Here is a 57,671-nt window from a genome sequence, read left to right on the forward strand (position 1 = left end):
GTTTTTATCAGAAAATCGCAATAAACGTTGTGCTTCTAAATTGATTCGTTCACTAATTACTTTCAGAGGTGTTTTATAATTGTATTTTGAAAAGATGTTTGAAATTGATTTTGGCGCAATGTTTAGCATTTCTGCATAGTCCGATACTTTATGATGTACTCTAAAGTGTTCTTCCACCAATAAATTGAATTGTCGTATGATATCTAATTTCGCATCATAAAAACCATTATTAGGCATTCCTTTTCGAACCAATCGCACCGATTTTATAAGGAGTCTTTTTAGTAATACTCGCAACATTTCTCCTTGAATATGATCATTATTCATAAATTCTTCTTCAAATATCATCAGTAGAATATCATAGCTTCTTTGCTCTTCAGCATCAAGTATAATTAATGGAGGAACAGATGAACCCAAAAATAAAAGTCCATTACACGCTACTTCATTATCATGATCTCTGATACAATAAAATTCTCTATTAAAAACGTACGCAATCAAACCACTAAAAGGAGTTTCTATTTTTATCGTATTTAATGGTGTACAGAATAATAGTTGATTTTTTTCAAGACTTATATGGTATCCATCAACTGTAAGCATTACTTCAGCTTCTTTTGCCCATATAATTTTATAATTGTCTTTGTTTAAAGATGCTGTGAAGTTTCCTTCGCTAAAATCAGTTAGTATAAAAACACTTTGTTCTGTAAATCCTTGAAATTTAAAATTCATCCTTTAGAATTATATTGTTACGCTTCTACTTTTTATTAATATTAGGCTACCATATTGAGTAAAGGTATTTAGTATTTGATTAAAATGATAATGCAGCTAAATATTCTTATTGCACATTTTTCTTGTAATCATCCAATAATAGCTTGAATAATTTATGTAATATTAGCATTCAAATATATTATTTTTTAAAAATATTTATGAAAACTTACAAGTATATGTTTAACAAAACCTTATGAAAGGTTCTGTAAAATATATGACTAATTCTTACGTTTTAATCATCTTTATTAAACATTAATTAAAGTTTAGTATTTTTACTCAAATTAAAGAAATCTTTATGGACACTCTTATTGTTGAAGCTGAAAAATTTGTTATTGATTTTTTAAATAAGAATTTAGACAGCAAGTTTGTTTATCATAATTTATCACATACAAAACGTGTTGTTGAAAAAACTCAAGAAATCATTGAGGGTTTAGCACTTTCTGAAACAGAGGCACAACAATTACTACTTGCCGCTTGGTTTCATGATACTGGTTATACTAAATGTATGGACGATCATGAAGATGATGGAGTTACCATTGCTACTGGTTTTTTGAAACAACAAAATGTTTCTGAAGAAACTATTAATGTTGTCAATCAATTGATTATGTCAACTAAAATGGGGCATTCGCCAACTACACTTCTTGAAAAAGTTATTTGTGATGCAGACTGTTCACATATAGGAAGTAAAAATTTTAGTGATTTAACAGAGTTGCTTCGTAAAGAATGGGAACTTACGAAAGATAGAGTTTTAACGGAAAGTGAATGGCTTGAGGAGAATATTAATTTTCTAACAAGTTCGCACAAGTTTTATACTTCTTTCGCAACAGCAAAATGGGAAAAACAGAAAGGGAAAAATCTAGCAAAGCTTTTAAAAGAGAAGAAGAAGATAGAGTTAGAAAGTTCAAAACTACAACAGAAAAAAGCCGAATTAAAGTTTAAGAAGAATAAAGTTGAGTTACCCGAACGTGGAATTGAAACTATGTTTCGTGTCGCGTTACGAAATCACATCACGCTAAGTGATATTGCTGACACTAAAGCAAACATACTTTTATCGGTAAATGCCATTATTATTTCTATGGTGCTTTCTAATTTGGTTTCTAAGTTAGACAATCCTTCTAATAATTATTTAATTTATCCAACAATCATTTTTGCCGCTTTTACAGTAGCTTCTATGGTGCTTTCTATTTTGGCAACACGTCCAAATGTAACACAAGGAAAATTTAGCAAAGAAGATGTTGCAAATAAGAAAGTAAATTTATTATTCTTTGGGAATTTCCATAAAATGAAGCTTGGCGAATTTGAATGGGCAATGGGCGAAATGATGAAAGATCGCGATTATTTATACGGTTCACTCACAAAGGATTTATACTTTTTAGGACTCGTTTTAAATAGAAAATACGGCTTATTACGAACTACGTATACCGTTTTTATGATTGGTATTGTAGTGAGTGTATTATCTTTTGTAGTTGCTTTTTACTTAAGAGATCCTGAAGCTGGAAGAAAAGTACATGATACAGCAATGGCGGTTTTAGCTTAATATTTCAAAGCACTACATTTCTGTTTTTTACTTTCGTTTTCTTTACACTACAGAAAAGAAGAATTCTATTTGAATTCTTCCATTAATTGATCTATAGTTAACGATGATTTTTCACAAAAATCTTCTTGATATATTACTTCTACACGCAACGCTCGTAAACCAGAAACACCTTGTAAGTCTTCAAGTTCTAGCTTTTCAAGTTTTCCAAAGTAGTTTTTAGATTGCATGTATTTGATATACTTTATGTATTCACGTGCATCTTTGTCTTGCGAATATACAATGGCAATTTTCCCAGGAACCGTTAAACGTTCTGTCGTGTCTTTTATATTGGCTTTGTCAATACGTTTTTTAATAATTTCATATCGAATATTATACGCGCCATCAACATCAAATTGCTTTTCGTCCATGCGGAATTTAATTGCCAACGGATTGCTATGCACTAAGATTAAAGAAGCCACTTGCAAATCATGATCCATCTCTTTTCTAGTATGATGCGCTACTTGCTCCATCTCGTAGGTATTTTGCAATTGCCATAAACGCAAGTTGTATAAATACAGTGAATGGAACGATTTATCTCTTACTAACGATTGTCCTATATACATGTTATACTCAACACCATCCGTTTTGTATCGTTCAAAATAGTGTGGAAACATTTCTTGCGCTTCTTCTTGCTTTTTGTCTATATAATTAGCCAACTTGTTGTTCAAAATCGTAACACTATGCTCGTATGCTTTACGTTTTTCATATACAACTTTTAGTTCATCATCCAAACGATTCATGTACGTATCTACATGTATTGCAACTTCAGCGTCTGACTCTTTTAAATGTCTAAATACTGGATAAATATCTTTCTTTAAAAATTCTAAAATCCCTAGTTCATCACCAGCATTTAAACCATCTTTTGTGTGATCTAAATATTCTGTAATTCTAAATGCAAGTTCTTCATAAATTGGCAAGTTTGCCTTTTGAAGCGCGGCTTTTAATACATCAACTGCCAATTCTAATTGAATCGTTAAATCTTCTCTAATTGCTATATTTCTTGCAATAGATGAACCTTTTATATCACTTTGTCCAAATAATGGGTGAACACCTTCAAAAACGATATCATCTACGATAGGGTTTTCTGCATTTTCTGCTAGTGCAGATTGGTACTTCTCTGCAGCTTCATAAAAACGCCATTTTACAGACGAATGAATAGATGTGTAGTGTTCTTGAATTGTTGCCTCAAGTATGTTTTGATAATCTTCTGCCGAACGTGTTACTGCCGATTCAAATACAGGAATGATATCTCTTAATTTTTGCTGATTTACCGAATTGAGCTCATATGCTCTTGGTGAAGCAATTTCTAAAATTGCTAAATCATTACTTTTCTTTGCTTTGATAGGAATTAAAATAATACTTTGTATTCCTTGATCTTTTAAGCGTTTAAAGAAGTTATTTCCTTCCGTATTTTCCCCATATGCTTCTACATCAGATATTGCAATTGCTTCTTGTTTGTAAAACACTTTTTCAACAATACTATCACAGAAAAATTTTGCGCAAGTAATTTCTTTTTCTTGCTTAAATACTAAACTATCTGCTTGTTTTATGCGTGTTACATGTCCTTCCTCATTTCCTGTAGCATTTACAAATACCGAATACCCAAGTTTCAAGTCTTTTATATTGAAAAATTCTCGTAGATTTTGACGAACATCTGTAATTAAATTATCATCGCTACGCAATAGATTTGTTCGGATTGAAGATAAGGTTTCATCAAACGTAACATCAAAAAGATTCATGATTCCGAATCCTTTAAAAATGTAACTATCTTTTGGAAATTTCTCTTTCCAAACGTCTATATTATCAAAATTATCCAACAACATTCGAACATCTTCATCTGTGATTTTAGGCGCATTTTCTGTTGGAATTACTTTGCAAAAATCACCATTAAAGGCAACTCTATAATGTTTTGTAACACCTAATTTTTTATCTGGAATATCAAAATAAAAAGGACGCTTTAAGTCAATATTATATCCATAACATACTGCCAATATCATAACGCATGCATGTAGATACATTTCTTTCTCGTCTAAATTCCTTGCGGTAAAGTCGTATGAATCGTCTGCTTCTTTAAGTATTTCTTTAAGTCTATTTGAATATTTGAATGATTGAAAAGAAAATGGAACTGTAGCTACTTTGATTTCGTTGTTTGTCAGTATTTCTGGAAACAAACCTTCTAAAACCAAATCAATTTGTTCTTGATATTCTTCCAGTTTTGAAAAATCAGTAAATCCTTCTCTAAGTTCTGGATAATTATCTAAGTATTTAATAACTTCAACGGCCGATTTATGATATGGATGGTTTTCATCTGCTGCATATTTATCATAAAAAGCCATTACTTGGTCAAAGCCAATGACAAGCTGTAAAGGTAAATTTAAATCGTGGTTTTCATTTTTTTGATCCATAGTCAAAATCATTTAGTATACAAAGATACGAAATCCTCAGTTTTAAAGGTATTAAAAGAGAATACGCAACTTTAAAGTATTCGTTTATTTATTAATTGCACTATATATAGTAAGACGTTATAGTCTGCTTTGTATTGCAATATTTAGTAAGTTTATTTATGCGACATATTTTATTGCCGCAAATAAAAGAAGCTTGTTTCTAATTTCGCTGCTTTTTCCTAATCTGTACTGTAGTTGCAGTAGTTGTTTTTTTTACGGATATTTAGCTCTATAAAATTATCTTATGTCTTCACAAACTCGTTTGACACGAGCGTATCAACAGGCGCTTCAAATTCCGTTTGATCACAATTCTAAAATTGTGCTTTTTAGCGATTGCCATCGTGGAGATAATAGTTTTGCGGATGATTTTGCCAATAATAGAAATATTTATTTTCATGCATTAAAACAATACTACAAACAAGGTTTTACATATTGCGAGCTTGGTGATGGTGATGAACTTTGGGAAAATTCAAGTTTTGATTCCATTTTTAAAGCACATAAAAATGTATACATGATTATGAAAGCTTTTCATGAAGCCAACCGATTGCATTTAATTTGGGGAAATCATGATATGGTGTATCGTAAGGAAAAATATGTACGGAAGCATTTATCAACGTATTTTGATCCAAAAACAGGAACCGATCAGCCATTGTTTACCAATTTGAAATACCATGAAGGTATTGTGTTAAAACATACAGAAACACAGCAAGAAATATTCTTAACACATGGACATCAAGCTGATTGGTGGAATTATATTTTTTGGAAATGGAGTCGTTTTATGGTGCGTGTTTTGTGGAAACCTATGCAAGTCTTAGGAATTGCCGATCCAACAAGTCCTGCAAAGAATTATAAGAGTTTGATTAAAGTAGAACGCAAAATTAAAAAGTGGATTATCGATAATAATAATTTAATGACAATTGTTGGACATACACATCGCCCACGATTTCCCGATCCTCATGAGATTTCTTTTTTTAATGATGGAAGTTGTGTGCATCCACGAAGTATTACAGGAATTGAAATTGAAAATAACGCCATTTCGTTGATTAAATGGTATACTTCTACAACTGATGATGGTATTTTAAAGATAAAACGTGAAGTACTGGAAGGTCCAAGAACATTGACTGAATATCAGCCTAGATAATCTGTTTTCTAAAAATTGTTATTTAATTATAAATCAACACTAATCTTTAACATTTTCAAACGCAACTTTTCTTAATAATTGCATCTTACAAATAAGAAAAAATAATATCATGAAAAAATATCTCTTCTTATTTTTAGCAAGTATCACTTTTATAAGCTGTTCAAATGATGATGATGTTACCAATATTTCAACAAGTGAAAGAATTATTGGAGTTTGGAATTGGGATCAATCTACAGGTGGAATTAATGGCGCAACACACACGCCTGAATCTACAGAAAGCATACAAAGATTAGAATTTACTGCAAGTGTGATGAAAAGATACTATAACGATGTACAATTATCTGACAATAGTTACACAGTTGAAACTAGCACGTCTTATCTTTTTGATGAAGAGTTAGAAATGATTATTGAAGAAAATAATCGTAGTTTTATTATTCGATTCGAAAACAATAAAATGATTCTAATAGGTGATTGCAACGATTGTTATACTTCAGAGTATTCTAAGTTGTAGGTTTAAAAGAAATACTTTGATATTTAAAATTTAGCGTTTTACATTTTAATTTCGGATTCCGAAGTACTTCTCGATTGATCCTGAATCAAGTTCTGGACACTCGAAGAGACGTTTTGAGAATCGTAAAATGAATTTGAAATCACAAGCGTCATTTCGAGTGATTTTTGAAGCAAAGCGGAAAAAATTGTATCGAGAAATACTTTTATCTTTTTTGTAACGATCATTTTTTCTTGATAAAAAACGAACCAAAAAATCAAGACTGTGTATAGGAAATTGCTGCGCACCATTCATGTTTGAAGCTACATGCTTAAAGCTACGCTTTGCAATTCCGGTTCACATTCATTATTTCTGAACACAGACAAAAACAAGTTTCAAACTACCCGTTTTTTGTCAATTGTAATGATTAGTTTATTTTGTTGCTTGATAGCAAATCATGTTTTATATATTAAAAACTGTAATCAATACTTCATTTTTCATGAAAATCCAAAACTAATCCAAATCATTTTACACACTGACTATCAATGTGTTCGCTATCCCGAACACCTGTAAAAATTAGAATCTCGATATTTATATATCGAAAAATAGATACTTATTTACAGTTTACTGAAACATGCTAGCAAACGAAAAATTCACACTTACGGAAGCACAAAAAGAACTATTAACATTACTAGATTCACATGAAATTCATGATTATTTTGATGCTTTAAAAAAAGTACATTATTTAGGAACGTATTGCGTACAAAAAGATATGGTAGAGTTGGAAGCTTCTGCGTATGTTCATAATTTGTTGGATGTTGTTCAGAAATTGACGTTGGAGAAGTGATTTAAATTATAAGTTTTTTCTTTCTTTTATTGTTGGTTTTGAATAAAAATCTAACTTTGAAGATAAAAGAATTTATAATGATCTATTATTCACCTCAATCTTTATCAAATCAACTAGATTGGCATATAAAAAGAGAACCAGTATTCAGAATATTTGATGATATTAGATGGATGGAGAACTTCTTTAAAAATGGAGAAATTATGCTAAGTTGTTTTAACAACTTTAGAAATTATGAAGATGAGATGCAAGGCGATAAAAATGAAGGAAATGCGACTGTCGGTGGGACTGATGAAAAAGGGAATGTAAAAGCTGTAGTATATGAATCAGGCTTAAACGCTTATATTATGTCAACAACAACAGAGTTAACAGAAAAAGTTAAATCTGATTTCAAAGGTAAGTGTGCAATTAGAATTAATAATCCTACACTTTTTGGATTAGAGTTATCAAAAAAATTACCCTTTGTTAATAATGGTCTCGAAGGGCATTGTAATTATGTGAAATCAAGAGTTCACTTTATGGACAACGAAATCAAGGCAAATAAAATGTTTCAAAACTTAGATTTTCATAATGATCCTAATTCAAAAAAAATATTTATGAATATTACTGGTGGAATGGAACTTTTTTTAAAACTTAATAAGTATAAACATCAAAAAGAATATCGACTGGTTTGGTTTTCAAAATCAAATATAAATGAATCAATTGTCGTAAAATGTCCAGAGGTGATTGAATTATGTGAAAAAGTATATTTCTAAAGTTAAAACAAATCTAACTCTCCGGCGCTAACTCCACTTCCAAACCGTCCATTTCTGGTGTCATTTGAATTTGGCAACCTAAACGGCTATTATCTTCTACGTGAAACGCTTCTGCAAGCATCATGTCTTCATCAACGCTCATTTCTGGTAATTCATGCTCAGATTTCACATAACATTGACAAGAAGCACACATGGCCATTCCGCCACAAATACCAATAGTTCCTTCAGGCGCTAATTCGTACGAACGTACAATTTCCATAAGGTTCATTGCCATGTCTGTTGGCGCTTGTACTTCGTGTACAACGCCTTCTCTGTCTGTTATTTTTATGTTGATGTCTACTTGTGACATGATATTTTATTTTACTTTAATGTAAATGTATAACTATTAATTTTCATTTTCTTTGTTTGCCCAAAGAAAACGAAACAAAAGAAAAGGCATTTTTCTGGCAGGTATTTTTAGTTTTCTCGCTGGAAAACTAAAACCGAAAATGTTTTGCTAAATTTTTTCCAAGGCTTCAAAAATTCTTAACGCAAAACCTTTTCTACACTTCAGAAAAAGGATAAGCTATCGAGAAACTATTTTCTTTGATTGAAAATTTAACTCTAGTTGATTGCTTTCACTACTGCTTTTGGTGCTTCTTTTCGTGTTCCGTCAAAACCATCAACTCCACTAACTGTTGTGTATTTCATAACATATTTTTTGTCTGGAAATATACGTTGATATGCACTTTGACACATTAATGTAGCTTCGTGAAATCCGCAAAGAATCAATTTTAACTTTCCTGGGTATGTATTTACATCTCCAATTGCATAGATACCAGGAATGTTGGTTTGATAGTCTAATGTATTATCAACCTTGATTGCGTTTTTCTCTATTTCTAATCCCCAATCTCCAATTGGACCAAGTTTTGGCGCCAATCCGAATAGTGGAATAAAATGATCTGTTTCTAAGGTAAATGACTCTTCACCTTTTTTAGCAACCTCAACTCCTGTTACATGTTCTTCTCCATAAATTCCTTTTATTTCTGCAGGTGTAATTAGGTTGATTTTTCCAATATTCTTCAATTCTTGTACTTTTTCAACAGAATCTAACGCACCACGAAATTCATTTCTTCTGTGAACCAACGTTACTTCCGAAGCAACATCTGCTAAAAAGATACTCCAATCTAAGGCAGAATCTCCGCCACCAGCAATGACAACTTTTTTGTCTCTATAGATTTCTGGATCGCGAATAATATATTCTACACCTTTGTCTTCGTAGTTTGCTAAATCTTGAATAGGTGGTTTTCGTGGTTCAAAACTCCCCAATCCGCCAGCAATGGCAACAATTGGTGCATGATGTTTTGTCCCTTTATTTGTAGTAACGATGAAAGTTCCATCGTCTAATTTTTCAATGGTTTGTGCACGTTCACCTAATGTAAAAGAAGGTTCAAACGGCTCAATTTGCTTCATTAAATTGTCTACCAAATCACCTGCTAATACTTCAGGATATCCTGGAATATCGTAGATAGGTTTTTTTGGATATATTTCAGAGCATTGTCCACCTGGTTGTGGCAATGCGTCTATTAAGTGACATTTTAATTTTAATAATCCTGCTTCAAAAACTGTAAATAGTCCAGTAGGACCAGCTCCAATAATGAGTATATCGGTTTTAATCATTTTTCTTTAATATAATCTGATATAAAAATAATGTGCACGTATGTGTCTTTTTATGACATTTGTCAGTTACTCAACATTGATTACTTTTTCAATTTGAGGCACATGTTTTTTGATGGTCATTTCAACACCTGACTTTAGTGTCATTTGATTCACACTACATCCGACGCAAGCTCCTTCTAACTGAACTTTCACCAACGTATTATCATTTTCAATGCCAACAAGTTTTATATCGCCGCCATCACTTTGAAGAAAAGGACGAATTTCATCCAATGCTTTCTGTACGTTATTTTTTATTTCTTCGCTTGTCATCTGCGTGTTTTTTATGTATTATTTTTTTACTGCTGAACATCCAGCCATTGTTGTTATCTTGATAACTTCCGTTGCTGGTAAACTTTCATTTCTATTTACAACTTCTTGTACAACATTTCGTGTCAACTCTTCAAAAGCAGCTTCTATTAATGTTGCTGTTTGCATTGCTGCAGGTCTTCCGACATCACCAGCTTCACGAATACTTTGTATTAATGGAATTTCTCCTAAAAATGGTACATCAATATCTTTTGCTAAGTTCTTAGCACCTTCTTTTCCAAAGATGTAATATTTGTTATCTGGCAACTCTTCAGGAGTAAAATACGCCATATTTTCTATAATTCCCAATACAGGAACGTTTATACTTTCTTGTTGGAACATTGCAACTCCTTTTTTAGCATCAGCTAAGGCAACATTTTGTGGTGTGCTTACCACAACAGCTCCTGTTAATGGTAACGATTGCATAATGCTTAAGTGAATGTCTCCTGTTCCAGGAGGAAGATCTAGTAATAAGAAATCTAATTCGCCCCAAGCGGCATCAAAAATCATTTGATTTAATGCTTTGCTCGCCATTGGTCCACGCCAAACAACTGCTTGATTTGGTTTTGTAAAGAATCCAATAGAGAGAATTTTTACGCCATAGCTTTCTACAGGTTTCATTTTAGAAACATTGTCAACTTTTACAGCTAATGGTTTTTCTCCTTCTACATCAAACATTATTGGCATTGAAGGTCCATAAATATCAGCATCTAATACACCTACATTGAAGCCCATTTTTGCTAAGGTAACTGCAATATTTGCCGTTACTGTAGATTTCCCTACACCACCTTTTCCAGAAGCTACTGCAACAATATTTTTAATATTTGGCAATTGCTTTCCTTTTATTTGTGGCTTTTCAGGCGCTTCTACTTTGATATTTACTTTTACTTTCGCATCAGCATATACTTTTTCGCGCAGTACAGAAGTGATATCCGATTCTACTTTTTTTCGAGCTTGCATAGCTGGATTTGTAATGACAATATCTACTACAATTTCATCTGCAAATGTCATGATGTTTCTAACTGCTCCACTAGCAATCATATTTGCACCTTCACCAGGAACGGTAATAGTACTCAAAGCTGCTTGTATATCTTTCTTTTCTATTTTCACGTAGTTTTATTTTTATCAATAATATAAATTGATTCTAAATTGCAAATATACTGCGAAATGTTAAGAATTAGAAGCTGTTGTATTGAAATGATTGATGGTGCAATACAATCTTACTATGATTGATTTTCACAACAGCTATGTCTTAAATTTCCTTGTGTTTTGTCGAAAATTAAATAAATTCTTTTCATTTCTTTTTTTAATTACTTTACTTCGTGTTTTCCCCCAGTAATTTAATCTCGACCTACAAATGAAGAACTTTTACCTACTTTGTACATTTTTGTTATGTGCATACATTTCGCATTCACAAATTGCAAATATTGGAGATTCAAGACTTAAAGCTGCTATTTTAAACACTGGTATTGATGTTAACAATGATGGTGAAATTCAACTTTCCGAAGCAAGTACGCTTACAAGCTTAAACGCAAATTTTATCTCTGCCAGAACTTTTCAAGGTATTGAACATTTTATAAACCTAACAAATTTAAATATTGGTTCTTCAACACATGGAACTGATGCTGAAAATATAGATTTGAGAACACTAACAAATTTACAAGACCTTTCCTTGTCAAATTTTTCTGGAGAAATAAACCTTTCTGGCTTAGCAAATTTAAAAACTATAGAAGCAAGTCTTCAAAATCCTAATAAATTTGATATAACTGGACTCCTTAGTTTGGAAAAGTTTAGTCATTGGTCTGGTGCTTCAAATAGCCCTAACTATTATGTAAACCATTTAGTTAATTTAAAAGAACTAGACTTAGATGGACGAAGTTTAACATGGCTAGATGTAGGAAATTTGACCCAACTGGAAGATTTACTTTGCTATGAAAATCAGCTTACAGAGTTAGACCTTTCAAATTTAACAAACCTAACAAGACTTTCCTGCGGTCAAAACCAACTTACCTCTTTGGATATTAGCCATAATAACATTTCTTCGCATATAGGTTATAGTGGCAATCCTCTTACTTCCATAAACATAAAAGATGGAAATACAAATAATTTTACGCTTGTAAGCACGATTGAATCTATTTGTTGTGATGCTAATGAACTAGAAAATCTTCAAAATTTAGCTTCTAATGCAGGATATACTGGAATAACCTTTGATACAGATTGCCCACCAACACCAGTAACTATCTACTATACAATTCAAGGAAAAAATACATTAGATACAAATCTTGATGGTTGCGATGCTGGCGATGGTTTTTTACCTGAAGTTGAATATACCGTTTCAAACGGTAGCGATGAAGTGAAAATTTACACAGATAAATTCGGAAATTATGAATTTATCGGAAAAGCAGGCACGTATACGATTACACCAACCATTCCAAATACAAATTATTATTCAATTTCTACAGCAAGTGTTACGGTAAACCTTCCAGCAGATGGAACTACAGTTGTGCATGATTTTTGTATAACGCCAAATGGTGCACCAATAGTAACAAGCCTTTCTCCAGAATTAAGAAATGATATTATTGCACGAAATAATATCGACACCAATAACGATGGTGAAATACAAATTACTGAAGCTGAAAGCGTGACGAGTTTGACTATAAAAAGCCCAATTATTAAAGGGTTGGATAATTTTATAAACTTGGAAACATTAAGTTGTGGTCCTATTATAGACAGTTCAAACTCTTATAACTCAACTTATGTCCTCTACTTAGATGTAAACCCTTTAGTCAATTTGAAAGAATTACACGTCTCAGGAAACAGATTAGGAACGCTAGATGTGAGTCAAAATACACTCCTAGAAGAATTAAATTGTTCCGGAAATTTACTAAACACGCTGATACTGTCTAACAATCCTAACTTAAAACGCCTTAACTGTGGAAATCTTGGAGTTTCAAATGATCCAATCAGTACTAATTTAAATCGAAATACATTCAAAACATTAGACTTAAGTAATAATCCATTGTTAGAATATGTAAATTGTTCTTATGCCGCGATGGATGCGCTTGTTCTTGGAAGTAATACTAACCTAAAAGAACTACACTGTGCAAATAGTAATTTAACATCACTCGATGTAACACAACTTCCTAATTTAGAGGAGTTAAATTGCGGAATATACTTTCGTTATTCTAATTATCCTATATACACATCTAATCAATCACCAAATCAGATTACAAGTTTAGATCTTTCTCAAAATCCAAATCTTTGGTATTTGAATTGTAATGGAAACCTATTAAGTTCACTTGATACTGCTGCGCAAGGAACAAGCTTATCTATTTTATACTGTGATGATAACCCATTAAACACCATCGATGTATCGCAAAATACATCCTTACAGTTTTTAAGATGTAACAATACCGGAATTGATACATTTGATGCAAGTTCAGTTCCCAATTTAAGACGATTGAGTTGTGCTGATAATGCGCTAACGACTATTGATATTTCTCAGAACCCTAATTTAACGTATTTAGATTGTCATGATAATCAAATAACACAGTTATTTGTGAAAAATGGAAACACCTTTTTCTCTACCACTTTATATGGTGAAACTTTTAATGAATTTAAATATTACGGAAATCCTCTTGAATATATTTGTGCAGATGAGTTTGAAATTCACGAAATGCCATCTAGTCCTAGTATCGCCGTAAACACGTATTGTTCTTTTACGCCTGGCGGAAGCTACAACACTATTGAGGGAACTGTTCGTTTTGATGCGAATGGAAATGGTTGTGATACAAATGATAGTCCATACCAATACTTAAATTTGAATATTACAGACAGTAGTAACGAAACAGAAACTATTACTTCTTTGAACGATGGTTCGTATGCTTTTCATGTTTCTGATGATGATGTATACACCATAACGCCTGTTTTAGAAAGTCCAAGCTATTTTACAGTGACTCCAGCAAGTATTACTGTAGATTTTCCAACAGATACCAGTCCGTTTATACAAGATTTTTGCATTACTCCAAATGGAACTCATAATGATCTTGATATTATATTAATTCCGTTAAATATTGCCAGACCAGGTTTTGACAGCAATTATAAATTGATTTATAAAAACAAAGGAAACACAACTTTATCAGGCGCTATAAATTTAGTATTTGAAGACGATTTCATGGATTTAGTCACTTCAAATCCGGCAGTTGCGACGCAAGCAGTAAATTCATTGCAATGGAATTATACCAACTTAGCTCCTTTTGAATCACGTGAAATTATAGTTACGATGAATTTAAATCCGCCAACAGATCCATCATTTCCTTTAAATGCGGATGATGTATTAGCATTTGAAACAACAATTACACCTGTTGTTGCTGATGAAACAATGGATGACAATACATTCACGCTTTCACAGCTTGTTGTAAATTCTTTTGATCCAAACGACAAAAATTGCTTGCAAGGAACTGAAGTTACTATAGATTTGGTTGGAAAGTATATAGATTATATGATTCGTTTTGAAAACACAGGAACGGCAAACGCAATTAATGTTGTGGTAAAAGATATTATCAATACAGCTATGTTTGATGTAAGTTCTATAGTTGTTACGAACGCTAGTCATGAAGTAGCTACAAGAATTAAGAATACAAATACGGTTGAATTCATTTTTGAGAGTATCAATCTGCCTTTTGATGACGCTACAAATGATGGTTTTATTACATTTAAAATTAAAACATTGCCAACATTAGTCATTGATGACACCTTTGAAAATAAAGCAGAAATTTATTTCGATTACAATTTTCCAATTGAAACAAATACCGCTATTACACTCATTGAAGATACATTGAGCGAAACTGACATTGAGTATGCTAATTTTGAAATGTATCCAAATCCTGTTGAAAATGTATTAGTCATTAAAACGGAAGAAATGGTTGAAACTGTAAAAATCTATGATATTTCTGGAAGACTAATTCAACAGACTTCATACGCAAACACTCAAAACACTATTGAGATTGCAACCGAGAAACTAACCTCAGGAACGTATTTTGTAAAAGTTAATACAGCATCTGGCGCTACTTTAGTCAAAAAAATTGTAAAAAATTAATAACTACCAACTCCCACTATTGATTTAATTTTCAAGAATTTAGATATTTTCTTGAAGAAAATTTAAAAATGTTAATTTTTTTAACACAAAAGTAATCTAAGGCATATATTTTGATGCGAAATAGTTACGATTCTTATTTTAACATTCTATGTAATTATATATAATGTTAAAATATAGTATATTTCGTCTCGTTATTTTAATATGCATATGAAAAAACCTTTACGATTTCCCCTAACGTTAGTCTTGCTATTATTTTGTACTATTTCTTTTGCGCAATTAAAGGACTTTTCTACAATTCCTGATTCTTTAAAAGTAAAGTCGAGTGGTGAGTTACATAAAATTATAAAGTCACAAATTATTGACTCAACGCTATATATACCATCTGTTGTATATGTAAATACCCTTTTAGAAAGAGCTGAGCGTCAAAATAGTTTAATGGACATCGTACGAGCAAATAATTACTTCTCTCATATATCAAAATCCATTGGAGATTATAAAGGTTCTATTGAATATATAGATACTGCAATTGAAATTGCGGAACAACAAAATTTTAAAGATTTTATTCTTTCAATATTATATAGAAATAAAGGAAATGCTCATTTTTTACTTAATGAATATGATGAAGCTTTAAAGTTCTATTTTAAAGATTACGACATCGTTAAAGAGCAAGGGAATTATGAAGTTGAACTTTCTGTAATTTATAATATTGCTTTAGTGAAGCTAGATTCGGGTGATAAAAAAGATGCGAAAAAAATAATACTTTCTAATCTTAAAGCATATGATTCTTTACAAAAATTAGGTCTTGGAGATTATAAAAAAGCTAAAGCTGAAACGCTTAATGGATTAGGAAGAACATATACTGATTTCCGAAAATATGACTCAGCGCATATAATATATGATGAATCATATGAACTTTCCAAAGATAAGTATCTAGTACAAGCTGCATATACACTAGCAGGGATAGGAAATGTATATTCACTGGAAAAAAAGTTTGAAGAAGCACTTCCCTACTTAGAATCTTCAACAAAGCTTTCGGATTCATTGCATCTTAAAGATTTGATCCCATATATTTATTTACACAAAGGAAGAACCTACTATGGTTTAAAAAAGTATTCCAAAGCGATTTCATATTTAAATAAAATAGATTCTCTAGTAAACGCAAATGAATTTAAATCTTATGAAATTCAAGAATATTATGCATTGCTAGCAAATGCTTACGATCAATTAGGCAATGATGAAAAATCTAAAGAAAACTTTAAAAAATTTATTGCAGTAGATACTAAAAATGATGATGAAAAAATTGACATTGTTAGTACTATTTATGAAGATTTCAATTTAAAGAATCTAAAAACAAAGATTGAAAAATTATCTCAAGAATCAGATGATCAGAAACAAATGCTAAGTAGTACAAAAGTCATCATCTTTTTTTTAATATTGATTATTTTGTTTCTTTTTGGATTTTTTCGATATAAAGCACGTCAAAATCAAAAACGATTTGAAGCTTTACTCAACAAACCTACAGGTGTTAAGAAATTAAAAACCGTTGCAAAAGCAAAAAAGATTGATCGTAAAAAATTAATTCCTGAAGAAAAAGCACAAGAGTTATTACAAAAACTTCAAAAACTGGAGAAACAAGAGGTCTTCTTAGATCAAAATTGCACCATTGCTTGGCTTGCTAAAAAGATGGGCACGAATGCTTCATATGCGTCTATCATAATTAACGATTTTAGACAGAAAAAGTTTCCTGAATATCTTTCAGAATTACGAATTGATTATGCTACTGAACGTTTAAAAGAAGATTCTAAGTTTCGTTTATATACGATAAAATCCATTGCCAAAGATGTAGGGTATAAATCGTCTGAAGCCTTCTCAAAATCATTTAAAAAGATCAATGGAATTTACCCTTCATACTTTATTAAAAAACTGAATCAACAAGCCCAAAATGCGGCGTAAATTCATGAATATCGACTCACTTTGCTTGCGTAAAACCTACAAAGACTATATGTTTGCTCCAGAATAATTCCCTTAATTAAAACAAATATTTTATGAAAAAAATGAAAAAGTTAAACCTAAACAAGATGCGTATTGTTTCATTAAGAAACTTACAAATAGTTAAAGGCGGAGTAACAGCTATTGATTGTCCAGGCACAAACACTTGTCAAGATCCATCTACATCATTTGATCCAGACAATTGTCACTCAACTGGACGAACTAATCCTTTTGAAGGAGGAACATTTTCTGTTGATCCACTAGCTACAAATACTTGCAGTGCTGTTATAACAGAATGTGAATTAGGAGACATGTAAAACCCATATATTTACTACAGAATAAATCCCTTAATTAAAACAAATATTGTATTATGAAAAAAATGAAAAAATTAAACCTAAACAAGATACGTGTTGTATCATTGAGAAACTTACAAACAGTTAACGGTGGAGGAGGTACACACACTTGTCCAGACCCAACTGAAACAATTGAAGGAGACACTTGTCTCTCAACTGGAAGAACTAATCCTTTTGAAGGAGGAACATTTTCTGTTGATCCAGTAGGTTCAAATGCATGTGATACTGTTAGTCTTGTTGTAACAGAATGTGAACTTACAGATGTTTAAAAAATAATTGTTATTCTTTAAATTTGAGAATCCCTTGGAAGCTTTTAAGTAAGTTTTTGAGGGATTTCTTTTTTATAACTCTTTAGCAGGATCCCAAAAGTAAGTATCCATGTTTTGAATTTGATTATCAATAACCTCAACACCTTCACTTTCTAATAGTTGTTGCATTAAGTTTGTTCCTTGAAAATGATGCTTCCCTGTCAATAATCCTTTTTTATTTACCACACGATGCGCATGTACATCTTCATGCTTCCCAGAACTATTCATTGCCCAACCAACCATGCGCGCACTTCTTGCTGCGCCCAAATATTTTGCAATAGCTCCATAACTTGTAACACGTCCGTATGGAATTAATCGTGCAACATCATATACACGTTCAAAGAAGTTTTGATTTTCAGGTTTCATCTATTGCTTTTTATGATTTAAAAAAGATACGAATGAGCGTTATAATGACCAAAACGAGCATTAAAATACTTAAAATATAATCTGAATGTTTTGAAAATTTTCCTGAACTCGATTGTGATTTGTCAAAGTAAAAAACATACATATATAACATAGCAAATGTTCCTAAACCTGCCGCTAATACAAACACAGCAATGTAAGCAACGGTAAACTCCATTAAGCCTGAAACATTCCATAAAGCATTTAACCCGGCGAAGTATGGAATTGGCAATACATTTAATGTAGCCAAAAAGATTCCTTTGAAAAAGCTGCTTTTTTTACTCACTTTTACCATTCGGATCGTCTTTTCTTTTTTCTTTTTTGCGATAATGAAAAAATAAATTCCAAGCAATCCAAAAATAACCAACGCTACTTTGAGTAGCGTATCTATAACTTCTCTATTTTTATAAAGGTATTTTGAGATTAACACCGCTATAAACGCTTGAAGAAGTACAATTACAGCCGCTCCAACAGAAAAGATAATACCATTCATTTTCCCTTTTTGCGTGCTTATTTTCGCCGCAGTAATATTAATCAACCCTGGCGGCACAACACCCAAAAGTGCAGCCGAAAAAGTGATAAAAAAGAGAATAATGAAATCAGTCATTACTTAATTTTGAAGTGAATATAAGTAATAGGTTTGTTTACTTCCAAATATTGTAACTCATAAAATGTTTGAACTTCGGTCACTTCTTCAGGACTTCCTTCATTTTTATACACATCATGATTTGCATATAATACCTCGTGTCCTGCACCATGTAAGAGTCCAAGTGTATATCCATGCATAAATTCGCTATCTGTTTTTAAATGTACAGTACCTTCTGCATTTAATACTTTTTTATACCTAGCCAAAAACGATTCGTTTGTCATTCTATGCTTGGTACGCTTGTATTTTATTTGTGGATCAGGAAAAGTAATCCAAATTTCAGAAACTTCATTTTCAGCAAATAAACCTTCTAGTAGTTCTATTTGTGTTCTAATAAAACCAACATTGTTCATTTCGTCTTCAACTGCAGTTTTAGCGCCACGCCAAAATCGTGCTCCTTTGATGTCAATTCCAACAAAGTTTTTTTCTGGAAACTTTTTAGCTAATGCAACCGTGTATTCTCCTTTTCCACAACCTAATTCTAATACAATTGGCGCATCATTTTTGAAAAAATCTGTATTCCATTTTCCTTTAAATGGAAATTCGTTTGCTACAATTTCTTCACGCGTAGGCTGAATTACATTTGAAAATGTATCGTTTTCTCTAAAGCGTTTGAGTTTGTTTTTACTTCCCACAATGTTTTCTTAATATTTTGACAAAACTAAGGAAATCTTGCAGACCTTCTAATATTCTTATCTTTGATTTTATGAAGAATTCCAAAACTATTCTTGTAGCGCCATTAAATTGGGGTTTAGGACACGCTACACGATGCATTCCTATCATTCGTGCGTTGCTTGCACATAATTTTACACCTGTACTCGCTTCCGATGGAATTGCACTGCAATTGTTACAGAAAGAATTTCCTGATTTAGAAACAATCACATTACCCGATTACAAGATTGAATATGCTAAAAAAGGAAAGAATTTTAAGTTGAAAATGCTAAAAGATTCTCCTAAAATGCTAAAAGCGATTTCAAAAGAGAAGAAGATTATAAAAAAGTTAATGAAAGAGCGCGATTTTTGCGGAATCATTTCAGATAATCGTTTAGGTGTCTACAGCAAAAAAGTGCCTTCTGTTTTTATTACGCATCAGCTAAATGTATTGAGCGGAAAAACAACATGGTTTAGCAGCAAAATTCATCAATTAATTATAAAGAAATTTAATGAATGTTGGGTTCCTGACGTTGAAGGAAAACCAAATCTTTCAGGGAAATTAGGACATGTTAAAAACGATTCTTTATCCTTAAAATATATTGGTCCATTAAGTCGTTTGCATCCGCAAGAATCACCAATTGCATATGATTTAATGGTGATTTTATCAGGTCCAGAGCCACAACGCACCATGCTAGAAAATAAATTGTTTGAAGAAGTGAAACTTTTTAACGGCAACGTAATTTTTGTTCGTGGAAAGATTGAAGCCAAACAAGAAAGTTTTCAATTTTTGAATTGTGAAGTACATAATTTTATGCAAAGTGAACAACTCGAAAAAGCATTTAACGAAAGTGCAATTGTATTAAGCAGATCAGGATATACAACTGTAATGGATTTGGCAAAACTTGGAAAGAAAGCCTTTTTTATTCCAACACCAGGACAATTTGAACAAGAATATTTAGCGGAGCGTTTACAAAAACAACAATTGGTCCCAACTGCCACACAAGATGATTTTTCTATTGATCAACTAGCGAGTGTAGCAGATTTTAAAGGGCTGAGTAGTTTTAATTATGAAGAAAATTATGAAAGTTTATTCCAACTTTTCCAAGGTAAATGAAAACTCTGAACCAACATCGTATTCACTTTCTACATATATTTTTTCGTTGTGAGCTTCAATAATATGCTTTACGATAGAAAGCCCTAAACCAGAACCGCCTTCTCTACGCGAGCCGCTTTTATCAACACGATAAAAACGTTCAAACAATCGCGGTATGTTTTCTTGTTCTATTCCTTCTCCATTGTCCGTAACACGCACAATAACTTTGTTACGAATAAGATTTTCAATACTGATTTCAGTAGTTCCGTTTTCACGACCGTATTTGATGGAGTTTACAACAAGGTTCGTCAATACTTGCTGAATACGTTCTTTATCGGCAGAAACCATAATTGGGTTTGCATAATTCATATCAAACGCTAATGAAATTTGCTTTTTGGCTGCTTTCATTTCTAATAAGTCAAATACACTTTGTACCAATTCAATAATATCAAATTCTTCCGCATCAAGATTCAAATCTCCAGTTTCAAGCTTGGTAATCATATCTAAATCTTTCACAATATAGATTAATCGCTCTACACCTTTTTCAGCACGATTTAGATATTTTTTACGAATGTTTTTATCATCCATTGCACCATCAAGCAATGTTAATATATAGCCTTGTACGGTAAATAATGGTGTTTTTAATTCATGAGAAACGTTTCCAATAAACTCTTTCCTGTAGTTTTCTCGAATTTTTAAGGTTTCTATTTCGAGTTTCTTATTCGTAGCAAATTTTTCAATTTCTTTCGTCAACGTTTCCATATCTGTGGTGATTGGATAGTTTTGGAAATCACTCACATCTAATAATGTTACATCATCATAAATTCGTTTTACACGCCTGTAAATAAAACGCTCTACTCTAAATTGAATGATAAAAAAGCAAAACGCGAAACATATACTCATAAATATGATTGGCATTGCAAAATGAAAAACACCGAAACCATAGAGTAACGCAACAACTACAGTTGTTACGAATAAGGTAATATATAAAGAAGATCGTAAGGCAAACTTATAGGATCTTTTTAGTTTTCTAGCCATCTATTATTCTACGTATTTGTAGCCTACTCCTTTTACAGTTTTGAAATGATTTTCGCCAATCTTTTCTCTTAATTTACGAATGTGAACATCAATGGTTCGTCCACCAACAATCACTTCATTTCCCCATACTTTATCTAGTATTTCTTCTCGTTTGAATACTTTTCCTGGTCGTGAAGCTAATAATGATAAAAGTTCAAACTCTTTTCTTGGTAAGATGATTTCTGTACCATCTTTTACAATTTTGTATTCCTCTCTATTGATGACAATATTACCAACAGTGAAAATTTGAGCATTTTCTTCGTCTTTTTTAAGTCTACGTAATAATGCCTTTACTTTACTCACCAATACTTTTGGTTTGATAGGCTTTGTGATGTAATCATCCGCGCCAGCATCAAACCCAGCTACTTGTGAATAATCTTCTCCGCGTGCTGTTAAAAATGTAATTATTGTATTTGTAAGATTCGTATCTTTTCTAATGTTTTCACAAGCTTCGATTCCGTCCATTTCTGGCATCATTACATCCATAATGATTAAATGAGGTTTTACTTTTTTTGCTTTCGAAATTGCTTCCACACCATTAGTTGCTGTTGAGATTTGATATCCTTCTGATGATAAATTGTATCCTACAATTTCGAGTATATCTGGTTCATCATCAACCAATAATATTTTAATATCCTTTTTTTTCATTTGTGTGTTGTTTAGATTTAAGCAGTTGATTTTGTTTACATTAAACAATAATAACTGTTTTTTTACCTCTTCAAAAGTAAAGATAAAATTAAAATTTGAAAGCAGTTAACAGTCTTTTAATATGATAACAATAAGCTAACATACATATTACAAAGTTTTAACCTGCAAGTAACACCATCTTTACATACCTCGCATTTCTTTGCCTGAGAAATAAAAACCTAGATGACACAAAAAATTACATTTACGATTCTCCTATTAATTACTTGCTTTTTAGGGTATGCACAAAACGGAACTATTGCCGGAAAAGTGCAAGATAAAGAAGTTAATAATGATCCTTTACCGTTTGCTAATATTTCTATTAAAGGAACCACCAAAGGAACAACTTCTGATTTTGACGGTTTATACCAAATTCAAAATGTAGAACCGGGAACATATACATTGGTATTTAGTTTTGTTGGATACGAAACAACAGAAGTTCCGAATGTGGTGGTAAATCCAGGGAAAATTACAACAGTTGACATTATTTTAAGTGCAAATGCTGCAAGCTTAGATGCTGTTGTCATTAAAGCAACAACTCGTAAAGTGTCAGAAGCTGCTTTGTTATTAGAACAAAAGAAAGCTGTTGACATTAAACAAAGTATTGGTGCTGAGGAATTGGCTAGAAAAGGAGTAAGTGATGCTGCTGGTGCGGTAACTAAAATTTCTGGAGTTTCTAAGCAAGAGGGTTCAAGTAACGTATATGTACGTGGATTGGGTGATCGTTACTTAAATACAACTTTTAACGGATTGCCATTACCTGCAAACGATATCAACAAAAAGAACATTGAATTAAGTTTATTTGCTTCTGATGTTATTGAGAACGTTTCTATTAGTAAAGCATTCTCTTCTAAACAATACGGAGATTTTGCTGCTGGTAATGTAAATATTGACTCGAAAGATTTTAAAGGAAAAACATATTTAGATGCTTTCGTTGGAACAAGTGTAAATACTAATGCTATCGGAGAAAACTTTGTCGTAAGTGAAGGTTCTGGATTCTTTGGAGATTATGCTCGTCATAACCAAAATCCTTTTGCTGTCGTTTTATCGCATGGAGTTGATCCAGAAGATGTAAGTACTCCAATTAATATAGCTTTTGGAATTTCTGGAGGAAAATCATTCAATTTTGAAAATGGTTCTCGTTTAAGTGTATTTGGAACAGTTTCTTTTGAGAATGGATACGAATACAGAAGAGGTGAAGCAACCGACTTTACTACTGTTGAAAAGAAAGCTTTCCAAGATGCAGAAGAATTTGAGTACAGTACTACTACAACTGCTATGGGATCTCTTAATTATAAAATTGATGACAATAACAAAATAAAATTTAATTCTTTATTCATTAATAGTTCTACAAATGAAGTTGGATACTTTGGTATTGATGGAAAAGGTAGAAATAGAGATGCCATTTTAAATACTGATGAAGGTTTTTATCAAATGAATGCACAATTTGATCAAAATCAAGTTTATGTAAATCAATTAATTGGTAATCATAAATCTGGTAAATTTGAATTGGATTGGGCAGCAGGTTACAACGTAGTATATGCGAAGCAGCCAGACAGAAAGCGTATTAGTATTGAAAACTATCAATTTGCTTTAGATAATGATCCTACGACAAATCCAACATTTTTCAGCAATGTAGATTATGACAATCAACGTTATTTCCAAGATATTGATGATACGGAATTTAATGGTCGTTTAAACTTAACATACGAAGCTAATGAAAACTTCAAATTAAATTTCGGTTACAACGCAAGAAGTAAAGAACGTAATTTTGAAAACATTCGTTACGGATATGACATCATCGATTCAGATTATGCAATTACTGATGTAAATGGCTTAAATAGTGTATTTACGCCTGCAAACTTAAATTTAACTTCTGGTGGAATTTACGAAATCAAAGTCATCAATACATTTCCTGGGTTGACTAACACAAACAGACCTGGATCTGCCGAAAACACATACAAAGGAAACTTAGACTTATTTGCTGGTTATGCAGATGCTGAAATCAAAACTGGAAAATGGTTAATCGTTCCTGGAGTTAGAATTGAATCATTCGATCAAAGTATTGACTATGATGTAATCAACTTAGGAAACAACGGAAATGCTACTGCAAGTGCTTATGAAAACTTCGTATTACCAAGTTTAAATGTAAGATACGCATTAACAGAAGAGCAAAACTTACGTTTCTCTGCAAGTAGAACAGTTTCATTACCTGAATTTAAAGAAACTGCTCCTTTTGTATACATTGATGTAACCAACAGAATTGGTGGTAACCCTGATTTATTAGGATCAAGTAATCCTGATTTCATCAACGTAAGTGATGTATCATACTCTAACGTAATCAACCTTGATTTAAAATATGAGTGGTTTTTCGGTAAAGGAGAAATTTTCTCTGTATCTGGTTTCGCGAAGCAAATTTCAGATCCTGTAAACCGAGTAGTTGCTTTTGATGCTACAGGAACACAACGTTACTTTAGAACAGGTGAAGAAGCAAGAGTATTTGGAGTTGAAGTAGAGTTTAGAAAAAACTTATTACAAAACGAGGACGAAGAAACATTACTTTCTGCTGGGTTAAACACTACATTAATGCACACAGAACAAGATTTATTTGATGTAATTCAAGGAACATACAGTGTAAACTTCAGAAACGATAAAGAAGAATTACAAGGAGCATCTCCAATTATTGTAAATGCTGATGTAAGCTACTCTCCTACATTTGGAAGCTACAAACCAACAGGAAACTTAGTATTCTCGTACTTCTCAGATAGAATCGATGCTTTAGGATCTGGTCAATTAGGAAACATTATCGAAAAAGCTGTTCCAACATTAGACTTCATCTTAAAGAATAAAATTACAGACAAATTTGAAGTAAACTTCAGCATAAAAAATCTTTTAAACCCGGACATCAAATTTGTTCGTGAAACAAGTAGTGGAGATGTTTTAGTAACGTCTACCAACGGGAAAGGTGTTTCTGGATTTGACAGAGGAAGAAATATCGGATTACAACTAAAATATAAATTTTAACAAACACAATTAAGAAATACAATTAAAACAAAAACACAATGAAAAATCGCTTAATATTTGGACTTGCACTTTTAGGAGCTTTAGCTTTAACTTCATGTGCAACAGATGACACTGCTGACATCAACATTACTGATAACAGTGTTACAAACAACACAACAACTGGAGGAGGAAGTACAGATGGTCAAACTATCTTTTTATCAGGAACATATACTGAAGATTTAACATTAGACGCTAACAACAACTATGTTATAAATGGATCATTAATCATGGAGTCAGGAACTACATTAACAATTCCTCCATGTATGACAATTGAAGCATTAGCAGCCGGATCTGATGTATATATAGCTATCGCTCAAGGAGCTAAAATTGACGCACAAGGAACCGCTGACTGTCCTATTGTATTTACTTCAAACGCTTCTGCACCAGCTGCTGGAGATTGGGGAGGATTAATTATCTTAGGTAGTGCACCTATCAACTCTGTTGCTGGAAATGCTACTGCAACTTCAGAAATTGCTAGTTTACCTTACGGTGGAACAACTGCTGATGATAACTCAGGAATCTTACGTTATGTTCGTGTTCAGTACTCAGGAGGATCTGCTGACGGACAATCAGAAAACAACGGTGTTTCTTTCTACGGTGTTGGAAACGCAACTACAGTTGAATACGTTCAAGTATTTGAAGGAAAAGATGATGGATTTGAATTCTTTGGTGGAACAGTAAATGCTGATTACATTTCTGTTGTAAATGCACAAGATGATTCTATCGACTGGACAGAAGGATACACTGGAACAATCACAAATGCTTACGTAAAGCACGGAGCTGATCATGATAAAGGAATTGAAGCTGATGGTTTTAACACTGATATCGGAAACAACTCAAGCCCTATCTATTTCTCTGCTCCAACAGTAAACAATCTTACAATTGTAGGTTTAGGTTCAGGGACAAGTAGCGAAGCAATTCGTTTAAGAGCTGGAACTAGAGCTACTTTCACAAACGTTTCTTTAGAAGGATACGGAGAAGGTTTTGACTTAGATGGAAATGCAACTGATAGCCCAACAGGAGCTGGAGTTACAGCAGGAGAAACTACTGTAACTAATATCTTATTCACAGACATCACTTTAAAAGTAAAAAATGATACAGGAGTAACGTTTGCAGATGCTGACTGGATTTCTGGTGACGGAAACGGAACTGGAACTGACTATGCAACTTGGGGAGCAGGTTGGACAGTACAGTAACCTATGAATCTAAAAAAACAAAAAATATAAAAAACGCCTTCTCATCGAAGGTGTTTTTTACATTTACACATTAACACTTTTGTTATCAAATGGTTAAAACAACGTACAAATACGTAAGTCTACTTCTATAATCCATGTACTTTTGTATATTTGTACCATATATTATTATAAATAGTTAAAATACAACGTATGATTAAAAATTACTTACTATTAGTTGCTTTGTTAATATCTACTGTTTCTTTCGGTCAGGTATTAGTTGAAGACTTTGATTATGGAATGACAGGTGGAGATTTAACTACAGCAAGTAGTGGAGCATGGGTTCAGCACTCAGGTTCTTCAGGACCAGTTGCTTATGTTGCAGCTCCTTCTAGCTTAACGATGACTGGTTACCCTTCATCAGGAATTGGTGGACATGCAACTTTTTCAGGAACATCACAAGATGTAAATAGAGCTTTTACAGCAGTTTCATCAGGAACTGTGTACGGAAGTGCCTTAGTAAACTTAAGCGCTGTTGGAAGTGGAAATTACTTCATGCACTTTAACTCAGGTGGATTTAGAGCACGAGTTGGAGCACAAGATGATGGAAATGGAGATATCCTTTTTGGAATTGGAGCAAGTAGCTCTACATTAACATACGGAACTACTCCATACAGTTTAAACACAACATACTTATTAGTTTTCTCTTACGAGATTGCTACAGGAGTTTGTAACTTACATGTATTATCTGCTGTAACACCTACAGAGCCTGCAATGCCAGAAGCTACGAATACAGGAAGTACAGGTACTTCAATTTCTGCAATTGCTTTTCGTCAATCAAGTAATATCCCTGCTGTAGCTGTTGATGGTGTTCGTGTTGCTACTACATGGAACGAAATTATGAATAACTCTACAGTACCTTCTTTAAGTATTGTAACTCCTGCTGACAACAGTACATTTGCTCCAGGAACTTCAAGTGTAGATGTTACCTTTACAACACAAAACATTGACTTAATGACTGCTGGAAACCAAGTGAACATTACAGTTGGAGCAAATCCAACAGATGCTGACGTTTCTAGTCCATACGCAATTCCAACAGTAGATGGTGGAATGTACGCTGTAACTGTTGAATTACTTGAAAACAATATGGTAATTGATACGAAAATGGTTTCTTTCTCTGTTGATAGTGAAACGCAAGTAGCAACTATCACTGATTTACGTGCTGGAACTGTTGGTGGATTTTACGAACTAACAGGTGAAGCATTAATTTCTTATATCGTAACTGAAGGAACAAGAAATCAAAAATATATCCAAGATGCTAATGCTGGAATCTTAATTGATGATACAGCTGGAATTTTAAGTGCTCCTTTAAATATTGGAGACGGAATTATCGGATTAAAAGGTCAATTATCTCAATTTGGTGGTGTACTTCAATTTGTACCAACTGAAAACGTACCTGGAGCATCTTCTAACGGAAATACAATTACACCTATTGACGTAACTGTTACTGAATTATTAGCGAATGGAGAAACATATGAAAGTAGACTAATTAGATTGTTAGACGTAGCTTTTGATCCTATGGATGTTGGTGGAATGTTCGCTGACAACTCTAACTATGACGTAAATGCAGTTGGCGGAACAGACATGACTGTTTGTAGAGTTTCTTTTGGTGATGAAGACATCATCGGAACTGTAATTCCTACAACGAATACTAATATTATTGGTTTAGGTGGAGAGTTCAACGGAACGCGCCAAGTATTACCTAGATATGCTAGTGACATAGAAGCTTCTTTAAGTACAGAAGAATTTGGTACAACTGCTTTTAGCATGTATCCAAATCCTACAAACGGAAATACGGTAACTATTTCTTCTGCTTCAAACAGCATAAAAGAAGTAAAAGTATACAGCATTATCGGTAAGCAAGTAATCAATACTAGAATTACAAACACATTAAATGTTTCTGCTTTACAATCAGGAATTTATGTAGTTCAAATTACAGAAAATGGTAAATCTGCTACTAAGAAATTAGTGATCAAGTAATTTTACCAAACACATATAACATACAAAAAAGCATCTTGAAATTTCAAGATGCTTTTTTACTTTAGCGAAACTTATATATACAATTTAAAAAACCTACAGATAAATGCTAGACTCTGGAAGCACGATGGAAACAATTCAATTAATAATTGGAATCATCTTAATTGTTTCTGTCCACGTTATCATTATTCGGATAATTTTCAATAAAATCCGAACTTCCAATTTTACCGGAGATAATTTGAAGTTCGACAAGATTAGACCAATTTACATACAGCTCAAAAAAGGGCATGATCCAAAAGCAAATACGATTAAAAAATATGCAGAAAATTTAGAATACAGAACTTTGGTATACGACGTTCTAAAAAAATTCAATAAAACGAATTTATTCCCAAAAGCATTACTAACCGTAGAGAAATCGTCAGAAAGTTATCTAGCAAATTGGCTAAATATGAATGATGATTTTGATAGCTTCCCAAACGAACTAACATATAAAAACAAAATTGAACTAGAAAATGGAGTAACTTTTCTAATTTTTAAATTTAAAATTTACGAACCACATTTGTATGCAAATAAAGGTTGGATGATAGGCTATGTAGGATACAATACAACAAACGTTGATGCATATATGAAGCCTGATTTTATTTTGAGCAAATTTGAGAATGAACTCATTCCAAAAAATCAACTGGAAAAAATAGCACACTAAAAACTACACTATTTTCACCTTATTTTAAGTACTTTTGTCGTTTCAACCCAAGCAATGAATTCCAATACGATTTTCAATATTTCCAATGATGTCGATTTTGAAGCACTGACGTTTCAAGCGTTCAAGCATCAATTTGAAAATAATAGTACATATCGTTCTTTTTGCGACTTACTATACAAACATCCAAGTGATATAAAACGTATAGAAGACATTCCTTTTCTTCCGATAGAATTTTTCAAATCACACGAAATCGTTTCCAACAACAATTCCATTCAAGAAACGTTTACAAGTTCTGGAACTACAAGAAGTATTACAAGCAAGCATCATGTAACAGATATTTCAATCTATGAAGAAAGCTATCGCAAAGGATTTGAGCATTTCTATGGAAATATTGAAGACTATGTCATTTTAGCTTTATTACCTAATTATTTAGAGCGAACTGGTTCTTCATTAACGTACATGGTGAATGATCTTATAAAACGCAGCAATCAAGCTGAAAGCGGTTTTTATTTGCATGATTTAAAAGCACTCACAGAAAAACTCATCAAACTAGATAAAGAAGGTAAAAAAGTACTTTTAATTGGTGTTTCGTTTGCATTATTAGATTTGATTGAAACTGCTCAATTCAATCTAAAGAATACAATTATCATGGAAACTGGCGGCATGAAAGGTCGTCGAAAAGAAATGATTCGCACAGAATTACATCAACGACTCTTCGAAGGTTTTGACGTTGCCAAAATTCACTCCGAATATGGCATGACCGAATTACTTTCACAAGGATACTCAAAAGGCAACGGAATTTTTGAAACACCACCTTGGATGAAACTCTACACACGCGATCCTGAAGATGCGTTAACGCTTCAACCAAATGGAAAATCTGGAGGAATTAATGTAATTGATCTCGCAAATATAAACTCTTGTTCATTTATTGCTACGCAAGATTTAGGAAAAGTATATACTGATGGAACATTTGAAATTATTGGACGCTTTGATCATTCGGATATCAGAGGTTGTAATTTAATGGTTTTTTAATACTAACATTCTGAAAGGTTTACAAATAACTTTCGACCTAACTAAAGAGAAATTTCATCTCAAATAGTTTAGTTATTTAATAAATTCAAAAACCCTGAATGTTACTCCTACTACAGAGCATTCAGGGTTGTTTATTTTATGAGTTTTTTTCTCGATACAGTTTTTTTCCGTTTCACTACGAAAACCACTAGACAAGTCAAATAATCTACTTCACAATCAACAAGAAGTTTTTCTTCTTCCCACGTTGAATGGTTACAAACTTATCATTGATTAAATCATCTGTCGTTATTTTATAATCTTCTTTAACTTTCGTTTTATTGACAGCAACAGAGTTTTCTTTTAATGCTCTACGCGCATCTCCGTTTGAGTTTAAGAAATTTGTCTTTGCTGACAAAGCAGCAATCATATCCAAACCTTCCTCAATATCAGCTCTGTCAATTTCCGCTTGCGGAACACCTTCAAAAACATCTAACAACGTTTGTTCGTCTAATTGTTTAAAATCTTCCGTAGTTGATTTTCCAAATAGAATATTAGTAGCTTTCTGTGCGTTTTCTAAATCTTCTTTACTATGAACTAATGTCGTTACTTCTTCTGCCAAACGTTTCTGTAGCAAACGCATATGTGGCGCTTCTGTATGTTCAGCAATTAAACCATCAATGGTGGCTTTATCTAAAAATGTAAAGATTTTAATATACTTTTCAGCATCTTCATCCGAAGCATTTAACCAAAATTGGTAAAAACGGTATACTGAAGTTTTATCTGCATCTAACCAAATATTTCCGCCAGCTGTTTTTCCAAATTTAGAACCATCAGCTTTCGTAATTAACGGACAAGTCATTGCATATGCTTTAGAAGCTTCATCGTTCATTCTACGAACCAATTCCGTTCCTGTAGTAATATTTCCCCATTGATCAGATCCACCCATTTGTAGCAAACAGTTGTGTTCTTTGTGTAAATGGTAAAAATCGTATCCTTGAATCAGTTGGTATGTAAACTCTGTAAACGACATTCCAGCACCTTCACTAGTAACACGTTTCTTTACAGAATCTTTCGCCATCATATAGTTTACGGTAATTCGTTTTCCAACATCACGCGCAAAATCGATAAAAGAGAAATCTTTCATCCAATCGTAATTGTTTACTAAAATTGGCGCATTTTCATCAGTTGAATCAAAATCTAAAAAACGAGATAATACACGTTTGATTCCAGCAACATTTTTATTCAAAATATCTTCTGTCAATAAGTTACGCTCGTCTGATTTCCCTGAAGGATCTCCAATCATTCCTGTAGCGCCACCAACCAATGCAATTGGCTTATGTCCAGATTTATACAAATGCATCAACAAAATAATAGGAACCATACTTCCAATATGTAAAGAGTCCGATGTTGGATCAAATCCAATATAGGCAGTTGTCATTTCTTTATTCAATTGATCTTCTGTTCCTGGCATGATATCATGTATCATTCCTCTCCAACGTAATTCTTCTACTAAATTGCTGTTCATCTCTAAAATTCTTTTTAAGCTCCGCAAAGATATAAAAGTGAAAAGAAAAAAGTTTATTTTAGTAGCATGATATTAGTTACTGGTGCAACTGGATTAGTTGGCGCGCATTTATTGGCACATTTAGTGAAAAACAAAAAGCATGTAAAAGCAATTTATAGAACGCTTGACAAGCTTGACGCGGTTAAAAATGTTTTTTCTTATTATTTTGATGACCCAAGTACGTTTTTTGATCAAATTGAATGGTTTCAAGCGGATGTAACCGACATTCCTTCGCTGGAAGTTGTATTTCCTGATGTAACACATGTATATCATGCAGCAGCATTAATATCGTTTGATCCAAAAGATTTTGATACATTACGAAAAGTAAATATCGAAGGAACTGCCAATATTGTGAATTTATGTATCGCTCATGACGTAAAAAAACTCTGTTTTATAAGTTCAATTGCAGCTATTGGTGAAAATGAAAATTCTACAATTCCGATTACGGAAGAAACACATTGGAATCCTGAAATTGACAATAGTGTCTATGCAATTTCAAAATACGGTTCCGAAATGGAAGTTTGGCGTGGTTCGCAAGAAGGTTTGGATGTTGTTATTGTAAATCCTGCAATTATTTTAGGCGCTGGATTTTGGCGTTCAGGAAGTGGTTCTTTATTTAGAAAAATTGATAAAGGATTAAAATATTACACCAAAGGAATTTTGAGTTATGTTGATGTGCAAGACGTTGTTTTTGTAATGATGCAACTCATGGAAAGTGATATAAAAAATGAACGTTTTGTACTTGTTGCAGAAAATTGGACTCTAGAAAAATTTGTAACTACTACTGCAAAAGCGTTAAGCGTTGATCCACCAACAAAAGAAGCAGGTTCATTTTCATTAGCACTTGCTTGGCGAATAGATTGGTTGCGACAATTTCTCACAGGAAAACATCGTAAATTAACAAAGCAAATAGCAAAATCGATTCAGTCAAAATCGTTTTTTGAGAGTAGTAAAATTCAAAACACATTAAACTTCAAATTCAAACCGTTAGAAGAAACAATTACGCGTGTTGGCAAACGATATAAACAATAATTCATTGTTCCTCTTTTGTAACAAAAAATAGAAATATTATACTAATTATCTGATGATAAAAAATATACTATTTCAGATAAAATATATACTCTCTACAATAACTTTCAATCGAAAAAAAGCGACTCACAAAAGATTAAAAGAATCATTTGGTAAAACAAAAAATGACTCTTTTAGTTTTAATATGATAGAGCGTTATTTCAAAAATAAAGACAACTCGGAAGCATATCAAGTTTTATCAGACAAGACTTGCAATGATCTAGATTTTGATGAGTTGTATATGTTTTTAGATCGAACAAGTTCAAAAACTGGACAACAATATTTATATAATAAACTGCGAACTATTCAAAAAAATGAATCGCAAACCAAGTTAGATGAACGTATTATAACTCAATTATCAAAAGATCCTGAATTAAGAATTTCTCTTCAGAAAAATTTAGAAAAACTAGGACATAAAGATGCCTATTATATTACATCGTTGTTTCAAGAAGAACATCTAAGTCCTCCAAAATGGTTTTTTATCATTAAAATATTATCATTTACAAGCTTAGCATTGTTAATACTTTCATTTTTTAAACCGTTATTCTTTGGTGTCTTAATTGCGATTTTCTGTATCAATATTGTTATCCATTATTGGAATAAAAACAATCTAGTTCGGTATATAAACTCTATTCCACAGCTTTTAAAGCTTAACAGTGTAGCATCGCACCTATTTACAAATCCATTATTAAAAACGATAAATCCTGACTTACCAAAGTCAATTAAACTAATTAATGAAGTCAAAAATAAAATGTCATTTTTTCAGCTTGAAGCAAAACTTCAAGGAGAGTTTGAAATTTTAGCTTGGCTTATTTTTGAAATTTTCAAGACATTATTCCTATTAGAACCATTATTGCTATTTGGTATTTTAAAAAGATTAAATACTAAAAGAGAGGAAATAGAAAGCGTGTTTAAGTTTGTTGGACATACAGATATGCTGATTTCAATAGCTTCTTTAAGAGATGGACTTGATACGTTTTGCTTACCAACTATTACTAATTCTAATGAAATTTCTTCTACAGAAATTAGTCATCCTTTAATTTTCAATTGTACAACGAATAGTATTCAAATATCTAAAAAATCTATACTGCTTACTGGCTCTAACATGTCTGGAAAAACATCTTTTATCCGCGCTATTGGATTGAATGTAATTACAGGGTTGACAATTAACACTTGTTTTGCCAAGTCAATGACCTTCCCGTTACTTAAGATATTTTCTGCAATTCGGATAAGTGATGATTTAATGAACAATAAAAGTTATTACTTTGAAGAAGTATTAACTATAAAAGAAATGATTTCGGAAAGTAAAAACAATGAAAGAAACCTTTTCCTTTTAGATGAATTATTTAAAGGAACTAATACTGTAGAGCGCATTTCTGCTGGTAAAGCTGTCTTATCTTCTTTAGCAAAAAATAATAACATTATATTGGTATCTACGCATGATATCGAATTAACAGAGCTGCTTTCTAATGAATATGAATTATATCATTTTAGTGAAGTAATAAACGATAAAACCGTAGGCTTCGATTATAAACTAAAAGAGGGAAAACTAAAAAATAGAAACGCAATAAGAATACTTGAAATTAACGATTATCCAAAAGAAATTATTAACGAAGCAATAGAAATTTCAAAAGAATTAGACAATTCTAATTAAACAAACACAATACTATTTCTTTACTTGCTTAAATTTTGATTTCGGAATAGTATCGTTTAATTTTTTTTGCTTTGCGATCTCTTCTTTTTTTGCTTTTTGAAGTGAATCTCTTCGCTCCTGCTCTTTCTTCATTTCAGCTTCGACACCAGTACGTTCTTTTTTAAGTCGCGCATCTACAAGTGCGTAAATTTTATCATACTTTAATGGGTTTGTCGCGTAATAATTATTACTCATAGCAAACTGAGTACTATCTATATTGTGTTTTTTGTATAAATACGTATCAAAGTGTAAAAAACTAGCTTCCAGCCCTTTTTTATCAACACCTTTCATCGAGTTAATCACTGTTACATCATACAGAATGTCTGCCATTTTTTGTTTTGACAACAAGTCATCAGGCTTCGGCACTGCTTCTTCTTTACAAGAAACCATCCCTAATAATACGATTAAACACAAAATATATTTCTTCATTACCTGTTGAATTCTAATTGTTTTACATGACGCTTTTCTGAGATTTTCCCATCAGCATATGCTAAGTTTCCATTAACAAATGTATGTGTAATTACAGAATCAAACGTTGTTCCTTCAAATGGAGACCAACCACATTTATATAAAATATTGTCTTTGTTTACTTCCCATGATTTGTTCATATCTACCAACACCAAATCTGCATAAAAGCCTTCTTTTACAAAACCTCTATCCTTTACTTGAAATAAGCGCGCTGGATTATGACACATTTTTTGCACAATCTTCTCCAATGAAATTTTCCCTTGTTTATGTGCCTGAATCATAGCATTTAAACCATGTTGTACTAACGGTCCGCCAGAAGGAGCTTTCGTGTATACATTGCTTTTTTCTTCAATTGTATGTGGTGCATGATCTGTTGCAATCACGTCAATTCTATCATCTAATAATGCTTCCCACAATTGTGCTCTGTCTGAAGCTTTTTTTACCGCAGGATTCCACTTAATGTTCGTTCCTTTTTCAGCATAGTCTTCATCAGAAAACCACAAATGGTGAATACAAACTTCTGCAGTAATTTTCTTTTCTTCTAACGGAATAGAATTGTCAAACAATGCTGTTTCTTTCCCTGTTGATAAGTGAAAAACATGCAAACGTGCGCCTGTTTTCTTTGCTAACGCAATAGCTCGTGAAGACGATATATAACACGCTTCTTCACTTCGTATAATTGGGTGAAATTCCATTGGAATATCATCTCCGTATTTCTCTTTATATTCAGCTAAATTTTTTCTAATCGTCGCTTCATCTTCACAGTGTACAGAAATGACCATATCGGTACTTGAAAATATTTTTTCTAATACAGCTTCATCATCTACCAACATATTTCCTGTTGATGAACCTAAGAATAATTTTAATCCTGCAACTTGTGTTGTGTCAACTTTTAAGACTTCGTCTAAGTTATCGTTTGTTCCACCAAACATAAATGAATAGTTTGCAAATGCTGTTTCCGAAGCAATATCAAGCTTCTCCTGTAACTTTTCAATTGTTGTTGTTTGCGGATTTGTATTTGGCATTTCAATAAAAGAAGTAATTCCACCAGCAATTGCAGCTCTTGACTCAGTTTGAATATTTGCCTTATGCGTTAATCCTGGCTCTCTAAAATGCACTTGATCATCAATTACACCTGGAAAAACGTGCTTTCCTGTCGCATCAATTAATTCAGCATCAGCTGCAATAATATCAGTTCCAATTTTTGAAATTCGATCACCTTCAATTAAAATATCTGCCGTTTTAATTTCGGCTTCACTCACAATTTGTGCGTTTTTTAGGAGTATTTTATGCATTGCGTTTATGTTTTGTAAATAGACTTCTAATTTTCATTTTTATGATTCCAAAAATAGCTTCTGAAAATATGGAACTATCCATTTTTGAAGCTCCTTTGGTTCTGTCTGTAAAGATAACAGATACTTCTTTGATATTAAATCCTAATTTCCAAGCTTTAAATTTTAATTCAATTTGAAATGCATATCCGACAAAACGAATTGTATCTAACCCGATAGTTTCTAATACTTTTCTACGATAACAGATAAATCCTGCAGTTGTATCATGAATTGGAATTCCTGTGATGAAGCGCACATATTTTGAAGCAAAATACGACATCAATACACGATTCATTGGCCAATTGACCACATTTACACCTTTTACATACCGAGAACCAATAGCAACATCTGCGTTTTCTTCTTGGCAAGCCACTAACAAACGAACTAAATCTTCTGGATTGTGTGAAAAGTCAGCATCCATTTCAAAAATATATTCATACGTGCGTTCCAATGCCCAACGAAAACCGTGAATATAAGCTGTTCCCAAGCCTGTTTTGGATTCTCGTTTTTCTAGGAAAAGTTGTGTTGGGTATTTTTCTTGCAGTGCAACCACACGTTTGTGTGTTCCATCAGGAGAATTGTCGTCCACGATCAAAACATGAAACGCTTTGTCTTGAGCAAAAACTGCTTCAATAATCGCGTCTATATTTTCAATTTCGTTATACGTTGGTATGACAACAATTGCGTCTGACATTATCTAAAATTAGGCTAACAAAAGTAGTTAAATTATATGTTTAACGAAGAAATGTGAGGATTTGTGCTAAATTTTTATGTATTATTTAACATACTCCCTAATTTTACCGAATGTTTGAAAGTGTAGAAAGAGCTATTATTTCCAAGGATTGGCTTACGCTGTTATTTTTGGTTTCCTTCTGTTTACTAGTGTTGATTCGCTTTGTATTCAGAAAACAATTTTCGTTGTTCTTAGTTTTTCTATTCTCTAATAAGTATGAAAATCAATTTTTAACTAAGCAAGAAGGTATAATAAACTGGTTTAATTCGTTATTATTTTTGGTTCAAATCATTTCTTTTACCATTTTCATTTATGTTTCGGTTACCTTTTTCTATCCAACTTTAGTGACTTCACCATTCTTATTTGTGAAAATCATCACTTTTACAACCTTTTTTATCATTATAAAATATATTTTTGAAAAAATAATTGCAGTAATTTTAGACATGGAATTGTACGTGGATACATATAATTTTTACAAGTTAAATACTAGAAACTTATTTGGAATTATCCTGATCCCTATTAACTTACTCCTTGTTTACTGCATAAATGGGAATAAGATTGTATTTTTCTCAGTAATTTTTACATTTTTAGCATATAATCTCATTGGATTATTTTTTCTACTAAAGAATTATCAAAAATTGATAATCAGCAAGTTGTTTTATTTTATTTTGTATCTTTGCGCACTTGAAATTGCTCCTTATTTAGTTATCTATAAATTTTTTAATTAAGTAAAGTGATATTAAATACAAGGTTTATGAAAGTAAAAACTATTTTAGTTTCTCAACCGGAACCAAAAATTGAGAATTCACCTTATTCTAGGCTTATTGACAAGCAAAAGGTGAAAATTGATTTTAGGCCGTTTATACACGTTGAAGGTGTAGATGCAAGAGACGTAAGACATCAAAAGATTGACTTAACGCAGTTTACTGCAATCATCTTAACAAGCAGAAACGCTGTTGACCATTTCTTCAGAATAGCAGAAGAAATGCGCTTTAAGGTTCCTGACTCTATGAAATATTTCTGCCAATCAGAAGCAGTAGCTTATTACTTGCAGAAATATGTAGTATACAGAAAACGTAAAATTTACGTTGGTAAACGTACTTTCAAAGAATTACTACCATTAGTTAAGAAGTATAAGGATGAATCATTCTTATTACCTTCCTCTGACGCATTAAAACCTGCGGTTCCTGAAGCATTAAACTCTATTAATATCAAGTGGGAACGCGGTGTATTTTACAAAACTGTGGTAAGTGATTTATCAGATTTACGTAATGTGTATTATGACATTTTAGTGTTCTTTAGTCCTTCAGGAATTAAATCATTATTGGCTAATTTCCCAGACTTTGAACAAAATGACACACGTATTGCTGTATTTGGTAATTCTACCATTAAAGCAACTACAGAAGCAGGATTGAGAGTTGATATTAAAGCTCCAACTCCAGAAACTCCATCAATGACAATGGCATTAGCAAAATACATTGACGAAGTGAATAAGAAATAAATACTTTATATTTTTACAATACTAAAAAAGCCTGAATCGTTTGATTCAGGCTTTTTTTAGTTAATTAGAATTTTGGTTTGGTTTAGTATTGTACTATTATTATCGACTAGCTTATTGGTCCACCAGCCATAATTTCTTCATTTGCATACGATGAAAATTGTTCAAAGTTTTTCTTGAATGAACTTGAAAGCTCGTTAGCTTTTGCATTATAAGCACCTTTATCTGACCAAGTATCAATTGGATTTAATACTTCATTTGGTACATTAGGACAATCTTTTGGCATTGCCAATCCAAAAATTGGATGTGTTTGGAAATCAACATTGTCTAAGTCTCCTTTTAATGCTGCACTAATCATTGCACGCGTATATTTTAATTTCATACGACTTCCTGTCCCGTAAGGTCCGCCAGTCCAACCTGTATTGATCAGCCAAACATTTACACCTGCATCTTGCATCTTCTGACTTAGCATTTCAGCATATTTTGTAGGATGTAAAGGCATAAAAGGCGCTCCAAAGCACGCTGAGAAACTCGGTACAGGCTCATTGATTCCTGCTTCAGTTCCAGCAACTTTTGCTGTGTAACCAGAGATAAAATGGTACGCAGCTTGTCCAGGTGTTAGTTTTGAAATTGGAGGCAACACACCAAATGCATCAGCCGTTAGGAAAAATATATTTTTAGGATTTTTCCCTGTTGATGGCACTTGAATATTATCAATATGATAGATAGGATAACTTACACGTGTATTTTGTGTAATTGATGTATCTAGGAAATCTACATTTTTATTTTCGTCTAGCACTACATTTTCAAGAATTGCTCCTTTTTTAATTGCGTGATAGATTTCTGGTTCTTTTTCTTCACTTAAGTCGATTACTTTTGCATAGCAACCACCTTCAAAGTTAAAGACTGTATTTTCGTTTGTCCAACCATGTTCATCATCTCCAATTAACTTACGTTCTGGATCAGCTGATAACGTTGTCTTTCCTGTTCCTGATAAACCAAAGAAGATCGCTGTTTCACCGTTTTTACCAACATTCGCACTACAGTGCATTGGCAAAGTGTTTTTAAATACTGGAAGAATAAAGTTTAATGCAGAAAAAATTCCTTTTTTAATTTCTCCTGTATATCCTGTTCCACCAATTAAAGCGATTTTCTTTTCAAAGTTTAAGATGGCAAAATTATGCTGACGTGTTCCGTCAACTTCTGGATTTGCCATAAATCCTGGCGCGTTTACCACTAACCATTCTGCATCAAATCCATCAAGTTCTGCTTCTGTTGGACGCAAAAACATGTTGTGAGCAAACATATTACTCCAAGGATATTCATTAATCACTCGGATATTTAGCTTGTAATTTTCATCTGCACAAGCATATGCATCACGTACGTAAATTTCTTTTTCTGACAAATACGCAACAACTTTATCATATAACTTATCAAAAGCAGTAGGCTCAAAAGGAATATTGATGTCTCCCCACCAAACTTTGTCTTCTGTAATACTGTCTTTTACTATAAAACGATCTTTTGGAGATCTTCCAGTGAACTCTCCTGTGTTAACAGTAATAGCTCCGAAAGAAGTTTCAACTCCTTGTTCGTTTTTAATAGTTTCTTCATGAAGTTCATCTGAGGAAAGTTGATAATGCGCTTTGGCATTTTTGATTCCGTATTGATTTAGCGAAATCGTTTTCGTTGAGAAGGTGTTATTCGTCATAACTTTTAACTCTTGTTGTGTGTTTTGTAAAGGGCAAAAATATAAATATTTTTATAGATACCGCATTTTCAAGCGATTTAATCTTCTTTAATTTAAAAAAGCATGGGCATTTTTAAAAATACTGTATTCTTAAGCCGTTTTATCCATTTTTAGTTTATAAAAATTCGCAATAAGAATCAACCATCCAACGATTAGTAATGTTCCGCCAATAGGCGTAATGAAACCGATTGTCTTAAAATCAAAAGTTGTAGAATTATTTGTCGCTAAGAGATATATAGAACCTGAGAATAAAATAACTCCCCATAAAATAAACACATATAAAAGTTTTTGTGCTTTCCTTGAAATATAAGGTGTAACTCCTGTAAATAGTAGTAATAACGCATGATACATTTGATAACGAACGCCCGTTTCAAAGGAATTTAATTGATCCAATGTTACTATTTTTTTGAGTGCATGCGCACCAAATGCGCCCAATATAACTGCTAAGCAACCCAAAATAGCTCCTGTTACTAAAATCTTTTTTCTCATAAAAGTGAATAGATATTTTTATAAATGTAACATTTTGCTACATTCGTGTTATATTTGTCTTTTCACAAAATTACGCAACAAAACTCACTTATGCGAAACATTTTAATTATTGGTGCAGGAAAATCTGCTTCATATCTCATCAAATATTTTTTAGATAAAAGTCATACTGAAAATTTACATATAACAGTCGGAGATATTAATATTGAAAATGCACAAAAGCTCGTTGGAGATCATCCAAATGCTTCTGCAATTTTACTAGATGTCTTTAATGAAGATAGTAGAAAAGCTGCTATACAAGATGCTGCTATTGTTATTTCAATGTTGCCAGCACGTTTTCATATTGAAGTTGCAAAAGATTGTGTTCATTTTGGAAAAAACATGGTTACTGCTTCTTATATCAGTAAAGAGATGCAAGCGCTAGATGCGTCTGTAAAAGAAAAAGGACTCGTTTTTATGAACGAAATTGGTGTTGATCCAGGAATCGATCATATGAGTGCGATGGAAGTAATTGATCGTATTCGTGATAATGGCGGAGATATGATTCTATTTGAATCATTTACTGGTGGATTGGTCGCTCCAGAAAGTGATACCAATTTGTGGAACTATAAGTTTACATGGAATCCTAGAAATGTAGTGTTAGCTGGACAAGGTGGAACTGCTAAGTTTATTCAAGAAGGAACCTATAAGTATATTCCATACAACCGTTTATTCCGTAGAACCGAATTTTTGAGTGTAGAAGGTTATGGAAAGTTTGAAGCCTATGCAAATCGTGATTCTTTAAAGTATAGAAGTGTTTATGGACTAGATGATATTTTGACTTTATATCGTGGAACGATCAGAAGAGTTGGTTTTTCTAGAGCTTGGCAAATGTTTGTAATTTTAGGAATGACAGACGATAGCTATACAATTGAAAATTCTGCCGAAATGAGCTATCGCGATTTTGTAAATTCATTTTTACCATATAGTCCAACAGATTCTGCAGAGTTAAAAATGCGTCATAATTTAAAGATTGATCAAGATGATACTCTTTGGGAAAAGTTACTTGAATTAGACATTTTTAATCCACATAAAAAAGTAGGTTTAGACAATGCAACTCCTGCGCAAATTCTACAAAAAATCTTAATGGATAGCTGGACACTTGCTCCAGACGATAAAGATATGATTGTAATGTATCACAAGTTTGGTTATGAAAAAGATGGTGAAAAACATCAAATAGAATCAAAAATGGTGATTTTAGGTGAAGATCAAACTTATACAGCTATGGCAAAAACCGTTGGTTTACCTGTAGCTATTGCTGCTTTGAAAATTTTGAATGGTGAAATTAAAACACCTGGTGTACAACTACCAATTACCAAAGAAGTATACACACCAATTTTAAAAGAATTGGAAGATTATGGTGTAGTTTTCAAAGAAGAAGAAGTTCCGTATTTTGGATACGATCCTGCAAATATGTAAGACTATTTTGGTTTTTAGATAAAAATTAAAACAAATACCTTAATTTTATCTTTCATTCTATAAATTTCCATATTATGAAAGTGATTAATGATCAAATTGAAATTGATGGTATCGATAAACAAATTTTACGCGCGTTAATGCAAGACGCGCGAACGCCTATTTTGAGCATTGCGCGTACTATTGGAATTTCGGGAGCTGCTATTCATCAACGACTGCGAAAGCTTGAAGATGCAAAACTCATTGTTGGTTCAAAATTCGTCATCAATCCGAAAGTATTAGGATATAAAACCATGGCGTTTATTGGTGTTTATTTAGATAAAGCCATGCGAAATCCTGCTGCTGTAAAAGAACTAGAGCAGATTCCGGAAGTAATGGAAAGCCACTATACTACAGGAAATTGGTCACTTCTCATCAAAATTTTATGTAAAGACAATGAACATTTAATGCACATTTTAAACCATAAAATACAAGCAATTAAAGGTGTTTCACGAACAGAAACTTTTATTTCTTTGAATCAACAGATTGATCGACAGATTGAAGTCTAGATAGAATATTCAGAATTAATAGCTTTTTTTCGCCAGAAACAGAAAAGAAAGAAAAGAAAACTAAAAGCAAATGGAAATTTTGGAAATAACACTACAAAATTAATCCTCTAATTTCTACTTTTTAAAAGTATATACACTAGAACCTAAAAAAACACGATCAATGTCGTGTTTTTTTAGGTTCTAGTTTTTTCTTTTCTTATCGTCTATTCAAATATTTCACGAAATACAACAACGTTGCTAACGAACCAAGCGCCGCAACTACATACGTTCTCGCTGCCCATTTGAGTGCATCTTGTGCACCTGCAAATTCTTCTTGGGAAACCATATTCTTATTTTTCAACCATTTTAACGCTCTGTTACTTGCATCGTATTCTACAGGAAGTGTTACGAAACTAAAAGCTGTTCCTGTTGCAAACATTATTAATCCAATAATTAAAATATTTTGACCTAAACCAATTCCTTGACCAGCCATCAATGCAATTCCTCCATAAATTACCCATTGTGAAAATTTAGAAGCAATACTCACTACTGGAACTAATTTCGATCGCATTTGCAACCATTTATAGCCTTTAGCATGTTGTACGGCATGTCCAACTTCGTGTGCAGCTACAGCCGCAGCCGCAGCATTTCGCTGATTGTACACACCTTCACTTAAATTCACCGTTTTGTTGGCAGGATTGTAATGATCTGTTAGCATTCCACGTACAGAAACCACTTCTACATCTCGGATTCCGTGGTCTGCAAGCATTTTTTCTGCAATTTCTGCACCACTCATTCCATTACGCAATTGCAATTTAGAATAGTGTGCAAATTTGCTTTTGAGCTTATTACCCACAAACATACTAATCAACATTATTGCGCCCGCTAAGAGCATATATCCACTTGAAAACATAATTTTAATTTTTAAATTGTTTAACTAAAAACAGCATTACTATACATTCTTCTTCAAAAAATAATTATTCTACTTTAGAACTAGAAATTATAATACTCATTTATTAAACTTTACGATTAAAAATACAAAAACCTCGCCAAATAGACGAGGTTTCTTTTTTTGTGATATTTTGTCAGTTTCTATTTCTAGTCGCGCTCTACTTTTCGTAATGCTGCTTTTTGAATAACAATAGCACTATAACTTGTCACTGCTAGTTTTTCATTTCCTGTATTTCTAGGATCCTTTTTTTCAGTAACAATAATTGTAAAGAATACACGTCCATCATTTTTGAACTCTACACTACTGTTAAGAATTCTATTATTTACTTCAAAAGTACTGAACAACGTTTGTCGCATATAGTTTGCACGTAATACAACTCCATTATTTTCATCTAAATCATACAATCCTTTTGCAGGATCAACTACAATTAGTGTATATTTTTGTTCTTGTTTTTTTTGTGAAACAATATATGATAAGCTATAATCGAATTTTTTTGGATCTTCCGTCGGCTTTATCGTCAATTCCATTGGAACATTTTGCAAAACACCAGAAGCATCTGCTACATTCAAATTTCCTGCATAGGTTCCTACATATTCTTTAGGAAATGCATATTCTGTTGGAAACATTTTGTTTTCAGAGTTTTTTCCAAAACGTTCTTTTACTTCCTTTTTTTGCGCCATTCCGACACTTACACAAAGAATTGCAATTAAAAAGAGGATTTTTTTCATTTGTTACTTTTTTATGTGATATGAAATTAAATTCTTTTTACTCTCTATCTATTTTCATACCAAACTTTTACGTTTCTATCCTACTATATTAATGATTTTTCCCGGAACTACAATTACTTTCTTAGGAGTTCTTCCATTTAATTGTGCTTGTGTACGTTCGTCTTCTAAGATTATTTTCTCTATTTCTTCTTTTGAAAGATCCAATGAAAGTTCTTTTTTGAAGCGCATTTTTCCGTTAAACGAAACTGGATATTCCTTTGAACTTTCTACTAAATGTTTTGGTTCAAATATTGGAAATTTCGCTGTTGCGATAGATTCCGCATTCCCTAAACGTTCCCACAATTCTTCAGCAATATGTGGCGCATACGGCGACATTAAGATTGTTAACGGTTCTAAAATTTCTTTGCTGCTGCATTTTTGAGCTATGAGTTCATTTACACAAATCATAAACGTACTTACCGATGTATTGAATGAGAAGTTTTCAATGTCTTCCTCAACCTTTTTGATCGTTTTGTGCAATGTTTTTAAGTTGTCTTTCGTTGGCGCAGCATCCGTAACTCTTGAAACGCCTTCTTCACCAACATAGAGTTTCCATAATTTCTTTAAGAATCCAAAAACTCCTGAAATTCCTGCTGTATTCCATGGTTTTGCTTGTTCTAATGGTCCTAAGAACATTTCAAACAAACGCAAACTATCAGCTCCGTATTCTTCACAGATTTCGTCTGGATTCACAACATTGTATTTCGACTTAGACATTTTTTCGACTTCTCGGTGAGTTACATATTCTCCATCAGCATTTAAGATAAATTCAGCATTTTTAACAAATTTGAATAAAGCATCTTCCTTTAAAGTTTCAATATTCAAATTATCACTTGTACCTTTTAAATGTTCTAAACTAACTCTAAACGGTGTAAAAGTTCCGCTAAATTCTTCTCCGACATATTTAACATTAAACCCTTTGGACTTGTACTCTTTAATTATATTGTCAACAATATTTTGAGTTATCGAATCTAATTCTCCAGCCATTCCCTTTTCATAAGATTCTCTAGGGATAACGTATTTTTTATTTTTTAAACCAGCTTTGATAGTATCTGCTAAATCTGAAGGTTTTTCATATTCTAAGCCTGGTCCAAATCCATATGCAAAAGCACTAGTTCCCAAAATCATTCCTTGGTTGATGAGCTTTTTGAATGGTTCATCAACACCAACAAATCCTCTATCTTTTAAGAATTTTACCCAAAAACGAGAATATAATAAGTGTCCTGTTGCATGTTCGCTTCCACCAATGTATAAGTCTACACTTTCCCAGTATTTTAAAGCTTGCTCACTCGCAAAATCATCTTCACGTAATGCTTTTTCCATGTAACGGAAGAAATACCAAGAACTTCCTGCCCAACCTGGCATTGTATTAAGTTCTAGTGGATAGATTCCGTTGTCTTCGTTGACAAGTTCGTTGGAAACTACAGTATTTGTATTTGTGTCCCAAGCCCAAACCTCAGCGTTTCCTAATGGCGGTTCGCCTGTTTCGGTTGGTAAGTATTTTTCCACTTCTGGCAATGCAATTGGTAAATGTTTTACATCAATCATTTGCGGCATTCCATTTACGTAGTATACTGGAAATGGTTCTCCCCAATAGCGCTGACGCGAGAATACGGCATCGCGCAAACGATAGTTTATTTTTCCTTTTCCAAAACCGCGTTTTTCCATTTCGTAAATCACGGTTTTCATCGCTTTTTTGTATGATAAACCATTTAAGAAATCAGAGTTTGCAATTTTAGTTCCTTCTTTGTCTGCATGTGCTTCTTCAGAAATATCAACACCTTCAAAGATGTTTGGAATTTCAAGTCCAAAGTGATTTGCAAAGTCGTAATCACGTTGATCACCACACGGAACTGCCATTACGGCTCCTGTTCCGTAGCTTGCTAATACGTAATCACCAATCCAGATTTGCACTTTTTCTCCCGTAAAAGGATGCAATGCATATGCGCCTGTAAATACACCTGAAATGGTTTTTACATCTGCCATACGTTCGCGTTCACTTCTTTTTGAAGTTGCTTCTCTATAATTTTCAACCGCTTCTTTTTGATCGGCAGTTGTTATTTTTGCTACTAAATCGTGTTCTGGCGCAAGCGTCATAAAACTTACTCCGTAGATTGTATCTGGTCGCGTGGTAAATACATCAATTTTTGCATCGTGTCCGTCAACTTTAAAACTCACCATTGCTCCTTGCGAGCGACCAATCCAGTTGGTTTGTGAATCTTTTAGCGGTTGTGGCCAATCAATTGTATTCAAACCGTCTAGTAAACGTTGTGCATACGCAGAGATTCGCATACTCCATTGTGTCATTTTTTTACGCACAACAGGATGTCCACCACGTTCAGAAACTCCATTGACAATTTCGTCATTCGCTAAAACTGTTCCTAAAGCTGGACACCAGTTTACTTCCGTTTCGGCTAAGTATGTAAGTCTATATTTTAATAGTATTTCTTGTTTCGTTTTCGAATCGTACTGTGTCCATTCTGCAGCAGCGAACACAGCAATATCATCATCACAAATTGCTTTTACAGTTGCGTTCCCTTCTGTTTCAAATTTCGCGACAAGCGTATCAATATGTTCCGCTTTGTCACTTTCTATATTGTACCAAGAATTGAATAGTTCGATAAAAATCCATTGTGTCCATTTGTAATATGCAGGATCAGACGTACGTACTTCTCTACTCCAATCGAATGAGAACCCAATTTTATCTAGTTGTTCACGGTAGCGTGCAATATTCGTTTTCGTCGTTATTGCAGGATGCTGACCTGTTTGAATTGCATATTGTTCTGCTGGCAACCCAAAACTATCATATCCTTGCGGATGCAATACGTTGAATCCTTTGTGACGCTTGTAACGCGCATAGATATCTGAAGCAATGTAACCTAATGGATGACCAACGTGTAATCCGGCTCCTGATGGATAAGGAAACATGTCGAGCACGTAATATTTTGGTTTGTCCGATTGATTTTCTGCATGAAAAGTTCCGTTTTCCGCCCAATATTTTTGCCACTTGGCTTCAATTTCGTTGAAATTGTACTTCATTTTGATATTTTTTAAAGAAGCGCAAATTTAATGGTTATTTTGTTTATTTGTTGATTCGGTGTTTTGTTTTTTTGGGTCTGTTGATTTTTTGATTCAAAATTTTATACAAAACGTCATTTCGAGTGAATTTTTGTCATATCGAACGCAGTAGAGATAAATAAAAATTTGTTTCGAGAAATACTTTTTTGCTAGAAATTTACGTTTATTACGTTCCTTTTAGTTTCAAATTTGTTCTCGATACATTTTATCTTCATATTCATTACGATAAAACACTCGAACTGACGAGTTCTGAATTTTATTTTATAGTTTTACCAAACTAACGCACTGTTTATGAGTTCTTCTTTTGAAAAGTATCAAAAAAACCGATTGATTTCTTCGTATTTCTCAGTTATACTGAGTACAACACTTGTACTTTTTTTACTCGGGATTTTAGGTTTATTGGTATTAAACACAAAGAAGGTAGCAGATTATTATAAGGAAAAGATAGCTTTGACCGTGTATTTGAAAGATAGCGCCAAAGATGTTGAGATTAAGCAATTACAAAAAACATTAGCACTTGCTGAATATACAAAGTCTGCTGATTTTGTTTCAAAAGAAACTGCTGCGGCAAATTTGACGGAAGATATTGGAGAAGATTTTGTAGCATATTTAGGTGAAAACCCATTATTGAATTCGCTAGATGTATATATGAATGCACAATTTGTTTCGGGTGAACAGTTGGAAACGATTGCTGCTGAGATTTCTGAAAAGAATTTTGTCTCAGAAGTTTCGTTTGATAAACCATTGGTTTCAAAGTTGAATGCAAATATTAAAAGAGTTGGACTCGGAATTTTAATTACATGTATCTTTTTTGCACTTGTTGCTGCATTGTTGATTAATAGTTCTATTCGCTTGTCTGTATATGCAAAACGTTTTACGATTAAAACCATGCAAATGGTTGGAGCTACGAAAGGTTTTATTCGCAAACCTTTTATTTGGAATAGTGTAAAAATGGGCGTTATTGCTGCAATTTTAGCTTTAGCAGGAATGGCTGGAGCATTGTATTACGTTAATAAATCGTTACCGCAATTACAGCTTGCAAATGATAAAGTATTGATAGGATCAGTATTTGCTGGAATTTTCTTGATTGGCGTATTGATTACCTTGGTAAGTAGCTTTTTTGCAACACAACGTTTCTTGAATTTGAGAACAGATCAATTATACTACTAAATTATTCATCACTAATTAATTGCATGAAAAAGTCATTACTTCCAATTATTTTAATTGTTGCCAGTGTTATTTTAATTATTGTCAATATTGTTACTTCTGAAGCATACGATCGTGGGTTTTGGATGCGAAATTTATCAAGTCTATTATTAATTTTCGCGATGGTTTTGACCATTAGAAGTCAGCAAAAAAAGTGATTTTTTATTTATTTAAGTGTTCGCACTTTTTTAATCATTCCTTTATACTTTTCACTTAAAGGAACATTATACTTTCCAGTCAATATGATCAAATTGTCTGCAGGCACTATTTCTTCTATTTTTTTAGAATTTACGATGTAGTTACGATGTGTTTTTGTGAAGATTTCTGGGTTTAAAAGCTTTGAAATTTTCGTCAATGAAATCATAATGACAAACTTTTCTTTTTCGGTAATGATGTTACAATATTTTTCTTCAACTTCAATATAGATGATATCTGAAAGCTGTACTTTTTTGAGCGATTTTCCTTTTTTTACGAATAAATAATCGCTGCTAATTACTGTGTTTTCTTCTTCACTTAAGAATACATTTTGTTGCGCATAGAATTTTTCTACCGCCATTTCTATTGCATATAAAATCTCTAATTCATTGAACGGTTTCATCAAATAACTAAATGGCTGTGTGAGCTTTGCGCGTTGGAAAATTTCACGATCTGTAGAGCTTGTTAGAAACACAAATGGTTTTGTGGCATTGGGAACTGCATTAATCGTTTCTGCGAAAGCTATACCATCTGGAAGACCATTTAAAAAGATATCAATAATGACAATATCAATTTTTGTATTGCCGTAAAACGCAGCTAATGCTTCTTTGAGCGTCGTCGCAACTCCTACAACAGTATACTTATTTTCTTCAAGTACTTTGGTGAGCGCTTTACTCTGTGCAGGTGTATCTTCAACAACGAGTACGTTAACTTGATCCATTTGGTAGGTTTTTACGTAAAGATACAATCATTTTTGTTCCTTTTCCTAATTCACTTTCTATGGTAAATTTTCCATTATTTTTCTGAATCATCGATCTACATAGTTGCAAGCCTAATCCAGTTCCAATAATGTTTTCGTTTTCTTTTTTTGCCAGTAAACCTGAATCTTTTATGAGTTCTAAACGCGTGGCTTCACTCATACCAATTCCAGTATCTTCAATGACTAAATCACAGTATTCACTGTTTGTGTTTCTGGTATAAATTGTGATCTTTCCTTCTGGCTTAGAAAATTTGATTGCATTATCTAATAAGTTCCGCAATACAATTTTCAATGATTCTTGATCGGCAACAATCATTTCACTTTTTGGTACTTTATTTTCAAATTGAATCTTTTTTTCTTGTAGTAAAGGTTTATAGTTAAAAACTGTTTGTTCTACAATAAAAAACAAACGCATTTCCGCAATTTCAAAATATGATTGCTTGGTTTGCAATAACGCCCAATGCAGTAAATTGTCTAACAAATTATACGCACCATTTACAATAGCGCTATTTGTATTTAATAAACCATCTAGCGCTTCTAGGTTTTTAGCTTCCAAATTCTCAAACAACTCTGTATTACTTGTTTTCAAAGCATATACAGACGAGCGTAAATCATGACTTACAATGGAGAATAGTTTATCTTTTGTTGCATTTAATTCATCTAAATTTTCTTTTTGTGCAACAATTATTTTATTTGTTTTTACTTTTTCTTTGTAGAAATAAAACACTGTTCCTAGAAGAACTAAAAGAATAATAGAAAAATATAGTAACCGATTTTTTTCTGCTTGTTTTGCTTTGTTTTGCACCTTCAAAAAGCTCACTTGACTTTCTTTCTGTTTAATTTTAAAATCATTAGCAATTTTAGCATTTTCCCATATTTTAGCTCTACTATTTAATGTGTCTTTATATTTTATATATTCTTTTGTATAAGCTAGTGATTTTTCAAAATTTTTAAGACCTTCTTCTACAAGCGACATGTTATAAACTGTTCCTTTTTTTAATTCAAGACTGTCTACATTTTTTGACAAAGAATAAGCTTTCTCAAAATATGAAATGGCTTCATTATCTTTGAATTGTTCATAAAACAAACTCCCCATATTTGTATAAGAGGCTATTAGTCCAACAGTGTCTTTTTTGCGTTTATGATGTTGCAAACTCTTTCTAAGATACTTTTCAGCTGTATCAAAGTTTTCAAGTTCCATATAACAAGTTCCTATATTTTCTTCTATTTTAATTCTAATTAATCCTAGGAGGTTTTCATCATTGATTTCTTCAATTTTAAGAAAATATAGCAAGGCTTTCTTATATTTTTGTTCTAACATCGCTATTTCGCCTAAATACATTTCCATGTGTTTATAAAATGAAAATGATTCAGATATCATACCAAATTCTTTTTTAGCTTGTTTATATAGTTCTTTTTGTTTAAAACTATAACCTCTAAAGAGATGACAATAATTTTTGAGTTGCAAATCTTTATTAGGCATACTTAGTTGCTTCATTGTGTATACCAATGTAGAATCCCATTCATTATTTAAAAAAAAAGATTGTGCTTTTCTAAAATTAGATTCCCCAATAAATTGGTCACTCTTTTCTTTTATAAAAATTTTAAAAGGATTGCTCCTAGATAGCTGTTGCGAAAAGAGTAGAGTAGAAATGAGTAGAGTACAAACAAATACTATTTTACGCTTAAAAACCATAAGTTTTTATTTACAATGTACTTAAAATTTATACTAAAAAAAAGCAAAACGATGGTTCTGCTTTTTTAGATTGTTTTGAACTTTTATTAGAATTATTCGTCAGTTCCTGTAGATGATTGCACAATGACTTTTGTCCCTCTTCTTCCCATCGTTTGGTTTATATCTTGTGCAACCCAAATATAAGTGTTGTCAACTATTTTAGAGCCTTTCATTAAACTACAAGACGCAGAAAAACTTGTTGTAGCCGCGCCATTAACACTTGTAACATAAAACTGTTTCACATCTGATGAATCTTGTACGAGCGTTGTAGATTCTTTCACGGTTGACACACCAGAAACTGTCAAATCACTTCCAGATAAAGTTGCGGCTAAGCTTGATAATGTTTTAACATCTCCAAAATTCTCTGGATTTAAAACCTTAGGACTTTCATTATTTGATGCACTTAATTGTTTGTTCATAATAATATGGATTTAAAAATTAATACTAGTTGTTAAAGAATTACTATTTTAATTTTAGTAGTAATTCTTTAACAAAGAGATAGAAAAAAAAAGCACGGTTTAAAAAAAATGGCATAAAGCCAGCAATCATTTCCATAAAGCAAGGGAAATAATGCATAACGAAAATTCAACTTATACGAATTCTTACAATTTTTCGTTTTAATCAATGAAGAGATACAACAACATATTTTATTAAGAAAAGTTATCAAACATTAACAGCTTTTAACCTTTCCTTGTAAAATATTTAGGAAAATATTGAGTTATCTTTACATTAACAAATCCAAACCCGAAATTTATGATGAAAATATTTACGTGATAATTATACTGTTTAATTTTTAAAAACTATAAAAGATGAAACGACTCACATTTATATTTTTAGGCATCGCATTAGTTGTATTTTTAGCATATTCATTCAAGCCAGTAACTGCGGTAGATTCGGATGATTGTGTACTAATCTCAGGGAAAATAGTTTCTATTGCAGAAGGGACTTCTAATGATATTCAAATTCGATTAGAAAATGATAGCCATTATTACTATATCAATCGTGGTATAGAGAAAGGCGTAAATTTAGCGCAATTAAGTTCAAAAGTTTTAAATAAAACCGTTACTTTGTACTGCCCAAACCGATGGACTTTAGTGAGTCCTGATGGGATTGTTCCACATATTTCACGATTAGAAAAAGGAACAACCGTTGTCTACAGCGAGTTTTAAAAACATCTTTTATAACTTTCTGTGTTCGGATGGGAATTGTAAATTAGAACGTACATGAAAAAAAAGAAGTCAGAAAGTAGCAAAAAATCTACTCCACAACAACATACGTCACAGCCCGAAAAAACATTTGTTTTTGGGAAGAAAAACTATCTATTCATGTTTATTGGCTTAGCTGTGATTGCTTTAGGATTTATCCTAATGGCTGGCGGCGGAAGCGACGATCCAAACGTATTCAATGAAGCCGTTTTCAATGCACAACGAATTCACGTAGCGCCAATGTTAGTGATTGCTGGTTTTGCCATTGAAGTATACGCCATATTGTTGAATCCGAATTCCTAAGCAATGGACGTAATTAATGCAATTATCCTTGGAATTATTCAAGGATTAACAGAATTCCTACCTGTTTCTTCTAGTGGACATATCGAATTAGGAAAAGCCATACTGGGCGTTGAACTCAAAGAAGACTTACTATTTACGGTCGTTGTACATTTTGCAACTGCATTAAGCACGATTGTTATTTTCAGAAAAGATATTTTAGAGATATTAAAAGGAATATTCCAATTTAAATGGAATGATGATTTCAAATTTGCATTGAAAATCATTATTTCTATGATTCCTGCTGTAATAGTTGGTGTTTTATTTGAAGATCAACTAGAAGCTTTATTCAAAGGAAACATTCTCCTAGTCGGTTGTATGCTCATTATTACGGCACTACTATTATACTTAGCCGATAAAGCAAAAAACACCAAAAAAGACGTTAGTTATAAAAATGCTGTTGTCATCGGAATTGCACAAGCAATTGCTATGCTACCCGGAATTTCACGTTCTGGAGCTACAATTTCGACTTCTGTATTACTCGGAAATGATAAAACAAAAGCAGCTCGTTTTTCGTTTTTAATGGTTGTTCCATTGATTTTTGGTAAAATAGGAAAAGACATTTTTAGTGGAGAGCTTGCGCTAGATAGCTCTCAGGTTATTCCACTTTCTGCCGGATTTGTTGCTGCATTTATTGCTGGATTATTTGCCTGTACATGGATGATAAATCTCGTAAAGAAAAGTAAACTAAGTTACTTCTCCATATATTGTTTAGTTGTCGGATTGATTGCAATCGGATATGTTGGATATCAAAAGTTTTTATAATGAAGACCGTTGAAGAATACTTAGCTGGAGAAACCTTATTAATTGACAAACCATTAACATGGTCTTCGTTTCAGGCAGTTAATAAGATAAAATTAGCACTCAAATCTCGTTTTAAACTACGAAAATTAAAAGTTGGACACGCTGGAACTTTAGATCCATTAGCAACAGGATTATTGGTAATTTGTATTGGAAAAGACACCAAGAAGATTACTAATTATCAAGGTCAAATAAAAGAATATACTGGAACAATTACGGTTGGCGGCACAACACCTTCATATGATTTAGAAACTGAGGTTAATGAAACGTTTCCAACAGAACACATTACGGAACGCCAAATTTACATCACGAACCTAGATTTTTTTGGTGAAATTGATCAAGTTCCACCTGTTTTCTCAGCATTGAAAAAAGATGGACAACGCATGTACAAACTTGCAAGAGCTGGAGAAATCATCGAAGTTGATTCTCGAAAAGTATTCATTCATGAATTTGAAATTACTCGAATTGAACTTCCAGAAATAGATTTTAGAGTTGTTTGCAGCAAAGGAACCTACATTCGTTCATTAGCACATGATTTTGGAAAAGCACTAAACTCAGGCGCGCATCTTTCTGCATTACGACGTACAAAAATTGGCGATTTTGATGTTCAAAATGCTATTACACCTGAATTCTTCGGAGATAGTTTGAGAGAAAAATAGTTGTGAGTATTTAGATATTAGTATTGAGTCTAAAAATTCCGAAAGACGTCAGTTCGAGTTATTTTCTATAGAAAATTGTATCGAGAATCACTTAAAAGTAAAAAAGGACTAAAATATCTTTCGATATTTTAATCCTCTAATTATTTAGATTCCTGTCTCTGCAGGAATGACAAAACTTAGTTAAACTAATTTCAATAAATCATCTACTGTATTTTGTCCTTTATCTTTATTATACCAAACTTGTAAGTCTTGCTTAAATTCTGGAGTTAATTTTCCATGTTCAGCTTTATAATCCTTTACCAACTGTGTTGCTTTTGTAGGTCTTGGACCCCAATTTCCAATTACATTTCCAGATGTATTATCAATAGCTACTAACTTCGGAATTGATTTTCCTCCATTGGTTAAAAACTCGTTCATTAATGCTTCATTTTCATCTCTCAATACAACTTTTAGTGTAATGTTGTCATTCAATTCAGCAACTTTATGAATCACAGGCATTGTTTGTGCAGCATCACCACACCAGCTTTCTGTCAATACTAACCAAGTAACATCGCCATTATACGATTTTATTTCAGCAACAGCTTCATCCGTTAACTTTGTAGTTTTATCCAAACGCTTCATACGCTTGTCATTCAACATAGAATAGTTTGATAATGCTTCTGTTTGAGTCTCTCCTGTAGACTTCCCTTCAGCAACTAAGTCTTTTACTAATGTTCTATATTCAGGATATGAAATTGCTTTCTGTAAGCTTTCGTCAATTGTATCTTTTATATGTGTATCTGTAACCGTCATTTTCTATAGTTTTTACTCAAATTCAGTCGCAGTTTTCTAAAAAACTTACGAAAGTGAATTTCGTTTGCTTTGTTCTTAGTGTTTAGCATCGTAAATTTACGAAACGAATCAAAGGCAATCTATGATGTTTGTCATGAAATTATGCAACAATGGACGTATTAGATAAAAAAAGATGTACTTGGTGTGGAAACGATCCGCTTTATATGGCGTATCATGATGAAGAATGGGGCGCTCCTGTACGAGATGACGATACTTTGTTTGAGTTTTTGATTTTAGAGACGTTTCAAGCTGGTTTGAGTTGGATTACAATTCTGCGAAAGCGTGAAAACTTCAGAAAAGCCTTTGACAATTTCGACTATAAAAAAATAGCAAACTACGGAGAAGATAAGTTCAACAGCTTATTACAAGATGCTGGCATTATTCGAAATAAATTAAAAATAAAAGCTACGATTTCCAATGCACATGCTTTTATGAAAGTGCAAGAAGAGTTTGGAAGTTTTTCAGCCTATATATGGAAATTTACCGATGGAAAACAAATTCAAAACGCGTTTACTAATAGAGAAGAAGTTCCTGCAACGACAGAGTTATCAGATGCTTTGAGTAAAGATTTGAAGAAAAAAGGATTTAAATTTGTTGGTTCTACCGTGATTTATGCGCATATGCAAGCAACAGGAATGGTCAATGATCATACGGTTGATTGTTTCCGTTACAACGAAGTTCAGAAATTATGAAACATCTTTTCACACTATGTATATTGTGCTTTTCGCTATGTTGTAGCGCGCAAAATTCGTTTAAAGATGAAAAAGCAGAACGTATTAAAAAAGTTGATTTTCCTAAAAATGCCCTAGAGTTATTAAAAAACACTTTGTCTAAAAAGGTAGAAAAGCTAAAGTATTACAAAGAACAAGATCCTGAAAAATCGAGTTACGAAACGAAGCTCAAATACAAAGGAAAAAAGTATCGTATTGGGTTTAGTAAAAAAGGTGTTTTAGAAAATGTTAAAATCACCATTAAGGCGAAAAACATACAACCAAAAACACTTGAAATGATAAAGAAACATATGTACAATACGTATGCATCTTTCCGTTTAAAAAAGATTTGGCGACAATATCAAAACAATAATTCACAACCTAAGAAAGTTATAAGAAATGCTTTTTCGGATGATCCAGAAAGTGATTTTTCTTATGAAATTATTTCTGAAGTTAAGAAGGAAAAAAAGCGCTATTTTATTGAAATTACGTTTACTAAAGATGGTGGTTTCAAAAGTGTAAGAACTATTTTTTAAAACTCGAATAATTGCATCTCACCATAGATTTTGTTTCGCTTTCGCAATATTTTTTCATACTATACTCATAACTCATTTGTAACATTATTTCATAGCATTATACTAATATAGTACTATGACACTAACTATTCGTTACTTATTTTTTATCATTTCATTTCCTTTACTTATGATTGGTTATGGCTATTTATTGATGAAATTTTTTGTGTTTTTAGAATTGCATTCTTTTTTAGGAATGGACTGTAGTGTTGCATTAATTCTATGTTTTGCTTATTTTTTTGCAATACACACTCTAGTCTTTATAATCAATTTTGTTACTACTTTTTTCGAGAGACTACAGAAAGATTCTTTAGGTTAGGAAACGCTTTTATAAATACGACAAAAACACTTCACGTGGAACTTCTATGGCACCTAAACTAGCCAAATGATTCGTGTACATTTGACAATCGATGAGTTCGCAACCGTTTTCTTTTAATCGCTCAACTAAGTGAATAAAACCGTATTTACTCGCATTACTGACTTTACTAAACATACTTTCTCCACAGAATATATGACCTAAGTCAATTCCGTAAACGCCGCCAACCAATTGCTCATTTTGCCAAACTTCTACAGAAATGGCATGACCAAGTTCATGCAGTTTGATGTATGCATCTTTCATGTCCTCCGTAATCCAAGTATCTTCTTGTCCTGGTCTGTATATTTTTGCGCAAGCATCAATAACTTCCTCAAATGTTTTGTTGTACGTAACTTCAAAAGCATTTTTTCGCAGTACTTGCTTCATACTTTTAGAGACTTTTAAATCTTCAGGAAACAATACCATCCGCGGATCTGGCGACCACCAAACAATTGGTTCATCATCACTAAACCAAGGAAAGATTCCGTTTTTGTATGCTAGTAATAGTCGCTCAGGAGATAAATCGCCGCCAATAGCTAAAAAGCCTTCTGGTGAAGCTTCTTCAACTGGTGGAAACGCTATTTCTTGTGTTAAAATGTACATGTTTTATTTTAAATCAAATATTTTCTTACA

At 32.6% G+C, this 57,671-nt stretch carries 54 protein-coding genes (1 of these 54 only partly in view); 29 read left to right on the forward strand and 25 right to left on the reverse strand.

Annotated features, from left to right (window positions below; translation table 11 throughout):
• Window positions 1–723, reverse strand: the 5' portion of a protein-coding gene (locus ACUUYC_RS04460) for a helix-turn-helix domain-containing protein (RefSeq protein WP_474264251.1). The gene continues 111 nt to the left of window position 1, outside the view; only the first 723 of its 834 coding nucleotides appear in the window; the start codon lies at window positions 721–723; the stop codon falls past the left edge of the window.
• A gap of 334 nt (window positions 724–1,057) precedes the next feature.
• Between ACUUYC_RS04460 and ACUUYC_RS04465 the strand changes: the two genes are divergently transcribed.
• Window positions 1,058–2,299: a Pycsar system effector family protein gene (locus tag ACUUYC_RS04465; protein WP_474264253.1), complete on the forward strand. Its 1,242-nt coding sequence runs from the start codon at window positions 1,058–1,060 to the stop codon at window positions 2,297–2,299.
• Between the two features lie 65 nt (window positions 2,300–2,364).
• Here ACUUYC_RS04465 and ACUUYC_RS04470 read toward each other — a convergent pair whose 3' ends face one another.
• On the reverse strand, window positions 2,365–4,743 hold the full coding sequence (locus ACUUYC_RS04470; protein ID WP_474264255.1) for a GAF domain-containing protein: 2,379 nt from the start codon (window positions 4,741–4,743) through the stop codon (window positions 2,365–2,367).
• A 283-nt stretch (window positions 4,744–5,026) separates the two neighbouring features.
• On the opposite strand from ACUUYC_RS04470, the gene ACUUYC_RS04475 reads away from it, so the two are divergent.
• From ACUUYC_RS04475 to ACUUYC_RS04490, 4 genes are all read left to right on the forward strand, one after another.
• Window positions 5,027–5,923 carry a metallophosphoesterase family protein gene (locus tag ACUUYC_RS04475; RefSeq protein ID WP_474264257.1) on the forward strand — a complete coding sequence of 299 codons (897 nt, stop codon included), beginning with the start codon at window positions 5,027–5,029 and terminating at the stop codon, window positions 5,921–5,923.
• Between the two features lie 109 nt (window positions 5,924–6,032).
• A complete protein-coding gene (locus ACUUYC_RS04480) occupies window positions 6,033–6,434 on the forward strand; it encodes a hypothetical protein (RefSeq protein WP_474264259.1) in 402 nt (133 codons plus the stop codon).
• Between the two features lie 610 nt (window positions 6,435–7,044).
• Window positions 7,045–7,257 (forward strand): hypothetical protein, encoded by a 213-nt coding sequence (locus ACUUYC_RS04485; protein ID WP_474264261.1) that lies wholly within the window; start codon window positions 7,045–7,047, stop codon window positions 7,255–7,257.
• 56 nt (window positions 7,258–7,313) lie between these two features.
• On the forward strand, window positions 7,314–8,009 hold the full coding sequence (locus tag ACUUYC_RS04490; protein ID WP_474264263.1) for a hypothetical protein: 696 nt from the start codon (window positions 7,314–7,316) through the stop codon (window positions 8,007–8,009).
• 13 nt (window positions 8,010–8,022) lie between these two features.
• Here the strand turns inward: ACUUYC_RS04490 and ACUUYC_RS04495 are convergent, their stop codons facing one another.
• The 4 genes from ACUUYC_RS04495 to ACUUYC_RS04510 form a co-directional block, all read right to left on the reverse strand.
• On the reverse strand, window positions 8,023–8,358 hold the full coding sequence (locus tag ACUUYC_RS04495) for a 2Fe-2S iron-sulfur cluster-binding family protein (RefSeq protein WP_474264265.1): 336 nt from the start codon (window positions 8,356–8,358) through the stop codon (window positions 8,023–8,025).
• A gap of 254 nt (window positions 8,359–8,612) precedes the next feature.
• A complete protein-coding gene (locus ACUUYC_RS04500; RefSeq protein WP_474264267.1) occupies window positions 8,613–9,668 on the reverse strand; it encodes an NAD(P)/FAD-dependent oxidoreductase in 1,056 nt (351 codons plus the stop codon).
• A 66-nt stretch (window positions 9,669–9,734) separates the two neighbouring features.
• A complete protein-coding gene (locus ACUUYC_RS04505; RefSeq protein WP_474264269.1) occupies window positions 9,735–9,977 on the reverse strand; it encodes a NifU family protein in 243 nt (80 codons plus the stop codon).
• An 18-nt stretch (window positions 9,978–9,995) separates the two neighbouring features.
• On the reverse strand, window positions 9,996–11,123 hold the full coding sequence (locus ACUUYC_RS04510; protein WP_474264271.1) for an Mrp/NBP35 family ATP-binding protein: 1,128 nt from the start codon (window positions 11,121–11,123) through the stop codon (window positions 9,996–9,998).
• A 247-nt stretch (window positions 11,124–11,370) separates the two neighbouring features.
• On the opposite strand from ACUUYC_RS04510, the gene ACUUYC_RS04515 reads away from it, so the two are divergent.
• From ACUUYC_RS04515 to ACUUYC_RS04530, 4 genes are all read left to right on the forward strand, one after another.
• Window positions 11,371–15,111: a DUF7619 domain-containing protein gene (locus tag ACUUYC_RS04515; RefSeq protein ID WP_474264273.1), complete on the forward strand. Its 3,741-nt coding sequence runs from the start codon at window positions 11,371–11,373 to the stop codon at window positions 15,109–15,111.
• Window positions 15,112–15,318: 207 nt separating this feature from the next.
• A complete protein-coding gene (locus ACUUYC_RS04520) occupies window positions 15,319–17,064 on the forward strand; it encodes a helix-turn-helix domain-containing protein (RefSeq protein WP_474264275.1) in 1,746 nt (581 codons plus the stop codon).
• A 92-nt stretch (window positions 17,065–17,156) separates the two neighbouring features.
• Window positions 17,157–17,417 carry a TIGR04149 family rSAM-modified RiPP gene (locus ACUUYC_RS04525; protein WP_474264277.1) on the forward strand — a complete coding sequence of 87 codons (261 nt, stop codon included), beginning with the start codon at window positions 17,157–17,159 and terminating at the stop codon, window positions 17,415–17,417.
• A gap of 53 nt (window positions 17,418–17,470) precedes the next feature.
• Window positions 17,471–17,722, forward strand: coding sequence for a hypothetical protein (locus ACUUYC_RS04530; RefSeq protein ID WP_474264279.1), 252 nt, complete (start codon window positions 17,471–17,473; stop codon window positions 17,720–17,722).
• 72 nt (window positions 17,723–17,794) lie between these two features.
• On the opposite strand, the gene ACUUYC_RS04535 is transcribed toward ACUUYC_RS04530, so the two are convergent.
• From ACUUYC_RS04535 to trmB, 3 genes are read right to left on the reverse strand one after another with little or no spacing between them, the layout of a single operon-like run.
• The gene (locus ACUUYC_RS04535) at window positions 17,795–18,127 is read right to left on the reverse strand and encodes an MGMT family protein (protein ID WP_474264281.1); all 333 of its coding nucleotides are present in this window, start codon (window positions 18,125–18,127) and stop codon (window positions 17,795–17,797) included.
• 10 nt (window positions 18,128–18,137) lie between these two features.
• A complete protein-coding gene (locus tag ACUUYC_RS04540) occupies window positions 18,138–18,770 on the reverse strand; it encodes a lysine transporter LysE (protein WP_474264283.1) in 633 nt (210 codons plus the stop codon).
• Window positions 18,770–19,444 (reverse strand): tRNA (guanosine(46)-N7)-methyltransferase TrmB, encoded by a 675-nt coding sequence (trmB, locus tag ACUUYC_RS04545; RefSeq protein ID WP_474264285.1) that lies wholly within the window; start codon window positions 19,442–19,444, stop codon window positions 18,770–18,772. Before trmB ends, ACUUYC_RS04540 begins: the two co-directional genes overlap by 1 nt.
• 71 nt (window positions 19,445–19,515) lie before the next feature.
• Between trmB and ACUUYC_RS04550 the strand changes: the two genes are divergently transcribed.
• Window positions 19,516–20,577, forward strand: a complete 1,062-nt coding sequence (locus ACUUYC_RS04550) for a glycosyltransferase (protein ID WP_474264286.1) — start codon at window positions 19,516–19,518, stop codon at window positions 20,575–20,577.
• On the opposite strand, the gene ACUUYC_RS04555 is transcribed toward ACUUYC_RS04550, so the two are convergent.
• Both ACUUYC_RS04555 and ACUUYC_RS04560 read right to left on the reverse strand, forming a co-directional pair.
• Window positions 20,551–21,594 carry a sensor histidine kinase gene (locus tag ACUUYC_RS04555; protein WP_474264287.1) on the reverse strand — a complete coding sequence of 348 codons (1,044 nt, stop codon included), beginning with the start codon at window positions 21,592–21,594 and terminating at the stop codon, window positions 20,551–20,553. The genes ACUUYC_RS04550 and ACUUYC_RS04555 overlap by 27 nt on opposite strands.
• Before the next feature lie 3 nt (window positions 21,595–21,597).
• Window positions 21,598–22,281: a response regulator transcription factor gene (locus ACUUYC_RS04560; protein WP_474264288.1), complete on the reverse strand. Its 684-nt coding sequence runs from the start codon at window positions 22,279–22,281 to the stop codon at window positions 21,598–21,600.
• A 222-nt stretch (window positions 22,282–22,503) separates the two neighbouring features.
• Here ACUUYC_RS04560 and ACUUYC_RS04565 point away from each other — a divergent pair, with 222 nt between their 5' ends.
• The 5 genes from ACUUYC_RS04565 (at window position 22,504) to ACUUYC_RS04585 (ending at window position 30,324) form a co-directional block, all read left to right on the forward strand.
• A complete protein-coding gene (locus ACUUYC_RS04565; protein WP_474264289.1) occupies window positions 22,504–25,341 on the forward strand; it encodes a TonB-dependent receptor in 2,838 nt (945 codons plus the stop codon).
• 38 nt (window positions 25,342–25,379) lie between these two features.
• Window positions 25,380–26,576: a multidrug transporter gene (locus ACUUYC_RS04570; RefSeq protein WP_474264290.1), complete on the forward strand. Its 1,197-nt coding sequence runs from the start codon at window positions 25,380–25,382 to the stop codon at window positions 26,574–26,576.
• 189 nt (window positions 26,577–26,765) lie between these two features.
• On the forward strand, window positions 26,766–28,592 hold the full coding sequence (locus tag ACUUYC_RS04575; RefSeq protein ID WP_474264291.1) for a T9SS type A sorting domain-containing protein: 1,827 nt from the start codon (window positions 26,766–26,768) through the stop codon (window positions 28,590–28,592).
• Between the two features lie 103 nt (window positions 28,593–28,695).
• The gene (locus tag ACUUYC_RS04580) at window positions 28,696–29,292 is read left to right on the forward strand and encodes a hypothetical protein (protein WP_474264292.1); all 597 of its coding nucleotides are present in this window, start codon (window positions 28,696–28,698) and stop codon (window positions 29,290–29,292) included.
• Between the two features lie 54 nt (window positions 29,293–29,346).
• Window positions 29,347–30,324 (forward strand): LuxE/PaaK family acyltransferase, encoded by a 978-nt coding sequence (locus ACUUYC_RS04585; RefSeq protein ID WP_474264293.1) that lies wholly within the window; start codon window positions 29,347–29,349, stop codon window positions 30,322–30,324.
• Window positions 30,325–30,529: 205 nt separating this feature from the next.
• On the opposite strand, the gene tyrS is transcribed toward ACUUYC_RS04585, so the two are convergent.
• Window positions 30,530–31,828, reverse strand: a complete 1,299-nt coding sequence (tyrS, locus tag ACUUYC_RS04590) for a tyrosine--tRNA ligase (protein ID WP_474264294.1) — start codon at window positions 31,826–31,828, stop codon at window positions 30,530–30,532.
• Between the two features lie 66 nt (window positions 31,829–31,894).
• Between tyrS and ACUUYC_RS04595 the strand changes: the two genes are divergently transcribed.
• Together ACUUYC_RS04595 and ACUUYC_RS04600 are read left to right on the forward strand one after the other, a co-directional pair.
• Window positions 31,895–32,899, forward strand: coding sequence for an NAD-dependent epimerase/dehydratase family protein (locus ACUUYC_RS04595; RefSeq protein WP_474264295.1), 1,005 nt, complete (start codon window positions 31,895–31,897; stop codon window positions 32,897–32,899).
• Window positions 32,900–32,951: 52 nt separating this feature from the next.
• Window positions 32,952–34,589 (forward strand): MutS-related protein, encoded by a 1,638-nt coding sequence (locus ACUUYC_RS04600; protein ID WP_474264296.1) that lies wholly within the window; start codon window positions 32,952–32,954, stop codon window positions 34,587–34,589.
• Between the two features lie 12 nt (window positions 34,590–34,601).
• On the opposite strand, the gene ACUUYC_RS04605 is transcribed toward ACUUYC_RS04600, so the two are convergent.
• Genes ACUUYC_RS04605 through ACUUYC_RS04615 form a run of 3 tightly spaced genes read right to left on the reverse strand, consistent with a single transcriptional unit; the run spans window position 34,602 to window position 37,121 of the window.
• Window positions 34,602–35,057 carry a DUF4296 domain-containing protein gene (locus ACUUYC_RS04605; RefSeq protein ID WP_474264297.1) on the reverse strand — a complete coding sequence of 152 codons (456 nt, stop codon included), beginning with the start codon at window positions 35,055–35,057 and terminating at the stop codon, window positions 34,602–34,604.
• Window positions 35,057–36,391 (reverse strand): dihydroorotase, encoded by a 1,335-nt coding sequence (locus ACUUYC_RS04610; RefSeq protein ID WP_474264298.1) that lies wholly within the window; start codon window positions 36,389–36,391, stop codon window positions 35,057–35,059. The genes ACUUYC_RS04605 and ACUUYC_RS04610 overlap by 1 nt, the downstream gene beginning before the upstream one ends.
• Complete coding sequence (locus ACUUYC_RS04615) at window positions 36,384–37,121, reverse strand: polyprenol monophosphomannose synthase (RefSeq protein ID WP_474264299.1); 738 nt, start codon at window positions 37,119–37,121, stop codon at window positions 36,384–36,386. The genes ACUUYC_RS04610 and ACUUYC_RS04615 overlap by 8 nt, the downstream gene beginning before the upstream one ends.
• A gap of 110 nt (window positions 37,122–37,231) precedes the next feature.
• Between ACUUYC_RS04615 and ACUUYC_RS04620 the strand changes: the two genes are divergently transcribed.
• The gene (locus ACUUYC_RS04620) at window positions 37,232–37,888 is read left to right on the forward strand and encodes a DUF4271 domain-containing protein (RefSeq protein WP_474264300.1); all 657 of its coding nucleotides are present in this window, start codon (window positions 37,232–37,234) and stop codon (window positions 37,886–37,888) included.
• A gap of 26 nt (window positions 37,889–37,914) precedes the next feature.
• A complete protein-coding gene (locus ACUUYC_RS04625) occupies window positions 37,915–38,661 on the forward strand; it encodes a uroporphyrinogen-III synthase (RefSeq protein ID WP_474264301.1) in 747 nt (248 codons plus the stop codon).
• Between the two features lie 106 nt (window positions 38,662–38,767).
• Here ACUUYC_RS04625 and pckA read toward each other — a convergent pair whose 3' ends face one another.
• Window positions 38,768–40,366, reverse strand: a complete 1,599-nt coding sequence (pckA, locus tag ACUUYC_RS04630; protein WP_474264302.1) for a phosphoenolpyruvate carboxykinase (ATP) — start codon at window positions 40,364–40,366, stop codon at window positions 38,768–38,770.
• A gap of 129 nt (window positions 40,367–40,495) precedes the next feature.
• Window positions 40,496–40,894 (reverse strand): DUF423 domain-containing protein, encoded by a 399-nt coding sequence (locus ACUUYC_RS04635; protein WP_474264303.1) that lies wholly within the window; start codon window positions 40,892–40,894, stop codon window positions 40,496–40,498.
• A gap of 90 nt (window positions 40,895–40,984) precedes the next feature.
• Here ACUUYC_RS04635 and ACUUYC_RS04640 point away from each other — a divergent pair, with 90 nt between their 5' ends.
• Window positions 40,985–42,349 carry a saccharopine dehydrogenase family protein gene (locus ACUUYC_RS04640; protein ID WP_474264304.1) on the forward strand — a complete coding sequence of 455 codons (1,365 nt, stop codon included), beginning with the start codon at window positions 40,985–40,987 and terminating at the stop codon, window positions 42,347–42,349.
• Window positions 42,350–42,423: 74 nt separating this feature from the next.
• Complete coding sequence (locus tag ACUUYC_RS04645; protein WP_474264305.1) at window positions 42,424–42,894, forward strand: Lrp/AsnC ligand binding domain-containing protein; 471 nt, start codon at window positions 42,424–42,426, stop codon at window positions 42,892–42,894.
• 196 nt (window positions 42,895–43,090) lie between these two features.
• On the opposite strand, the gene ACUUYC_RS04650 is transcribed toward ACUUYC_RS04645, so the two are convergent.
• From ACUUYC_RS04650 to ACUUYC_RS04660, 3 genes are all read right to left on the reverse strand, one after another.
• Complete coding sequence (locus ACUUYC_RS04650; RefSeq protein ID WP_474264306.1) at window positions 43,091–43,786, reverse strand: zinc metallopeptidase; 696 nt, start codon at window positions 43,784–43,786, stop codon at window positions 43,091–43,093.
• Window positions 43,787–43,971: 185 nt separating this feature from the next.
• Window positions 43,972–44,553 (reverse strand): hypothetical protein, encoded by a 582-nt coding sequence (locus tag ACUUYC_RS04655; RefSeq protein WP_474264307.1) that lies wholly within the window; start codon window positions 44,551–44,553, stop codon window positions 43,972–43,974.
• A 75-nt stretch (window positions 44,554–44,628) separates the two neighbouring features.
• A complete protein-coding gene (locus tag ACUUYC_RS04660; RefSeq protein ID WP_474264308.1) occupies window positions 44,629–47,631 on the reverse strand; it encodes a leucine--tRNA ligase in 3,003 nt (1,000 codons plus the stop codon).
• Window positions 47,632–47,961: 330 nt separating this feature from the next.
• Between ACUUYC_RS04660 and ACUUYC_RS04665 the strand changes: the two genes are divergently transcribed.
• Both ACUUYC_RS04665 and ACUUYC_RS04670 read left to right on the forward strand, forming a co-directional pair.
• A complete protein-coding gene (locus ACUUYC_RS04665) occupies window positions 47,962–48,840 on the forward strand; it encodes a cell division protein FtsX (protein ID WP_474264309.1) in 879 nt (292 codons plus the stop codon).
• Window positions 48,841–48,863: 23 nt separating this feature from the next.
• A complete protein-coding gene (locus tag ACUUYC_RS04670; protein WP_474264310.1) occupies window positions 48,864–49,034 on the forward strand; it encodes a hypothetical protein in 171 nt (56 codons plus the stop codon).
• An 8-nt stretch (window positions 49,035–49,042) separates the two neighbouring features.
• Here the strand turns inward: ACUUYC_RS04670 and ACUUYC_RS04675 are convergent, their stop codons facing one another.
• The 3 genes from ACUUYC_RS04675 to ACUUYC_RS04685 all read right to left on the reverse strand — a co-directional run bounded on the left by ACUUYC_RS04675 (window position 49,043) and on the right by ACUUYC_RS04685 (window position 51,985).
• Window positions 49,043–49,792 (reverse strand): LytR/AlgR family response regulator transcription factor, encoded by a 750-nt coding sequence (locus ACUUYC_RS04675; RefSeq protein ID WP_474264311.1) that lies wholly within the window; start codon window positions 49,790–49,792, stop codon window positions 49,043–49,045.
• Window positions 49,779–51,329: an ATP-binding protein gene (locus ACUUYC_RS04680; RefSeq protein ID WP_474264312.1), complete on the reverse strand. Its 1,551-nt coding sequence runs from the start codon at window positions 51,327–51,329 to the stop codon at window positions 49,779–49,781. Before ACUUYC_RS04680 ends, ACUUYC_RS04675 begins: the two co-directional genes overlap by 14 nt.
• Before the next feature lie 290 nt (window positions 51,330–51,619).
• Complete coding sequence (locus ACUUYC_RS04685) at window positions 51,620–51,985, reverse strand: hypothetical protein (RefSeq protein WP_474264313.1); 366 nt, start codon at window positions 51,983–51,985, stop codon at window positions 51,620–51,622.
• Window positions 51,986–52,375: 390 nt separating this feature from the next.
• On the opposite strand from ACUUYC_RS04685, the gene ACUUYC_RS04690 reads away from it, so the two are divergent.
• From ACUUYC_RS04690 to truB, 4 genes are read left to right on the forward strand one after another with little or no spacing between them, the layout of a single operon-like run.
• Window positions 52,376–52,735 (forward strand): hypothetical protein, encoded by a 360-nt coding sequence (locus ACUUYC_RS04690; protein WP_474264314.1) that lies wholly within the window; start codon window positions 52,376–52,378, stop codon window positions 52,733–52,735.
• A 54-nt stretch (window positions 52,736–52,789) separates the two neighbouring features.
• Complete coding sequence (locus ACUUYC_RS04695) at window positions 52,790–53,074, forward strand: DUF3098 domain-containing protein (protein ID WP_474264315.1); 285 nt, start codon at window positions 52,790–52,792, stop codon at window positions 53,072–53,074.
• Between the two features lie 3 nt (window positions 53,075–53,077).
• The gene (locus ACUUYC_RS04700; RefSeq protein ID WP_474264316.1) at window positions 53,078–53,875 is read left to right on the forward strand and encodes an undecaprenyl-diphosphate phosphatase; all 798 of its coding nucleotides are present in this window, start codon (window positions 53,078–53,080) and stop codon (window positions 53,873–53,875) included.
• A complete protein-coding gene (gene truB / locus ACUUYC_RS04705) occupies window positions 53,875–54,570 on the forward strand; it encodes a tRNA pseudouridine(55) synthase TruB (protein WP_474264317.1) in 696 nt (231 codons plus the stop codon). The genes ACUUYC_RS04700 and truB overlap by 1 nt, the downstream gene beginning before the upstream one ends.
• A 180-nt stretch (window positions 54,571–54,750) precedes the next feature.
• On the opposite strand, the gene ACUUYC_RS04710 is transcribed toward truB, so the two are convergent.
• Window positions 54,751–55,362: a thioredoxin family protein gene (locus ACUUYC_RS04710; protein WP_474264318.1), complete on the reverse strand. Its 612-nt coding sequence runs from the start codon at window positions 55,360–55,362 to the stop codon at window positions 54,751–54,753.
• Window positions 55,363–55,511: 149 nt separating this feature from the next.
• On the opposite strand from ACUUYC_RS04710, the gene ACUUYC_RS04715 reads away from it, so the two are divergent.
• Together ACUUYC_RS04715 and ACUUYC_RS04720 are read left to right on the forward strand one after the other, a co-directional pair.
• Complete coding sequence (locus ACUUYC_RS04715; RefSeq protein WP_474264319.1) at window positions 55,512–56,093, forward strand: DNA-3-methyladenine glycosylase I; 582 nt, start codon at window positions 55,512–55,514, stop codon at window positions 56,091–56,093.
• Window positions 56,090–56,647, forward strand: a complete 558-nt coding sequence (locus ACUUYC_RS04720) for a hypothetical protein (protein ID WP_474264320.1) — start codon at window positions 56,090–56,092, stop codon at window positions 56,645–56,647. Before ACUUYC_RS04715 ends, ACUUYC_RS04720 begins: the two co-directional genes overlap by 4 nt.
• Window positions 56,648–57,011: 364 nt before the next feature.
• Here ACUUYC_RS04720 and aat read toward each other — a convergent pair whose 3' ends face one another.
• Window positions 57,012–57,641 carry a leucyl/phenylalanyl-tRNA--protein transferase gene (aat, locus tag ACUUYC_RS04725; protein WP_474264321.1) on the reverse strand — a complete coding sequence of 210 codons (630 nt, stop codon included), beginning with the start codon at window positions 57,639–57,641 and terminating at the stop codon, window positions 57,012–57,014.
• Window positions 57,642–57,671: the final 30 nt, after the last annotated feature.

The sequence above is a fragment of the Kordia sp. E genome, assembly GCF_056033805.1.

What these genes read in the sequence shown, in the direction of transcription:
- ACUUYC_RS04625 (WP_474264301.1), top strand. Translation starts at nt 37,915, where the DNA reads ATGAAAGTAAAAACTATTTTAGTTTCTCAACCGGAACCAAAAATTGAG.
- ACUUYC_RS04620 (WP_474264300.1), top strand. Translation starts at nt 37,232, where the DNA reads ATGTTTGAAAGTGTAGAAAGAGCTATTATTTCCAAGGATTGGCTTACG.
- ACUUYC_RS04495 (WP_474264265.1), bottom strand. Translation starts at nt 8,358, where the DNA reads ATGTCACAAGTAGACATCAACATAAAAATAACAGACAGAGAAGGCGTT.
- aat (WP_474264321.1), bottom strand. Translation starts at nt 57,641, where the DNA reads ATGTACATTTTAACACAAGAAATAGCGTTTCCACCAGTTGAAGAAGCT.
- ACUUYC_RS04715 (WP_474264319.1), top strand. Translation starts at nt 55,512, where the DNA reads ATGGACGTATTAGATAAAAAAAGATGTACTTGGTGTGGAAACGATCCG.
- pckA (WP_474264302.1), bottom strand. Translation starts at nt 40,366, where the DNA reads ATGACGAATAACACCTTCTCAACGAAAACGATTTCGCTAAATCAATAC.
- ACUUYC_RS04550 (WP_474264286.1), top strand. Translation starts at nt 19,516, where the DNA reads ATGAAGAATTCCAAAACTATTCTTGTAGCGCCATTAAATTGGGGTTTA.
- ACUUYC_RS04650 (WP_474264306.1), bottom strand. Translation starts at nt 43,786, where the DNA reads ATGTTTTCAAGTGGATATATGCTCTTAGCGGGCGCAATAATGTTGATT.
- ACUUYC_RS04520 (WP_474264275.1), top strand. Translation starts at nt 15,319, where the DNA reads ATGAAAAAACCTTTACGATTTCCCCTAACGTTAGTCTTGCTATTATTT.
- ACUUYC_RS04635 (WP_474264303.1), bottom strand. Translation starts at nt 40,894, where the DNA reads ATGAGAAAAAAGATTTTAGTAACAGGAGCTATTTTGGGTTGCTTAGCA.
- tyrS (WP_474264294.1), bottom strand. Translation starts at nt 31,828, where the DNA reads ATGAACAGCAATTTAGTAGAAGAATTACGTTGGAGAGGAATGATACAT.
- ACUUYC_RS04655 (WP_474264307.1), bottom strand. Translation starts at nt 44,553, where the DNA reads ATGAAAAAAATCCTCTTTTTAATTGCAATTCTTTGTGTAAGTGTCGGA.
- ACUUYC_RS04615 (WP_474264299.1), bottom strand. Translation starts at nt 37,121, where the DNA reads ATGTCAGACGCAATTGTTGTCATACCAACGTATAACGAAATTGAAAAT.
- ACUUYC_RS04580 (WP_474264292.1), top strand. Translation starts at nt 28,696, where the DNA reads ATGCTAGACTCTGGAAGCACGATGGAAACAATTCAATTAATAATTGGA.
- ACUUYC_RS04690 (WP_474264314.1), top strand. Translation starts at nt 52,376, where the DNA reads ATGAAACGACTCACATTTATATTTTTAGGCATCGCATTAGTTGTATTT.
- ACUUYC_RS04670 (WP_474264310.1), top strand. Translation starts at nt 48,864, where the DNA reads ATGAAAAAGTCATTACTTCCAATTATTTTAATTGTTGCCAGTGTTATT.
- ACUUYC_RS04700 (WP_474264316.1), top strand. Translation starts at nt 53,078, where the DNA reads ATGGACGTAATTAATGCAATTATCCTTGGAATTATTCAAGGATTAACA.
- ACUUYC_RS04465 (WP_474264253.1), top strand. Translation starts at nt 1,058, where the DNA reads ATGGACACTCTTATTGTTGAAGCTGAAAAATTTGTTATTGATTTTTTA.
- ACUUYC_RS04570 (WP_474264290.1), top strand. Translation starts at nt 25,380, where the DNA reads ATGAAAAATCGCTTAATATTTGGACTTGCACTTTTAGGAGCTTTAGCT.
- ACUUYC_RS04485 (WP_474264261.1), top strand. Translation starts at nt 7,045, where the DNA reads ATGCTAGCAAACGAAAAATTCACACTTACGGAAGCACAAAAAGAACTA.
- ACUUYC_RS04695 (WP_474264315.1), top strand. Translation starts at nt 52,790, where the DNA reads ATGAAAAAAAAGAAGTCAGAAAGTAGCAAAAAATCTACTCCACAACAA.
- ACUUYC_RS04640 (WP_474264304.1), top strand. Translation starts at nt 40,985, where the DNA reads ATGCGAAACATTTTAATTATTGGTGCAGGAAAATCTGCTTCATATCTC.
- ACUUYC_RS04475 (WP_474264257.1), top strand. Translation starts at nt 5,027, where the DNA reads ATGTCTTCACAAACTCGTTTGACACGAGCGTATCAACAGGCGCTTCAA.
- truB (WP_474264317.1), top strand. Translation starts at nt 53,875, where the DNA reads ATGAAGACCGTTGAAGAATACTTAGCTGGAGAAACCTTATTAATTGAC.
- ACUUYC_RS04710 (WP_474264318.1), bottom strand. Translation starts at nt 55,362, where the DNA reads ATGACGGTTACAGATACACATATAAAAGATACAATTGACGAAAGCTTA.
- ACUUYC_RS04530 (WP_474264279.1), top strand. Translation starts at nt 17,471, where the DNA reads ATGAAAAAAATGAAAAAATTAAACCTAAACAAGATACGTGTTGTATCA.
- ACUUYC_RS04610 (WP_474264298.1), bottom strand. Translation starts at nt 36,391, where the DNA reads ATGCATAAAATACTCCTAAAAAACGCACAAATTGTGAGTGAAGCCGAA.
- ACUUYC_RS04720 (WP_474264320.1), top strand. Translation starts at nt 56,090, where the DNA reads ATGAAACATCTTTTCACACTATGTATATTGTGCTTTTCGCTATGTTGT.
- ACUUYC_RS04540 (WP_474264283.1), bottom strand. Translation starts at nt 18,770, where the DNA reads ATGACTGATTTCATTATTCTCTTTTTTATCACTTTTTCGGCTGCACTT.
- ACUUYC_RS04680 (WP_474264312.1), bottom strand. Translation starts at nt 51,329, where the DNA reads ATGAAGCAACTAAGTATGCCTAATAAAGATTTGCAACTCAAAAATTAT.
- ACUUYC_RS04575 (WP_474264291.1), top strand. Translation starts at nt 26,766, where the DNA reads ATGATTAAAAATTACTTACTATTAGTTGCTTTGTTAATATCTACTGTT.
- ACUUYC_RS04515 (WP_474264273.1), top strand. Translation starts at nt 11,371, where the DNA reads ATGAAGAACTTTTACCTACTTTGTACATTTTTGTTATGTGCATACATT.
- ACUUYC_RS04500 (WP_474264267.1), bottom strand. Translation starts at nt 9,668, where the DNA reads ATGATTAAAACCGATATACTCATTATTGGAGCTGGTCCTACTGGACTA.
- ACUUYC_RS04595 (WP_474264295.1), top strand. Translation starts at nt 31,895, where the DNA reads ATGATATTAGTTACTGGTGCAACTGGATTAGTTGGCGCGCATTTATTG.
- ACUUYC_RS04480 (WP_474264259.1), top strand. Translation starts at nt 6,033, where the DNA reads ATGAAAAAATATCTCTTCTTATTTTTAGCAAGTATCACTTTTATAAGC.
- ACUUYC_RS04560 (WP_474264288.1), bottom strand. Translation starts at nt 22,281, where the DNA reads ATGAAAAAAAAGGATATTAAAATATTATTGGTTGATGATGAACCAGAT.
- ACUUYC_RS04565 (WP_474264289.1), top strand. Translation starts at nt 22,504, where the DNA reads ATGACACAAAAAATTACATTTACGATTCTCCTATTAATTACTTGCTTT.
- ACUUYC_RS04555 (WP_474264287.1), bottom strand. Translation starts at nt 21,594, where the DNA reads ATGGCTAGAAAACTAAAAAGATCCTATAAGTTTGCCTTACGATCTTCT.
- ACUUYC_RS04585 (WP_474264293.1), top strand. Translation starts at nt 29,347, where the DNA reads ATGAATTCCAATACGATTTTCAATATTTCCAATGATGTCGATTTTGAA.
- ACUUYC_RS04645 (WP_474264305.1), top strand. Translation starts at nt 42,424, where the DNA reads ATGAAAGTGATTAATGATCAAATTGAAATTGATGGTATCGATAAACAA.
- ACUUYC_RS04660 (WP_474264308.1), bottom strand. Translation starts at nt 47,631, where the DNA reads ATGAAGTACAATTTCAACGAAATTGAAGCCAAGTGGCAAAAATATTGG.
- ACUUYC_RS04535 (WP_474264281.1), bottom strand. Translation starts at nt 18,127, where the DNA reads ATGAAACCTGAAAATCAAAACTTCTTTGAACGTGTATATGATGTTGCA.
- ACUUYC_RS04605 (WP_474264297.1), bottom strand. Translation starts at nt 35,057, where the DNA reads ATGAAGAAATATATTTTGTGTTTAATCGTATTATTAGGGATGGTTTCT.
- ACUUYC_RS04665 (WP_474264309.1), top strand. Translation starts at nt 47,962, where the DNA reads ATGAGTTCTTCTTTTGAAAAGTATCAAAAAAACCGATTGATTTCTTCG.
- ACUUYC_RS04525 (WP_474264277.1), top strand. Translation starts at nt 17,157, where the DNA reads ATGAAAAAAATGAAAAAGTTAAACCTAAACAAGATGCGTATTGTTTCA.
- ACUUYC_RS04470 (WP_474264255.1), bottom strand. Translation starts at nt 4,743, where the DNA reads ATGGATCAAAAAAATGAAAACCACGATTTAAATTTACCTTTACAGCTT.
- ACUUYC_RS04505 (WP_474264269.1), bottom strand. Translation starts at nt 9,977, where the DNA reads ATGACAAGCGAAGAAATAAAAAATAACGTACAGAAAGCATTGGATGAA.
- ACUUYC_RS04685 (WP_474264313.1), bottom strand. Translation starts at nt 51,985, where the DNA reads ATGAACAAACAATTAAGTGCATCAAATAATGAAAGTCCTAAGGTTTTA.
- ACUUYC_RS04675 (WP_474264311.1), bottom strand. Translation starts at nt 49,792, where the DNA reads ATGGATCAAGTTAACGTACTCGTTGTTGAAGATACACCTGCACAGAGT.
- ACUUYC_RS04600 (WP_474264296.1), top strand. Translation starts at nt 32,952, where the DNA reads ATGATAAAAAATATACTATTTCAGATAAAATATATACTCTCTACAATA.